The following is a 53,625-nucleotide window of genomic DNA, read 5'->3' as shown; positions in this document are numbered from 1 at the left end:
GCAGCATCCTCCACCTCGTTCCAGCCGGCCGATCGACGGCGGTGCGGGCTCGCCCATATTGGGCTAGACTGCCCACCAACAGGTCCCCGCGTCGCCGCCCGACACCTTTACCGCCCGCGCCTGACCGTAGGCTGAAGGATCGCCGGCGGCGCTTAGGGGACTTCGAAAATCCCGGAGGTTCACGCCATGTCCATCCGCTTCCCCGAGCCCGATGCCGGCGTCGTCGCGCGCCGCGACGCGATCGTGGCGGGCCTTCGGCCATTGGTCGGCCCCGAGGCCCTGGTCATCACGGAGGACGAGCGCCGCGCCTTCGAGACCGACGGGCTCACCGCCTACCGCAAGATGCCGCTGGCGGTGGTGCTGCCCTCGACAACGGCCGAGGTCTCGGCGGTGATGGCCTATTGCCACGAGCACGGCGTCCGCGTCGTGCCGCGGGGTGCCGGCACGTCGCTGGCCGGCGGCGCGATCGCTCAGGAGGATGCGATCATCCTCGGCGTCGGCAAGATGACCCAGGTGCTCGACCTCGATTTCGAGGACCGCGTCGCCCGCGTCCAGAGCGGGATCACCAACCTCGCGATCTCGGGCGCGGTCAGCCACGAAGGCTTCTTCTACGCGCCCGACCCGTCGAGCCAGCTCGCCTGCACCATCGCCGGCAACATCGCGATGAACTCGGGCGGGGCGCACTGCCTCAAGTACGGCGTGACCACCAATAACCTGATCGGCGTGACGCTGGTGATGAACGACGGCACGGTGGTCGAGATCGGCGGCGACCACCTCGAATCCGGCGGCTACGACCTGCTTGGTTTGATCTGCGGCTCGGAAGGACAGCTCGGCATCGTCACCGAGGCGACCGTGCGGATCCTGCGCGCGGCCGAGGGCGCGCGGCCCGCGCTCGTCGGCTTTTCCTCGGTCGAGGATGCCGGCGCCTGCACTGCGGCGATTATCGCCGCCGGCATCATTCCGGTGGCCATCGAGTACATGGACCGCGAGGCGATCCTGATCACCGAGGACTTCGCGCAGGCCGGCTACCCGCGCGACGCCGAGGCGATGCTGATCATCGAGGTCGAGGGCTCGGACGCCGAGTGCGAGGCGATGCTCGCCCGCATCGCCGCGATCGCGCAGGATTTCCGCCCGACGAGCATTCGCGTCTCGAAGTCCGAGGCCGAATCCGCCGCGATTTGGAAGGGCCGCAAGTCGGCTTTTGGGGCTACGGGGCGCATCTCCGATTACATCTGCATGGACGGCACGATTCCGACGGGCCAGCTCTCGGTGGTGCTGGAGCGGATCGGCGCGATCTGCAGGGCGCAGGGCCTGCGCGTCGCCAACGTGTTCCATGCCGGCGACGGCAACTTGCATCCGCTCATCCTGTTCGACATCAACAAGCATGGTGAATTGCAGAAGGCCGAGGCCGCGGGCGACGAGATCCTCAAGCTCTGCGTCGAGGTCGGCGGATGCCTCACCGGCGAGCACGGAGTCGGCATCGAGAAGCGCGAGCTGATGCGCTTCCAGTACACCCAGGCCGACCTGGAGCAGCAGATGCGGGTGCGCAACGTCTTCGACCCGCACTGGATGATGAACCCGGCGAAGGTCTTCCCGCTCGAAGGCCGGGTCGCAGCCTGAGGACGGCCCACGCCGCGTTGACACCCACGGGACTTGCCGACATCCCTGCTGCGATGTCTCGGACCGACGCTTCGCACGTTCTCGCCCGCCCGGAGCGACGCCTCGGCCGGACTCCGGAGCGCACCCGGACCGTGCCTGGTCCGGCACGATGACGTCCGCCCACGAGGACCCGAGGTTCCGCTTCCTCGCCGAGGGCGGCGAGACCGGCCGCGAGATCCTGGCCAAGGATTGGCGCGGTTCGTCGCTCGGCCCGCTCGCGGGCTGGCCGGTGGCCCTGCGCACCACGCTCGCGACGATGCTGGCCTGCCCGGTGGCGATGTTCCTGGCCTGGGGGCCGGACCTCCTCAGCTTCTACAACGACCCCTACCGCGAGGTGCTGGGCGACCGCGTGGCGCGGACGCTCGGGACCCGGTTCCCGGAGTTGTGGGCGGACCTGTGGCAGGACATCGGCCCGCTCTGCGACCGGGCGCTTTCCGGCGAGAGCGTGTCGGTGCACGACCTGCCCCTGACGATGTACCGCCAGGGCCGGCCCGAGCAGACCTGGTGGACGTTCTCGTACTCGCCGGTCCACGACGATTCCGGCGCGATCGCCGGGATGATCTGCATCACCCGGGAGACCACGGCGCAGGTCCTCGCCGAGCGGGCACGGGAAGAGAGCCGGAACCGGCTCGAGCTCGCGCTCTCGGCCGGCGACGGCATCGGCACCTGGGATTGGGACGTCGCGGCCGACCGCGTCACGGCGGATGCCCGGTTCGCGCGGCTCTACGGCGTCGACCCGGACCGGGCTGCCGCCGGGGCGCCGATCGCCGCGTTCTTCGGCGGCATCCATCCCGACGACCTGCCCGGCATGCAGGAGCGGATTGCCACGGCGATGCGGACGGGCGGCGAGTTCTCGGCCGAGTACCGCCTGATCCATGACGACGGCGTCCGCTGGGTCGCGGCGCAAGGCCAGTGCGTGCTCGATGCCGAAGGCCGGCCCGGACGGTTCCCGGGGGTCACCTTCGACATCACCGAGCGCCGCACCGCCGAGGAGGCGCTTCGCGCGGCCGCGCAGGAGCTGCGCCTGGTGGCGGACGCGCTTCCGAGCCTGATCGCCTTCATCGACCCGACCCTCACCTACCGCTTCGCGAACGCCGCCTACGAGACCTGGTTCTCGCGCCCGCTCTCGGACGTGATCGGCCGCACCGTCCGCGACCTGATCGACGAGGACGGCTTCGCGCGACGCCAGCCCGCCTTCGCCGCCGCGCTCGCCGGCGAAGAGATCCGCTTCGAGATGCCGTGGCCGCACGCGGACGGGCGCGAGCGCGTCGCCGACATCCGCTACATCCCGCGCCGGGATCGCGACGGCGCCGTCGACGGCTTCTACGCCTTCGTGCAGGACGTCACCGACCGGACGCGGATCGAGGCGGCGCTGACGCGAGAGGTCGAATCGCGCACCCGCGAGCGCAACCGGCTGTGGGAGACCACCACCGACCTGATGGGCACCGCCGGGCTCGACGGCTACCTCAAGGCGGTCAACCCGGCCTGGACGCGGGCGCTCGGCTGGAGCCAGGACGAACTCCTCGCCGAGCCGTTCGCCGCGATCATCGACACGGACGACCACGCCGAGACCGCCGAGATCCTCGCGCGGCTCGCCCGCGGCGAGACCGTCGACGGCTTCGTCGACCACGTGATCCGCAAGGACGGCGAACGCCTGACCGTGTCGTGGAACGCGGTGCCGGAGGGCGACCTGTTCTACATCGTCGGCCGCGACATCACCGAGCAGCGCGCGGTCGAGGAGCTGCTGCGCCAGGCGCAGAAGATGGAGGCGGTGGGCCAGCTCACCGGCGGCATCGCGCACGACTTCAACAACCTGCTCACCGGCATCGTCGGCTCCCTCGACCTGATGCAGACGCGGATCAAGCAGGGCCGCACCGAGCAGATCGGCAAGTACGCCACCGCCGCCCTGTCCTCCGCGAACCGCGCCGCCGCGCTGACGCACCGCCTGCTGGCCTTCGCACGCCGCCAGCCGCTCGAGCCGAAGCCCACCGACGCCAACGGCCTGATCGCCGGCATGGAGGACATGCTGCGCCGGACGCTGACGGAGCAGGTCAACCTGGAGATCGTCACCGCCGGCGGCCTCTGGCTCACGCTCTGCGACCCGCACCAGCTCGAGAACGCGCTGCTCAACCTCGCCATCAACGCCCGCGACGCGATGCCGGACGGCGGCCGCCTCGTGGTCGAGACCTGCAACACGCACCTCGACCGCGCCTACGCGCGCCTGCACCCGGAGGTGGAGCCGGGCCAGTACATCTGCGTCTGCGTCACCGACACCGGCACCGGCATGCCCCCGGACGTGGTCGCCAAGGCCTTCGACCCGTTCTTCACCACGAAGCCCCTGGGCCAGGGCACCGGCCTCGGCCTGTCGATGATCTACGGCTTCGCCAAGCAGTCGGAGGGGCACGCCAAGATTTACTCGGAGGTGGGGTCCGGCACGACGATCAAGATCTACCTGCCGCGCTACCGCGGCGAGGCGGCGGCCGAGGGGACCGGCCCCGGAATCGCCGCGGCCTTGCGCGCCGAGCGCGGCGAGACGGTGCTCGTGGTCGAGGACGACCCTGTGGTGCGCGACCTCATCGTCGAAGTTCTGGCCGAGCTCGGCTACGCCGCGCTCGAGGCGTCGGACGGTCCGACGGGCCTGCGCATGGTGGAATCGCGGGCGCGGATCGACTTGATGGTCAGCGACGTCGGCCTGCCCGGCCTCAACGGGCGCCAGCTCGCCGACCGCGCCCGGCTGGTGCGGCCGGGCCTGAAGGTGCTGTTCATCACCGGCTACGCCGAGAACGCGATCTTCGGCAACGGCGGCCTCGATCCGGGCATGCAGATGATCACCAAGCCGTTCCCGGTCGAGGTTTTGGCGAGCCGCATCCGCGAGATCATCGAGGGGTAGGGCCGGATGCGACCTATTCCGCGGCGGATAGGTTGAGGGCGAGCGAGCGGGCGGCGCGGGTACGGCCGCCGGGGCGCGGCTCACCCGCGGCTGACAGCGCACGGCGGCCGTCGTTGATGGCGGCGTGGACGCCGTCCACCGCCAGGATCAGGGCGCTGACCGTGCGCGCGTCGATCGAGCGCTCGCGGGCGTAGCGCACCACGTCGGCGACGAGGTCGTCGACCTCGATCGCCAGGGCGTCGAGCTCGGCCATCGTCGGCGCGGCGCGGACCTCGCGCATCACGTCGAGCAGGCGGTCGAGTACGATGTCGACCCGCTCGCGGCGCTTGCGCGCGAGGCGCTGGCCGAGCCACGCGACGGCGGAGCCGATCGTGCCGCCGAAGAAGGCCAGCAGGTAGATGTAGTCCTCGTAGCGGTCGAGGAACGTCTGCTGCTCGCGCTCGAAATAATCCACCGCGCCCGGATGGTTCGGCAGCCGCGCCGAGGTGGCGGCGACGGTGGTGTCGAAGTCGGGCGCCTTCATCAGCTTGGCGATCGGCGCGGTCGCGGCGAGCCGCGAGCGCCATTCGAACAGGTGTTGCGTCGCCGACGCGACGGCGACGCGGCTGACGGTGCCCCGCGCCATCAGGCGATAGGAGGCGCCGACGGTCTTGACCTCCTCGGCCGGCCGCTTCGGGCGGCCGCCGAAGGTGCCGGCCGGAATCGTGACGGATTGCAGCTCGGGGTAACGCTGCAGGATCGCATCCCCGTCGGGCACCGAGACGAGGCCGACCTTCTTGTCGGGCAGGCCGACCTCGACGGCGTGGACCATGGCGCCCGCGGCCTTCGAGGTCGGGCTCGCGATGATCGCCACCGCGTCTACCCGCTTGTCGGCGATGGCGGCGGTGACCTCGGACGGCTTCAGGGTCACCAGCGCGACCTGCCCCAGAGGGACCTCCTCGCCGTCCGGTAAGTCGGCGGCGGCGGGGACGAAGTCGTAGAAGGTCAGCATGTTGGTGATGAACGGGATGTCGGCGCTGTGCCGCACGACGATGCCGAGGCGTTTGCGCGCCAGCGCCGGGAATTCGTCGATCTCGCCCGACTCCGACGCCGCGACGACAAGGGCCTCGTCGTGGAGGATCGCCAGCGTCAGGCCGTTCTCGGGCAGCAGCACGTCCGGCCGCACCACGGCGAGGTCCGCCTTGTTGGCCTGGAGCGCGGCCGCGCTGTCCCGCACGTCGGCGTAGCGCACCACCTTCAGGCGTACGTCCTCGCGGGCGCGCGACAGGGCGTTCGCGTAGGCCTCGATCAGCGCGGCCTCGGGGCCGTCCTGCGGCCCGACGGCGACGGTGAGCGTGGTCGGCCGAGACAGGTAGACCACGGCCGCCGCCGTGGCGGCGAGCCCGAGGGCGAGCAGCACGAGGAGCCACTCGCGTCTCAACAGGATGGCCGATGCTGCGGGGAGGAGACCATGACCGATCCTGCCGCGTTGCCTGCGTTCCATGGCTGATCCATGGAACGCAAACCTGTCCGGATCGTGAAGAACACGTGAAACGCGCAACCGTTGCAGAACCCGGGGCGAACCGCGCGGCGCGGCCGACGCCCCCCGTCACCGCGACCTATGTCGAGCGGGCGGCGCTGCATTACCTGGAGCGCTACAGCGCCTCGGTGGAGATGCTGCGCCGGACGCTCCGGCGCCGGGTCGAGAAGCGCGCCCGCGCCCGCGGCGAGGATGCGAGCGCGTTCTTCGAAATGATCGAGGCGACGGTGGCACGCGCGGTCTCGGCCGGCCTCGTCGACGACGCCCGCTTCGCCACGGCGCGGCTGGCGACGTTGCGCCGTCGCGGCACCTCGTCCCGCGGCGCCTCGGCCAAGCTCTCGGCCAAGGGCCTGTCGCGCGACGCGGTGGAGACCGCGATGGAGGCCGAGCGTGAAGCCGTGCCGGAGGCGGACGCCGCCGCGATCGAGGAGAAGGCCGCCTTCGCCTACGCCAAGCGCCGGCGGCTCGGGCCGTTCCGTCGTCCCGACATCCGCGCGCTCCACCGCGACCGCGACCTCGGAGCGCTGGCGCGCGCCGGCTTCGGCTACGATCTCGCGCGCCGCACCGTCGACGCCGAGGAGGTGCCCGACGGGCCTTGAGCCTGGAACTCGCCGGAAACTGCGCCACTTGGCCGAGGGTCGACGGTGACGTCGCGCGCCGTCCGTGCGCGCAGCCGCGAATTCTGGAGAGCTTCGATGATCAACCGCAAGGCGCACGCTGTCTGGAAGGGCAACGGCAAGGAAGGCAAGGGCACGATCACGACCCAGTCCGGCGTGCTGTCCGACCAGCCCTACGGCTTCAACACGCGCTTCGAGGACAAGCCCGGCACCAACCCGGAAGAGCTGATCGCGGCGGCCCATTCCGGCTGCTTCACGATGGCGCTCGCGTTCCAGCTGCAGGAAGCCGGTCTCGCGGCCACCGAGATGAGCACCGAGGCGGTGGTGACGCTCGAGAAGGACGGCGCCGGCTTCAAGGTGACCAAGTCGGCCCTCACGCTGACCGCTTCGATCCCCGGCATCGACCAGGCGAAGTTCGACGAGCTGGCGCACGCCGCCGAAGTCGGCTGCCCGATCTCGAAGGTCCTCGATTGCGAGATCACCTTGAAGGCCACCCTCAAGCAGGGCTGACCGACGTTTCCGGACGCCGCGCCCCGCGACGACGCCGCGGGGTGCGGCATCGCCACAGGGGCGCAACGCCCTTTGGCACCTTGTCCTTGCGACCCCCGGGTTCCTAATTTGTTCGATGGATGAAGCTCTCGCCAAGAAACTGCGCATCCTCGCCGATGCCGCCAAGTACGACGCCTCGTGCTCGTCGTCGGGTGCGCCGAAGCGCAAGGCGGGCAAGGACGAACTCGGCTCGACCACCGGCTCCGGGATCTGCCATGCGTACACCCCGGACGGGCGCTGCATCTCGCTCCTGAAGATCCTGCTGACGAACTACTGTCTGTTCGACTGCGCCTACTGCATCAATCGCCGTTCCTCGAACGTGCAGCGCGCGCGCTTCTCGGTGCAGGAGGTCGTGACGCTGACGGTGGAGTTCTACAAGCGCAACTACATCGAGGGGCTGTTCCTCTCGTCGGGCATCATCAAGTCGCCCGACTACACGATGGAGCTGCTGACGCGGGTGGCGAAGTCGCTGCGGCGCGACCACGGGTTTCGCGGCTACATCCACCTCAAGTCCATCCCCGAGGCGAGCCCTTGGCTGATCGAGGAGGCCGGGCTCTACGCCGACCGCCTCTCGATCAACGTCGAGCTGCCGACGGAGGCGAGCCTGCAGACGCTCGCCCCGGAGAAGGACGGCGCCACGATCCTCAACGCGATGGCGCAGGTCGCCGAGCGCATCGTCGAGGCCAAGGCCGAGCGGCGGCGGTTCTCGCCGGCCGGCCAGTCGACGCAGGTGATCGTCGGTGCGGACGCGACCACCGACGAGGCGCTGATCCGCAAGAGCGCCCACCTCTACGGCAGCGTCGGGCTCAAGCGCGTCTACTACTCGGCCTTCAGCCCGATCCCGGAGGGCTCGGGCATCCTGCCGCTGAAGGCGCCTCCGCTCCAGCGCGAGCACCGCCTGTACCAGGCCGACTGGCTGATCCGGTACTACGACTTCTCCGCAGACGACGTGGCGGACGCCGCCGACGACGGCATGTTCTCCCTCGACATCGACCCGAAGCTCGCCTGGGCGCTAAAGAACCGCCACCGCTTCCCGGTGGACGTGAACACCGGCGACCGGGAGATGCTGCTGCGCGTGCCGGGACTCGGCGCGCGGGCGGTCGACAAGATCATCAAGGCCCGCCGGCACACGCGCCTGCGCCTCGACGACGTGGCGCGCCTGTCCTCCGCCCTGAAGCGCGCCCGCCCGTTCCTGATCGCCGCCGACTACACGCCGGGCGGGCTCACCGATCGCCTGGACCTGCGCAGCCGGCTGGTGGAGCCGGCCCAGCAGCTGAGCCTGTTCTGATGGACGCGCCGGACCTGTTCCCTCCCCCTGAAGCGGTGGAGGGTGGGTCTCGCACGATCCACTTGCGCCCCGGCGCGGATCTCGACGGCTTCCGCGCGGCCCTGCGCCGGCTCGTCGCCGACGACGTGCCGCCCGATCGCGTGACGTGGTCGGCCGGCGACGCGCCCGGCCTGTTCGGGTCGTCGCCCGGCGCGGAGCCCGACGCGCCGCCGGTGGCGCTGCCGAAGCCGGTGGCCGGGCTGATCCCTATGGTGGTGCCCCACCGCGACCGCGAGCGCTACGCCCTGCTCCACACCCTCGTCTGGCGCGTCCGCCACGGCGAGCGCCACCTGACCGAGGTGGCGAGCGATCCGCTGGTCCACCGCCTCGGCGGCATGCGCAAGGCGATCGCCCGCGACCTGCACAAGATGCACGCGTTCCTCCGCTTCCGCCGGATCGAGACCGCAGCCGGCGAACGGTTCGTCGCCTGGTTCGAGCCCGACAACCACATCCTGGAGGCGGCTGCGCCGTTCTTCGTCGACCGCTTCCGCTCGATGGACTGGACCATCCTGACGCCGGACGGCTCGGCGCACTGGGACCGCGCGACGCTCGCCTTCGGTCCGCCCGGCGACAAGGCCCAGCTGCCCGAGGGCGACGGCTTCGAGGCCGGATGGCGCGACTACTACGAGAGCACGTTCAATCCGGCCCGCACCAACCTGAAGGCGATGCGGGCGGAGATGCCGAAGAAATACTGGCACAACATGCCCGAGACCGCCGCCATCCCCGGCCTCGTCCGGGCGGCCGCGTCCCGGACCACCCAGATGATCGAAAGGGCCCCGCAGATGACGATCAAGCGCGATCCGGCCAAGGCCGTGGCGGCGATGTCCGACCAGGCGCCCAAAACCCTCGACGCGCTGAACGCCATCATCAAGCGCTCCGAGCCCCTGGTGCCGGGCGCGACGCAGGCGGTACTCGGCGAGGGCCGGGTCGGCTCGACCATCGCCTTCGTCGGCGAGCAGCCGGGCGACCAGGAGGACCGGCAAGGCCGCCCCTTCGTCGGGCCGGCGGGCCAGTTGCTGTCGCGGGCGATGGCCGAGGCCGGGATCGACCGCGAAGCGAGCTACCTCACGAACGCGGTCAAGCACTTCAAGTTCGAAGAGCGCGGCAAGCGCCGCATCCACCAGAAGCCGACGGCGGGCGAGGTCAGCCACTACCGCTGGTGGCTCGACCGCGAGCTCGACTTCGTCGCCCCGAAGCTCGTGGTGGCGCTCGGCGCGACCGCGGTGCTGGCGCTCACCGGCAAGTCAATCCCGATCACCCGCGCGCGCGGGCCGTTCCGCTTCGAGCGTCTCGACGACCGCTTCCAGGGCTTCATCACCGTCCACCCCTCCTACCTGCTGCGCCTGCCCGACGAAGCGAAGGAAGAAGCCTACGCGACCTTCGTCGGCGACCTTCGGCGGGTGGCCGAGCTGGGGCGCGAGCTGGCAGGGTGAACGCCGACGGACAAGATTTCGTCCGCCTACGCCGGGTCGGCATCCCACCGAAGTCGATCACTGTGAACACAACGCAGGATGTTCGCAGGCCGAAGGGACAGACACGTCACCTCGTGCCGACTCCGGACGGCTGAAACGTGTCCGGAACTCGCCGGGGCTGATGCCGATGCGTTTGCGGAAATGGTGCCGTAGCGTGTCGGCCCCGCCCAGGCCGACGAAGACCGCGATCTCGTCGACGCTCAGACGGCCTGCGGCGAGCAGGCGCTTGGCCTCCTCGATCCGTTCGGCCGCGAGCCACTCGCCCGGCGGTGCCCCCGTCGCCTCGTTGAAGCGCCTCATGAACGTGCGCAGGCTCATGCGGCACGCCTCGGCCATGCGGGTCAGCGGCCACGGCGCACCGAGTTCGGCCCTCATTCGGTCGATCAGGGGCGCCACCTCGTTGTGCCGGCGCACCGGCACTGGCCGCTCCAGGAACTGCGCCTGACCGCCGGTACGGTGGGCGGGCATCACGAGGCGCCGTGCGACGGAGTTCGCAGCTTCTGGCCCGTAATCCTGACGCACGATCTCGATCAGGAGGTCGAGCCCTGCCGCACTCCCGGCCGAAGTGAAGACCCGCCCGTAGGATCGATACAGGGAGGAGCGGTCAACCGCGACCTTGGGATGGGCATCGCGCAGCGCCTTGGCGTAGCGCCAGTGCGTCGTCGCCGTCCCGCCATCGAGTAGCCCGGTCGCTGCGAGCACGAACGCACCCGAGCAGATGGAAACCAGCCGCGCTCCGCGCTCATGTGCTTCACGAAGGCGGTGGCAGAGATCCTCGGGGACCGCTTCGTCGCTCCCCTTCCAGCCGGGGACTACGATGATATCCGCGCAGTCGATCAGCTCGATGCCGTGGTCCGGCGTCAGGGTGAAGCCCCCGTGCGCCCGCAACGGCCCACCCTCCACTGCGCAACTGGCAAATCGATACCACGCCTCGCCCATCTCCGGCCGGGGCAGGCCGAACACCTCGGCCACGATCCCGAACTCGAAGGTACACAGGCCATCGTAGAGAAGCGCGACGGCGAGGGGTCCGGTCGTGTTTGGCACGATCTTCACGATGCCTGTCGTTTCGGCCAATTGCAAACCGAGCTTTGCGAGCCCGACATGGTGCCGTCCATCAAGAAGGATCACCATGCCCACCGCAGTCAACGCCGTTTCACCTGCCCCGAGCCACCTCGCCCGCGAGCGCTTCGCCGCCGAGTTCGCGTTTGAGACCGACTGTTGGGACGTGCATGACGCCCTGGCGCGCGGGGCGGATTTCGTGCTGCTCGACGTGCGCAGTCCCGCCCTGTTCGCTGCCGGTCACGTTCCCGGCGCGATCAACCTCCCGCACGGCAAAATCGTGCGCTCCAAGCTCGAACGTTGGCCCGAGGGCACGGTGTTCGTGACTTACTGCGCCGGTCCGCACTGTAACGGCGCCGCCAGGGGAGCGTTGCGGCTCGCGGAACTCGGGCGCCCGGTCAAGATCATGGCGGGCGGCATCACCGGCTGGCTCGACGAGGGCTTCGACTTGGCGCGGTCTGAGGCCACGGCGTGAGCGCTCACTTTCGGAAAGCGGCTGCGTCCGACGCAACATCCATCCTCGAAATGGTTCGGGCGCATGCCGCATTCGAGCGCGGGACGGCATCCTTGTCGCTCGACGACCTGAAAGCGATCCTGTCGACGGACAGCCTGCCGACCCACCTGCTCGTAGCGGATATGGGCAACGCGCTGGTCGGTTACGCGGCGGTCACGTTCGACTTTTCGCTCTGGCGAGGGCGCACCTACGGCCATCTCGACTGCTTGTTCGTCGCGGCGAGTGCGCGCGGGCGGGGCATCGGCAGGCAACTTTTCGACGCGGTGGCGAAGCTCGCGCAGATCGAGGGCGTCGATCGTCTCGAATGGCAGACGCCGGTCTGGAACAGGGAAGCCATCCGTTTCTACCTCCGAACCGGGGCGCTCAGCGCAAAGAAGGAACGGTTCGCGATCCCGCTGCGGTGTTGACGAGTGCACCATCGGGAAGGTGCTCGGAACCAACAGCCGCAAACCCATCCAGCGCTGACGGTCGGCCCGGGAACGGAATACCCGCCTCCCATCCGACCGAGTGATCGGACGGGCACCGCCTCACCCCGCCGCCGGCTCCTCCTTGTGCGGCCTCAGTTCCGGTGCCTGCTCGATCTCGGCCTCAGTCGGGGCCTCCGCGCGGCTGTCGGCGCGGCTGGCGTCGACGTAGAGGCGGGCCTCGCCTTCCGTGAGGCCGAGGCTGCGGAGCGCGTAAAAGGTCATGCCGAAGGCGAGCTCGCGCTCGGCCATCAGCACCAGCCCGACCTTCTCCTCCTCCATCCGGCGGCGCTCGGCGTCGCTGTGGGTGCGGATCAGGGTGTCGATGCGCGGGTTGGCCTCGCGGGCGATCTCGACCAGGCGCCGGGCGTTGTGCGAATCCGGCGTCGCGATCACGAGGAGGCGCGCCTGGGCGATGTCGGCCGCGGCCAGGATGCCCGGCGCGAGCGCGTCGCCGAACACCACTTCGAGGCCCGACGCGCGCAGGTCGAGCACCCGGCGGCGGTCGCGGTCCACCACCACGAAGGGCAGGTCCCAGGCGTCGAGCGCCTTGCCGATCCCGCTGCCGACCCGGCCGTAGCCGACGACGATCGCGTGGCCGCGATGGGCCTTGGCCGGCTCCGAGACCGCGATGGCGTCGGCGCCGCGCCGCTCGAAGCGGCGGGCGAGGTCGGGCCGGTCGGCGAGGTAGCGCTCGACCCGGGCTGCAGCCGCGAAGAACAGCGGGTTCAGGGTGATCGAGAGCAGCGCGCCGCCGAGGATGAGGTCGCGCCCCTCCTCCGGCAACAGCTTCAGCGAGAGGCCGAGGCCGACGAGGATGAAGGAGAACTCGCCGATCTGCGCCAGGCTCGCGGCGATGGTGAGCGCCGTGCCGACCGGATGCTTGAACGCCAACACGATCGCCACCGCGGCGATCGACTTGCCGAGCAGGATCACCCCGAGCACGGCCAGCACCGAGAGCGGCTCGCGCACGAGGATGCCGGGGTCGAACAGCATGCCGACCGAGACGAAGAACAGCACCGCGAAGGCGTCCTGCAGCGGCAGGGAATCGGCCGCCGCCTGATGGCTGAGGTCGGATTCGGCGAGCACCATGCCGGCGAAGAAGGCGCCCAGCGCGAAGGACACCCCGAACAGCTCCGCCGAGCCGAAGGCGATGCCGAGCGCCAGCGCGAGGACGGCCAGCGTGAACAGCTCGCGCGAGCCGGTGCGCGCCGCCTGGTCGAGGAGCCACGGCACCGCGCGGCGGCCGGCCACCAGCATCAGGGTGGTGAACAGGCCGACCTTGGCCAGCGTCAACCCGAGGGTGAGCCAGATGCTGTCGCCGAGATGGCCGGAGAGCCAATGCGCCAGCGAGTTGCCGGTGGCGTGGTCGCCGCCGGCGGCGCTGCCGCCGAGCGAGGGCGCCAGCGCCGGCAGCAGCACCAGCGCGAGGACCATCGCGAGGTCCTCGACGATGAGCCAGCCCACCGCGATGCGGCCCTTGTCGCTGTCGAGGAGGTTGCGCTCCTCCAGCGCCCGCAGCAGCACCACCGTGCTCGCCACCGACAGGGCGAGGCCGAACACGAGCCCGGCCCCGAGGCCCCAGCCCCAGGCGAGCGCCAGGCCGCCGCCCATGGCGGTCGCGACCACGATCTGCACCACGGCGCCCGGCAGCGCGATGGTGCGCACCGCCATCAGGTCCTTGATCGAGAAGTGCAGGCCGACGCCGAACATCAGCAGGATCACGCCGATCTCGGCGAGTTGGCCCGCGAGCTTCTGGTCTCCGACGAAGCCCGGCGTGAACGGGCCGATGGCGATGCCGGCCACGAGGTAGCCGACCAGCGGCGGCAGCCGCAGCCTCTGCGCCAGCATGCCGAAGACGAAGGCGATCACGAGGCCCAGGGCGATGATGGCGATCAGCTCGGTCGCATGCGGCACGGGGCGGTCGTCTCCTGGATTCGGCGTCGGACGCGGGTGTCGCATCGGCCTAGCGGAATCGTGCGACGAATTCCGTAAGCGCTGCAGCCGAATGGTGTTCCAGCGCACAGGCGCGGCCGGGTTGGCAGGCCGACGACGACCCTATACCCCCGTGCTCGACGGATCGAAGGACGGCGAAGACGATGCGGCTGGTGGTGGTGGGCGCCGACGGGCGCATGGGCAAGATGCTGATCCGCGCGGTGGCGGAAGCGGAGGGCTGCACGCTCTCGGCCGCGATCGAGCGCGAAGGGTCGGACGCGATCGGCCACGATGCCGGGACGCTGGCCGGCCTCCACCCGCTCGGCGTGCCCGTCACCGACGACCCGCTGACCGCCTTCGCCGCCAGCGACGGCGTGCTCGACTTCACCGTGCCGGCGGCGACCGTAATGTTCTCCGAGCTCGCGGCGCAGGCCCGCATCGTCCACGTCGTCGGCACGACCGGCCTGTCGGAGGACGACCTCGCCAAGCTACGCGCCGCCGCCTACCACGCCCGCATCGTGCGCTCCGGCAACATGTCCCTCGGGGTCAACCTGCTCGCCGCGCTGGTGAAGCGGGTCGCCGCGGCGCTGGGGCCCGAGTTCGACATCGAGATCGCCGAGATGCACCACCGCATGAAGGTGGACGCGCCCTCGGGCACCGCGCTGCTGCTCGGGGAGGCCGCCGCGGCCGGGCGTGGCGTCGACCTCGCCGACGTGCGCGTCTCGACCCGCGACGGCCATACCGGCGCGCGGAAACCCGGCGACATCGGCTTCGCGACGCTCCGCGGCGGCAGCGTCGTCGGCGACCATTCGGTGATCTTCGCCGGCGCCGGCGAACGCATCACCCTCTCGCACCACGCCGAGGACCGCAGCCTGTTCGCCGCCGGCGCGGTGAAGGCGGCGCTTTGGGCGCATCCGAAGCCGCCGGGCCTGTACAGCATGACAGACGTGCTCGGCCTGTAAGCCTCAGGCTGGCGGACAGTTGGGGGCGGGTCTCCGGCCTGCGCTTGGGGCCTCGGCCCGCCTCTGGTAGGAGCCGCACCGACAAGCCCGACCGGGCGCTTCCAGAAAGACCGGACACCGATGGACCGCCTGCTCGTCCTCGCTCGCCACGGCCAGAGCGAGTGGAACCTCAAGAACCTCTTCACCGGCTGGCGCAACCCGGACCTGACCGAGCGCGGCGTCGACGAGGCGCACAAGGCCGGGCGCTGGCTGAAGAGCGAGGGCTACGGCTTCGACGTGGCGTTCACCTCGAACCTCGGGCGGGCGCAGCGCACCTGCAAGCTGATGCTCGGCGAGATGGGGCTTTCCGACATCGAGACGATCCGCTCGGAGGCCCTGAACGAGCGCGACTACGGCGACCTCTCGGGCCTCAACAAGGAAGACGCCAAGGCGCGTTGGGGCGCCGAGCAGGTTCACCAGTGGCGCCGCTCCTACGACATCCCGCCGCCCGGCGGCGAAAGCCTGAAGGACACCGCGGCGCGCGTGCTGCCCTACTACATCGAGACGATCCTGCCCCGCGTGATGGCCGGCGACCGGGTGCTCGTCGCAGCCCATGGCAACTCGCTGCGCGCCCTCGTGATGGTGCTCGACCGCCTGAACACCACGACGATCGCCGGCCTGGAGATCGCCACCGGCGTGCCGCTGGTCTACCGCCTCAAGGCCGACACCACCGTCGCCTCGAAGGCGGTGCTGGAGCGCGACATCGACGACGCGTGACGCGCGCGCCATGGCGGTCGAACTCGCCCCGGGCCTGATCCACCATCCCGGCTGGCTCGATCGGGCCGGCCGGCGGCGGCTCGCCGACGAGATCGCGGCCGTGCTGGCCTTGGCGCCGCCGTTCACGCCGCGGATGCCGAAGACGGGAAAGCCGTTCTCGGTGCGGATGTCGAACGCCGGCCCGCTCGGCTGGGTCTCGGACATCGCCGGCTACCGCTACCAGCCGGACCACCCGGAGACCGGCGCGCCCTGGCCGGCGATGCCCGCGACAGTGCGCGCGGCCTGGGATGCGCTCGCGGCGGGCTTTCCGGCACCGGAAGCCTGCCTGATCAACCTCTACGCGCCCGGCACCCGCATGGGCCTGCACCAGGATCGCGACGAGGCCGACCTGTCGGCGCCCGTGGTCTCGCTGTCGCTCGGCGCCGCGGCGGTGTTCCGCTACGGCGGCCTGCGGCGATCCGACCCGACGCGATCGATCCGCCTGACGGCCGGTGACGCCCTGGTGATCGGCGGCGCCTCCCGCCTGATCCACCATGGCGTCGACCGGATCATCGCGGGCGGCGACCTGCTGTCGGAGGCGGAGGACCCGCTGCCCGCCTTCCTGCCGCCGGGCGGCCGCTGCAACCTGACCCTGCGGCGCGTGACGGGCTCGGCCCTGTGAGCGTTCTGACCTCCGTCGGCCGCTCGGCAAGTCGTGTAAACGCGTCCGCTTGACAGAGCCCGGCCGCGGGCCGACCCATCGCAGCCGGTCCGGCACCGTCCCGGATCGTGGAGATCCTGGTTCGATGCGTCTGCGCCACCGTCTGTCCACCCTCGCGCTGCTCGCCCTGGTGCTCGGCTTCGAAGCGGGGCCGGCCTCGGCCGCCGAGCCGGTCTACCCGGCGGGCTCGCGCTTCGGCTTCGAGCCGCCCTCGGACATGTCGCCCTCGCGCCGCTTCGCCGGCTTCGAGCGCAAGGAAGGCGGGGCGACGCTCTCGGTGGTCGAGCTGCCGGCCACCGCCTTCGCCGACCTCGTGCAGACCTTCACCGACGCGAACCTGAAGAGTCAGGGCTTCTCCGTCGAGACGCGCGAGCCGGTGAAGATCGGCGAGGCCGAGGGCATGCTGTTCACCGGCTCGCAGCCGGGCGAGCCGGGCGGCAGCACGCCGACGATCCGCAAGTGGCTGCTTTTGGTGGGCGATGCGACCGTCACCGGCCTGATCATCGGCCAGGCGGTTCCCGACGCCGAGACCGAGAAGACCATGCGCAGCCTCGTCACCGGCGTGACGATCCGCCCGGCCCTGACGCTGGAGCAGCAGGTCGACGCCCTGCCCTTCCGCGTCGGCGACCCGGCGGGTTTCCGCCCCTTGCGCGTGCTGGCCGGCAACTCGGTGCTGATGACTCAAGGGCCGAAGGACCAGATGACCAACCTGGAGCAGCCGATCCTGGTGCTCGCCCAGGCGGTGCAGCAGCCGCCGACGGCCGAGCAGCGCGACGGCTTCGCCAAGGCGGCCCTGTATTCGAACCAGACCATGAAGGACTTCGTGATCGAGCGCTCGCAGAGCTACCGCTCGAACGGCGTCGACTGGCACGAGATCGTGGCGCGGGCGACCGACCTGCCGACCAATACGCCGGTCGTCGTCTCCCAGACGATCCGCTTCGCGCCGGACGGATACCTGCGCGCGCTCGGCGTGGTGCGCCAGGACCAGCGCGAGGGCACGCTCGCCAAATTTCGTGAGGTCGTGGACAGTGTTCAGGTGAAATAAAACCCGCGTCCTTGAGAATTCGTCCGTCCCCGGGGGAAACACTCCTCACGACCTCCGGTTGTCGTCGCGACGCGCCGTCCCCTGGACGGCCACCGCGACGGGATGTTGGATGACGGATCGAGACTTCGGCGCGGGAACGCAGGACGACCGCCAGTCCGCGATTTGGACGCTGGCGCTCGCCGCGACCCTCGTCGGCATCGCCGTCCTGCCCCGGCGGCGCGGCGGAGACCGGCTGGACGCGCGGTCCGAGACCGGTTCGGACGGGCCGCGTGCAGAGGCCCCGTCGCATGCCGGCGGCGAGGCCAAGGCGGTGGCGCGCACCGAGGCGGATCGCGGCCGCCAGGCGCGCAGCCCGTCCGAGATCCCGGGCAGCGGCTGGAAGGATGTGGGGCTGCGGGTGTTCCGCGACCTCAAGGAGAACCGCCTGGTCTCGGTCGCGGCCGGCGTCACCTTCTACGTGCTGCTGGCGATCTTCCCGGCGGTGGCGGCTTTGGTGTCCTGCTACGGCCTGTTCGCCGACGTCGCCACGATCAACGACCACCTCGCCAGCCTCCAGGGGGTGATGCCCTCGGGCGCCATCGACATCGTCGGCGAGCAGGTGAAGCGGATCGCGGCCAAGGGCGACACCACCCTCGGGATCACCTTCTTCACCGGCATCCTGCTCTCGGTCTGGAGCGCCAACGGCGGCATGAAGGCGATCTTCGACGCGCTCAACATCGTCTACGAGGAGCGCGAGACGCGGAACTTCGTCTGGCTCAACCTGCGCTCGCTCGCCTTCACCGGAGGCGCGCTGCTGTTCATCATCCTCGCCCTCGGCGCGATCGTGGTGCTGCCGGTGGTGTTCAACACCGTCGGGCTCTCGGGCGACGCGTGGTACCTCGCCCTCCTACGCTGGCCGGCGCTGTTCGTCGCCGTGCTCGGGGGCCTCGCCCTGCTCTACCGCTACGGGCCATGTCGGGATGCGCCGCGCTGGCGCTGGGTGACCTGGGGCAGCGCGCTCGCCGCATTCGCGTGGCTCGCCGGCTCGCTCGGCTTCTCGTGGTACGTGGCGAACTTCGGCAAGTACAACGACACCTACGGTTCGCTCGGCGCCGTGATCGGTTTCATGACCTGGATCTGGATCTCGACCGTGATCGTCCTGCTCGGCGCGGAGGTGAACGCCGAGATGGAGCACCAGACCGCGCACGACACCACGGTCGGCGCACCGCAGCCGCTCGGCACGCGGCGGGCGAAGATGGCGGATACGGTCGGGGTTGCGACCTGAGGATTGTTTAATTCGCCGCGATTCAGGGATAGATACGTCCCATGGATCGCGACACCGCCATCGGTATCCTTCGGGCGAACGAGAACGCCCTACAGCGCCTCGGCGTCCGCCATGCCGCCCTGTTCGGCTCCATCGCCCGAGGTGAAGGTCATGCGGACAGCGATCTCGACGTGCTGATCGAGATCGAAGCTGAGGCGGTGCGCGACGCCTTCAACGATGTCGGAATTTGCCGGGCAATCGGGAGCTTGTTTTCAGTCCCCGTCGATGTCGCCACTCGCGAAACGTTGAAGCCTCACATCCTCTCGCGAGCCGAACGCGATGCCATCCGTGCTTTCTGAGCGCGAATCCGACGCCTGCGTCGACATCCTCGACGACGCTCAGGCCGCCCGCAACTTCATCGACGGCATGTCCTTCGAAGCCTTCGCCACCGACCTGCGGACGAGCTACGCAGTGATCCGTTGCATCGAGATCGTCTCCGAGGCGAGCCGGCGCCGAGGCGCCGCATTCAAGGCCCGGCATCCGCACATTCCCTGGCAGAACATCGCAGATACGGGCAACTTTTACCGCCACGCCTATCACCGCGTCGCGCTGGACATCGTGTGGAAGACCGTCCACCAGCCGCTGACGGAGATTGCCGTGGTCTGCCGCGCCGAACTCGAGGCCGATCGGTCTTCGCCGGCCTAATCCATCTCCCTCCCATTCTTCGAGACACCCGCGCGCCATGACCGCCGACAGTCCAACATCATCACCTGTCGGCCCCGGCGATCAGGTGATCCTGGTGGACGGGTCGTCGTTCATCTTCCGGGCCTACTTCCAGGCGATCAACCAGCCGGAAAAGTTCAACTTCCGGCCGTCCGACGGGCTGCCGACCGGCGCCGTGCGGCTGTTCTGCACCAAGATCGCGCAGTTCGTGCAGGAGGGCGCCGCCGGCATCTGCCCGACGCATCTCGGCATCGTCTTCGACAAGTCGGAGGGCTCGTTCCGCAAGGAGCTCTTCCCCGACTACAAGGGCCACCGCCCCGATGCGCCGGACGACCTGAAGCGGCAGATGCCGCTGATGCGCGACGCGGTGCGCGCCTTCGGCCTGCACGCGATCGAGATGGAGCGCTACGAGGCCGACGACCTGATCGCCACCTACGCCCGGCAGGCCGAGGCGCGGGGCGCGGGCGTCATCATCGTCTCGTCCGACAAGGACCTGATGCAGCTCGTCGGGCCGCTGGTGCGGTTCTACGACTTCGAATCCGGCTCGAAGGGCAAGCCCGGCCACCGCCCGGAGCGCAACCTCGACGAGGCGGCGATCGTCGCCAAGTGGGAAGGCCTGCAGCCGAACCAGATCGGCGACGCGCTGGCGCTGATCGGCGACACCTCCGACAACGTGCCGGGCGTCCCCGGCATCGGCCTGAAGACCGCAGCCGCCCTGATCAAGGAATACGGCAGCCTGGAGCAGCTGCTGGAGCGGGCGGGCGAGATCAAGCAGCCCAAGCGCCGGGAGACGCTGCTGGCCGGCATCGAGCAGGCACGGCTCTCGCGCCGGCTCGTGGCGCTGGTCGAGGACGTGGACGTGCCGGTGGCGCTCGACGACCTGCGCCTGCCCAAGCCCGACCCGGAACGGCTCGTCGGCTTCCTGAAGGCGATGGAGTTCAACACGCTGACCCGGCGCATCGCCGCGATGCTGCACGTCGACCCGGAGGCGGTGAAGCCCGACCCGCGCCTGCTCCCAGGCCATGTCCAGGCCGACGACGCACCCTTCGCCGACGCCGCGACGGGCGCAGAGGGTGGCGCCGAGGTCGATCCCTTCGCGGAATTCGGCCTGCCGGATGCGGCGCCGAAGGCCCGCGGCCCGTCCGATCCGTCGCCCTCGACCCTCGTCGCGGCGCGCGCGGCGGAGGCGAGCAAGCCGTTCGACACCAGCGCCTACGAGACGATCCTCACGCTCGAACACCTCGATGCCTGGATCGCGGAAGCGCACGAGGCCGGGGTGATCGCGGTCGACACGGAGACCGACTCGCTCGATGCGCACCACGCCAACCTCGTCGGCGTCTCGCTCTGCGTCGCGCCGGGGCGGGCCGCCTACATCCCGCTCGCCCACGTCCGCGCCGTCGAAGCCGCGCCGAACGCAGACGACCTGTTCGGCGGCGGGGCGAAGGCCTCCGACCTCGTCGAGCCGCTGCCGTCGCAGGTCGACCGCGGGGCCGCGCTCGACCGGCTGAAGCCGCTGCTCGAGGCCGCGAGCGTCCTCAAGGTGGCGCAGAACCTGAAATACGATTGGCTCGTGTTCCAGCGCTACGGCATCACCGTGGCCCCGTGCGACGACACCATGCTGATCTCCTACGTGCTCGATGCCGGCAAGGGCGGGCACGGCATGGACGAGCTCGCCAAGCGCCATCTCGGCCACCAGCCGATCACCTTCTCGGACGTGGCGGGCACCGGCAAGGCCAAGGTCACCTTCGACCGTGTGCCGCTCGACCGCGCCACCGCCTACGCGGCCGAGGACGCCGACGTGACGCTGCGCCTGTGGCGGATGATGAAGCCGCGCCTCGTCGCCGAGCGGCGGCTCTCCGTCTACGAGACCCTGGAGCGGCCGCTGATCGCGGTGATCGCCCGGATGGAGCAGCACGGCATCCGCGTCGACCGCAACATGCTCTCGCGGCTGTCGGGCGACTTCTCGCAGATCCTGGCGCGGCTGGAGGAGGAGATCCAGGAGGATGCCGGCGAGCGCTTCCAGGTCTCGTCGCCGAAGCAGATCGGCGACATCCTGTTCGGCAAGATGGGCCTGCCCGGCGCCAAGAAGACGCCGTCCGGCCAGTGGGCGACGCCGGCGACGCTGCTGGAGGAGTTGGCCCAAGCGGGGCACGACCTTCCGAAGAAGATCCTCAACTGGCGCCAGCTCGCCAAGCTGAAGTCGACCTACACCGACTCGCTGCAGGAGCACGCCGACCGCGACACCAACCGGGTGCACACCTCGTTCTCGCTGGCCGCCACCACCACCGGCCGGCTGTCCTCGTCGGACCCGAACCTGCAGAACATCCCGATCCGCACCGAGGAGGGCCGCCGCATCCGCCGCGCCTTCGTCGCCGACCCGGGCAACCGCCTGATCTCGGCCGACTACAGCCAGATCGAGCTGCGCCTGCTCGCCCACATGGCCGACATCCCGCAGCTGCGCCAAGCCTTCGCCGACGGCATCGACATCCACGCGGCGACCGCCAGCGCGATGTTCGGCGTGCCGCTCTCGGACATGACGCCGGACCTGCGGCGCCGGGCCAAGACCATCAACTTCGGCATCATCTACGGCATCTCGGCCTTCGGGCTGGCCGACCGCCTCGGCATCGGGCGCGAGGAGGCGAGCCTGTTCATCAAGCAGTATTTCGAGCGCTTCCCCGGCATCCGCGACTACATCGACACCACGAAGAAGATCTGCCGCGACAAGGGCTACGTGACGACGCTGTTCGGCCGCGTCTGCCACTACCCGCAGATCCGCTCCAACAACCCGTCCGAGCGCGCCAGCGTCGAGCGCCAGGCGATCAACGCCCCGATCCAGGGCACCGCCGCCGACATCATCCGCCGGGCGATGACCCGGATGGAGGCGGCGCTCGTCGCCGAGCACCTGAACGTGCGCATGCTGCTGCAGGTGCACGACGAACTGGTGTTCGAGACGAACGCGGACGAGGTGGACCGCGCGATCCCGGTGATCAAGCGGATCATGGAAGAGGCGCCCGCGCCTGCGTTGACGCTGCACGTGCCGCTCGTGGTGGAGGCGCGGGCGGCGGGGAACTGGGAGGAGGCGCATTGACCGGGCGCCCCCGCAAATTTGTACTTTATCCATCGAATAGTTTATCTTCTCCGACAAGAAAAACGCGGCCATTTTTTGGAACGGGAAAACCATACCCGGAGTTGGGTTTTTGCCAATAAATACTACCTTTAGCGTGATGATTACTCATATATATATCGATTCCAATTTTCTGCTGCGCTAGATAAATAGCTTGCATTGAATCTAATCCTGCAGCAAAACTAGACCTTCGAGCAGAGGGCCAGTCGATTTCGTACCGACAAATCCAATCAGCCTCTTCTTTTGTAGGTGCAAATAAACGGACCTCGACTTGAATTTTGTCCGAATTCTGAATAAGCGTAATCAGTCTGGTTGCTATCAACATCATAGCCTCAATAATTTAGGGGCGGAATTGTTTTTCCTTGCTCGCAAGCCACTAGCCCCACCATCGCCTGTGCGTAACAACCTCTTAGCCCTACCATTTTACATTGAAAACTTCTCGTTTATATTGATCATCGCAGTACTTCTCAGGGTTTTTTGCCGGCGAAGCATATCGGCTATTAAAGATCGGCTTCTGATCGACCGTGATAGATCGACTGTCATCACGTCCAACCCACCTTCCACCATTTGAGTCCCCCGCTGGAGTTCGGGGCTGATTAGGATCATGTTCTTTTATTTGAATATGATCTCTTAATAGAGAAAATCTAAATTGTAATCACCTGACCTTTAAACGAGTATTTCCGATATATTGATCTAGAGATCGATTTTTGGTCACATCAATACTCCTTGGCCACCTCTCACCATCGCATATGACAGTTCATTTTTCGAGTGAACTTTCCTACTAACGGGATTGTTGGCCTGATTCGAAACCCTGTTAAATTCCGGACCCGTCGCAGGAGACGGTTTCAAAAGGAAGCTTCCTGCGCAGTTGAAGCCTGCTAAACCCGCGCCATGCCCCACACCGTCGCCGCCCTGTATCAGTTCGTCGCCCTCCCGGATGCCGCCACCTTGGCCCCGGCCCTGGAACGCGTCTGCCGGCGCCTCGACCTCACGGGCACGCTGCTGCTGGCTCGCGAAGGCATCAACGGCACCGTCGCGGGGTCGGCCGAGGCGATCGACGCGTTCCTCGCTGCGTTGAACGGGCCCGACCTGTTCGACGGCCGCCTCGACCGGCTCGAACGCAAGCTGTCGACGGCGGAGGCGCCGCCCTTCGCGCGGATGAAGGTGAAGCTCAAGCCCGAGATCGTGACCTTCGACGGCGGCGCCACCGATCCCTCCGCGTGGGTTGGAACCTATGTCGCGCCGGAGGCGTGGAACGCCCTGCTCGACCGGCCCGGCGTGGTGGCGGTCGACACGCGCAACCGCTTCGAGGTGGCGCTCGGCACGTTCGCGGGCGCGGTCGATCCCGGGCTGACGCGCTTCGGCGACTTTCGCGATTTCGCGGAGACCCTCGATCCGGCGGCCGAACTCGCCCTGTTCTGCACCGGCGGCATCCGCGGCGAGAAAGCGGGCGCCTACCTCGCGGCCTGCGGGTTCGCCCGCGTCCACCTGCTCAAGGGCGGCATCCTGAAGTACCTCGAGGCCGTGCCGGAGGCCGAGAGCCGCTGGACCGGCGACTGCTTCGTCTTCGACGGCCGCATCGCGCTGGGGCCGGCGCTGGCGGAACGGCCCGACCATCCGCCGGAGGCGCTGCGATGACCGATTCGGCGACGAGCGAGTCCGCGCGCATCGACCATCTCGAGATGCGCCTGACCGAGCAGGACGCGACGATCGACGACCTCAACCGCACCATCACCGAGCAGTGGCGGCTGATCGACCGGCTGCGGCGGCAGGTGGACACCTTGACCGAGCGCGTCGAGGAAGCCGGCGCCCGCGCGGCGACGGGGGGCGCGGAGCCCCCGCCGCCGCATTACTGAGCCGGATCGAGCGGCCTCGACCCTCCCCCGCAGAAGGGGGATGGACGAGGCGTCGGCGCCGCCTGCTCCTTAGAAATTCGCCTGGGTGACGAACTTCGTCGCGAGGTAGCCGTCCAGCGCTTCCGTGCCGCCCTCGCTGCCGTAGCCGGATTCCTTCACCCCGCCGAAGGGCGTCTCCGGGAGCGCGATGCCGTGGTGGTTGATCGAGACCATGCCGCTCTCCACCCGGTTCGACACCCGCGTCGCCCGCTCCGACGAGCGGGTGTAGGCGTAGGCCGCGAGGCCGTAGGGCAGGCGGTTCGCCTCAACGTAGGCGTCCTCTTCGTCGCTGAAGCGCTGGATCGCGGCCACCGGGCCGAACGGCTCCTCGTTCATGATCCGCGCGGTGAGCGGCAGGTCGGTGAGCACCGTCGGCTCGAAGAAGTTGCCCCGGTTGCCGATGCGCTTGCCGCCGGTGCGAAGCGTCGCGCCCTGGGCGCTGGCGTCGGCCACGAGCGACTCCATCGCCTCAAGACGGCGCCCGTGGATCAGCGGCCCCATCTTCGTGTCGGGGTCGAGCCCGTCGCCGACCTTGAGGTTGGCGGCGAGGTCCGTGAAGCCCGCGACGAAGCGGTCGAACACCGAGTCGTGGACGAGGAACCGGGTCGGCGCGACGCAGACCTGGCCGGCGTTGCGGAACTTGTTGGCGCCGAGTACCGCCACCGCCTTCTCGACGTCGGCGTCGCCGAATACGATCGCCGGCGCATGGCCGCCGAGCTCCATCGTCGCCCGCTTCATGTGCTGGCCGGCCAAGGCCGCGAGCTGCTTGCCGACGACGGTCGAGCCGGTGAACGAGATCTTCCGGATCACCGGATGCGGGATCAGGTACGACGAGATCGTCGCCGGGTCGCCGTAGACCAGCGCGAGGCAATCGCCCGGAACGCCGGCATCGAGGTAGGCGCGCACCAGCTCGGCGCAGCTCGCCGGCGTGTCCTCGGGGCCCTTCAGGATCACCGGGTTGCCGGTGCAGAGCGCGGCGGCGATCTTGCGCACCGCCTGGTTGATCGGGAAGTTCCAGGGCGTGAAGCACGCCACCGGCCCGACCGGCTCACGCACCACGAACTGCAGCACGCCGTCGCCGCGAGGCGGAATCACCCGGCCGTAGGCGCGCTTGCCTTCTTCCGCGAACCAGTCCGTGACGTCGGCCGCGGCCATCGTCTCGACGCGGGCCTCGGCGAGCGGCTTGCCCTGCTCGATCGTCATGATGCGGGCGATGTCGTCGGCGCGCTCGCGCAGCAGGTCCGCCGCCTTGCGCAGCACCTTGGCGCGATCGAAGGCCGAGACTCGGCGCCACTGCGCGAAGCCGCGGGCGGCGGCCTCGAGCGCCCGGTCGAGGTCGTCCTGGGTGGCGACCGCGCACTGCCCGATGGTCTCGCCGGTGGCGGGGTTGAGCACCGGCAGCGTCTCGCCGCCCGAGCCGGCGCCCCAGGCGCCGGCGATGTGAAGCTTCACGTCCGGATACATGTCGGCTTGCATTCCCTGCCCGGCCAGCCGCGAGGGCCGGCGACGGGGGCAATGTCGGCCTCGGCGCCCCGGGGGGCAAGGCGGAGCGGGGAACGAACGCGATCGGATGTCCGCGTCAGGCGGTGATGCTGCGCTTGACCGGCTCGGGACCCTTCACCGTCACCGCCCCCCCCCGGCGCGCGCGCAGCGTGCCGCCCTTCGGCACCACCTGCCAGCCTTCCTTGGCGCCGTCGATCGGCTCGGAAACCACCACCAGCCCGGTCTCGGTCTGGCGGTAGTACAGGCTCGGCGGCCGCGCATCGCAGGCCCAGCGATAGGCGAAGATCTCCTCGCCGTCGGTGAGGAGCGCAGTGAAGCGCAGCGGCTCGGTGATGCCGGCGCCCCGCATCAGGTCGCGCACGGTCGCCAGCGTCTTGGCCATGGCGCCGACCGGGTCCTCGGCAAGGCCGTTGGCAAGGGCCAGCAGGAACAGGGCCTCGGAATCGGTGCTGCCGCGACGCCCGTCGTAGAGGGCGTCCGGGATCAGCGCCTCGAGGCGGCGCTTGATCCGCAGGTATCCGCCGATCTGCCCGTTGTGCATGAACAGGTGGCGGCCGTTGACGAAGGGGTGGCAGTTTGTCCGCGCGGTCGCCGTGCCGGTCGAGGCGCGCACGTGGGCGAAGAAGGTCCGCGCGCGGACCTGCCCGCACAGGTTGACGAGGTTCTCGTCCGACCAGGCCGGCAAGATGTCGCGATAGACGCCCGGCTCCGGTCGCTCGCCGTACCAGCCGAGGCCGAAGCCGTCGCCGTTGGTCTCGGTCTTCCCCTGCTCGGCGTGCAGCGACTGGTGCACGAGCGAGTGGGTGGGCGCGCAGACGAGATCCGAGAGAAAAACCGGCTCGCCGCTATAGGCCAGGAAGCGGCACATGCTTGGGACCAACCTCTCGCTGATCGCACGGCCGCGAAACGCACCGGATTTGCCTGTCGGGCAAACCCGGTCCCGCGCCGTCGCCGAACCGTAACATTTAGATGTCGATGGTGAACAGTTCGCTAACGCACCGCACCATACACAGAGTTCGTGCGGTCCCGAACGGATCCTCGCCAAACCGGTCGCAAGGCAGGCATGCGCATGAGACGAAATCCGACGCTTGTTACCCGGCTTCGGACGGCGCAGCATGCTTGAATCGGGAATCAGCGGCTCGCCACGAGGCCGCACCGCCCGTCAGGCATCACCGCATCCTCACATCTCGCGAAGGAGGTCCCATGGACCGCGCCCCCTCCCCCTGTCCCGTCGCCCTGGTCGTCGAGGACGATGCCGCGGTCCGCAACCTCGCCGCCGCCGTGCTGGAGGAGACGGACCTCGGGGTGATCGCCTGCGACAGCGCGGAGGCCGCGATCTCGATTCTGGAGCGCGACGACGTCACCGTCGCGCTGCTCTTCGCCGACATCCGTCTGCCCGGCGCGATGGACGGGCTCGCGCTCGCCAGCACCGTCGAGCGCCGCTGGCCGGACGTGCGGGTGGTGGTGACCTCGGGCTACGATGCCGGCGGCGACGCGCGGATGCCGGCGCAAGCGGTGTTCATGCAGAAGCCGTGGCGCGCCCTCGACGTGCTGGTCCAGGCCGAGCACGCGACGGAAGCCGCCCGCGCCGCCTGAGCGTTCGCTCGATCGACCCGGACGGCGCCGAACGCGTCGTCCGCGATCTCACGGGATCGAACATCCTTCGGCGCACGAAAAAAGCCCGGCCCGCATGCGCGGCCGGGCTTTTTCGAGGATCGCGATCGACGGGCCTCGCGGCCCGGATCGACTTACTCGGCGGCGGGGGCCGCCGGAGCGCCACCGGCCGGAGCCGACGGGGTCATCGATGGGAAGCCGGGACGACGGGGGCCGCCGGCGCCGAAACGGGGCTTCGGCTTAGGGGCGGCGATCAGGCCCTCGCGGATCGCGGTCTTGCGGGCCTGCTTGCGGGCGCGACGGACGGCCTCGGCCTTCTCGCGCGCCTTGCGCACCGAAGGCTTCTCATAGGCCTTGCGCTGCTTCATCTCGCGGAAGATGCCTTCGCGCTGCATCTTCTTCTTGAGGACGCGGAGCGCCTGATCGACGTTGTTGTCGCGAACGAGTACCTGCAACGGAGTGGATCCTCTAGAACCAGTTTGAACGTGGCATTCGGTCGGTGTCGGCGGCGAGACGCCCGCGACGGAGCGGGAAACCGACAGCGCCCCGGACCCGGGGATCGCCCGGGCGGGACGCGGTTCGGACCGTCTCGATTCGGCACCAGATCTGCACCTTGGGCAGGCTCTTACACCAAGCGGCGGCGAGTTCCAACCGGATAGGCGACGCGAACGCGATCCGCGCGAACTGTGACCGGGCAGCCTCAGTCGCGGCTCTGGTAGGGTGTTCGCGCCGACACCACACAAGGATTGCCGGACGGCGGCGGCCACACGGCGATCGTCCTACGGCAGGGGTGACCGATGAACGACGACGCGCAGCAATTCGCCAGCGACAACTATTCCGGCATCTGCCCGGAGGCCTGGGGGGCGATGGCGGAGGCCAACGCCGGGCATGCGCCGGCCTACGGCGAGGACGCCTGGACCGCACGCGCCGCGGACGCCTTCCGCACCTTGTTCGAGACCCGGTGCGAGGTGTTCTTCGCCTTCAACGGTACCGCCGCCAACGCGCTGGCCCTGGCCTCGCTCTGCCGCTCCTACCACAGCGTAATCTGCGCCGACGCCGCCCACGTGGAGACCGACGAGTGCGGCGCGCCGGAATTCTTCTCCAACGGCTCGAAGCTGCTCACGGTCCGCACCGAAAGCGGCAAGCTGACCCCGGACGCGATCCGGGCGCTCGCCACCAATCGCAAGGACATCCACTTCCCGAAGGTCCGGGTGGTGACGGTGACCCAGCCGACCGAGACGGGGCAGGTCTACACCCTGGCCGAGTTGCAGGCGATCTCGGCCACCTGCCGCGACCTCGGCCTGTCGCTGCACATGGACGGGGCGCGCTTCGCCAACGCCTGCGCGCATCTCGGATGCAGCCCGGCGGACATGACGTGGCGCGCGGGCGTCGACGTGCTCTGCTTCGGCGGCACCAAGAACGGCATGCATGCCGGCGAGGCGGTGGTGTTCTTCGAGCCCGCGCTGGCGGAGGATTTCGGCTACCGCTGCAAGCAGGCAGGGCAGCTCGCCTCCAAGATGCGCTTCCTGTCGGCGCCCTGGGTCGGGATACTGGAAAGCGGGGCCTGGCTCCACAACGCCGCGCACGGCAACACCTGCGCCCAGGACTTCGCCGCGGCGGTGGCGGACATGCCCGGGATCGCGCCGATGTTTCCGGTCGAGGCCAACGCCGTCTTCCTGGCGATGCCGGCGGAGATGATGGAGCGCCTGCGTGCCAAGGGCTGGCGCTTCTACACCTTCATCGGCGGCGGAGCCCGGTTCATGTTCGCCTGGGACGCGAAGCGCGAACGCGTCGCGGAACTGGTCGCGGACCTGCGCGCGGTGGCCGCGGCGTCGGCCTGAGCGGCCGACGGGTTGCCGCGCGGCGCGCGGCTGTCTAACAAGGCGCATGGTTCCGACAGACGCCCGCCCGTCCTCGACGACGCCGCCGTAGCGCGCCCCGCCGCCACGCCGTCCGCCTCCGCGGGACGGCGCACGCGGTCCGTCGAACCGTCACCCTTCGAGATCGCTCCTCTTTTTGGGCTCGCACGCCGCCTCCAGCTTGGCGCGGGCCGGACATATTGCATGACCTTCCAGACCTTGCGGGCCGAATGGGCCCCGCACGTGCCGCGCGAATTGCTCGCCGGCACCGTCGTCGCGCTCGCCCTCATCCCCGAGGCGATCGCGTTCTCGTTGATCGCCGGCGTCGACCCCCAGGTCGGGCTCTACGCCTCGTTCTGCATCGCGGTCACCACCGCCATCGTCGGCGGGCGCCCGGCGATGATCTCGGCGGCCACCGGCGCCACCGCCCTGGTGATGGCCGGCCTCGTCCGCGAGCACGGCCTGCAATACCTGCTCGCCGCCTCGATCCTCGCCGGCCTGATCCAGATCGGCGCCGGCCTGCTGCGCCTCGGCGACCTGATGCGCTTCGTCTCGCGCTCGGTGATCACCGGGTTCGTCAACGCGCTGGCGATCCTGATCTTCCTCGCGCAGATGCCCGAGCTGATCGGGCGCGGGCCGACCGTCTACGCGATGGTGGCGATCGGGTTGGCGATCATCTACGGCCTGCCGCGGCTCACCAAGGCAGTGCCCTCGCCCCTCGTCTGCATCGTGCTGCTGACCATCGCCGCGATCGCGCTGGCGCTCCCGGTGCGGACGGTGGGCGACATGGGCGCGCTCCCCGCAAGCCTGCCGTCCTTCCTGCTGCCGCAGGTGCCGCTGAGCCTCGAGACGCTTCGGATCATCCTGCCCTACGCCGCGACGGTGGCGATGGTCGGCCTGCTCGAATCCCTGATGACCGCGGCGATCGTCGACGAGATGACCGACACCGGCAGCGACAAGAGCCGGGAATGCCTCGGCCAGGGCGCGGCCAACATCGTCTCCGGCTTCTTCGGCGGCATGGCCGGCTGCGCGATGATCGGCCAGACGGTGATCAACGTCACCTCGGGCGCCCGCGGTCGGCTGTCCTGCCTTTGGGCCGGCTGCTTCCTGCTGTTCCTGATCCTCGTCCTCGGCGCCTACGTCCGGCAGATCCCGATGGCGGCGCTGGTCGCGGTGATGATCTTCGTCTCGCTCCAGACCTTCTCCTGGCGCTCGATCCGCGACCTCACCCGCCATCCCGGCTCGTCGAGCGTGGTGATGCTCGCCACCGTCGCGGTGGTGGTGGCGACCCACGACCTCGCCCGCGGCGTGCTCGTCGGGGTGCTGCTGTCGGGGGTGTTCTTCGCGCGCAAGGTCGCCCGGGTGTTCGACGTCGCGAGCCGGCGCGAGGGCGCGGTCCGCACCTACGTCGTCACCGGTCAGCTGTTCTTCGCGACCGCCGAGGCCTTCCACGGCGCGTTCGACTTCCGCGACGACGCCGAGCGGATCGTGCTCGACCTCACGGCCGCGCATTTCTGGGACATCACCGCGATCAACGCCCTCGACCGGGTGGTGCTGAAGTTCCGCCACCACGGCCGCGCGGTCGAGATCGTCGGCCTCAACCGCGCGAGCGCGACCCTGGTCGAACGCCTCGGCACCCACGACAAGCCTGGCGCGGTGGCGACGCCGGGGCATTGAGGCGGCGGCGAACCCTCAAGCGAGCCAGTCGGGCATCCGGTCGAGGCCGATCAGTTCGTCGTAGGTCTGGCGCGGGCGAACGATCGCGGCCTGCGCGCCGCTGACCAGCACCTCGGGCACGAGGCGGCGGGTGTTGTAGGTGCCGGCCTGGACCGCGCCGTAGGCGCCCGCGGTCATCACCGCGATCAGCGCGCCGGGCGCGACCTGCGGCATCTCGCGCTGCAGGGCGAGGTAGTCGCCGGTCTCGCAGACCGGGCCGACTACGTCCGCGGTCACGCGCGGCGCGTCGGCGGCCGGCACCTCGACCGGCCGGAGCGCGTGGTAGGCCTCGTACAGCGTCGGCCGGATCAGGTCGTTCATCGCCGCGTCGACGATGACGAAGGTGCGGCCCTCGCTCTCCTTCACGTACAGCACACGGGTGACGAGGATGCCGGCGTTGCCCGCGATCATCCGGCCGATCTCGAAGACCGGGCGCAAACCGAGGGGTGCGAAATGCGGCCGGATCGTCGCGGCCAGGGCCGCCGGGTCCGGCGGGGGGGCGTTGTCGTCGCGATAGGGGATGCCGAGGCCGCCGCCGAAATCGATGTGGCGGATCGGATGGCCCTCGGCGATCAGCCGTCCGGCGAGGCCGGCGAGCAGGCGGGCGGCGTTCTCGAACGGCGCCAAGTCGGTGATCTGGCTGCCGATATGCATGTCGACGCCGTGGATCGCGAGGCCCGGCAGCGTCGCGGCCAGGGCGTAGACGGCGGGCGCGCGCGTGATGGGCACGCCGAACTTGTTCTCGTACTTGCCCGTCGAGATCTTGGCGTGGCCGCCGGCGTCGATGTCGGGGTTGACGCGGATCGAGACGGGGGCGTCGATCCCGAGGCTGGTCGCCACCGCGGACAGCGCGAGCAGCTCCGGCTCGCTCTCGACGTTGAAGCAGAAGATGCCGGCCTTCAGCGCCGCCGCCATCTCGTCCTGCGTCTTGCCGACGCCCGAAAACACGATCTTGCGGGCCTCGACCCCGGCGCGGAGCGCGCGGAGCAGCTCGCCCTCGGAGACGATGTCCATGCCGGCGCCCTGGCGGGCGAGCGTCGCCAGCACGGCCTGGTTGGAGTTCGCCTTCATCGCGAAGCACACCAGCGCGTCGTCGCCGGCGAAGGCATCGGCGAACACGCGGTAGTGCCGCTCCAGGGTGGCGGTGCTGTAGCAGTAGAACGGCGTGCCGACGCGCTCGGCCAAGGCCGTCAGGTCGACGTCCTCGGCGTGCAGGCGTCCGCCGCGATCCTGGAAATGGTGCATCGTTCGGCCGTGTCCGGGAAGCGTCGAGATCCGCCGTTCGGCTCGAGATCCCGTCCGCGGGGGAACCTCGCCCGGAGGCGGAAGAGCAAGGTTTGGTGACGGTGCGTGCGATCCGTCGCGCGGGCGGCGGCCTACAGCAGCGGATCGAGGATGAAGGGGTCCTTCGGGATGCGGTAGCCGCGCTTGGCGCCGCGGCTCGTCTCCACCGGCGCCTCGGTGCCGGAAGCGGGGGCGAGCGCGGATGGCGGCAGCTCGTCGCCGGCGCGGACCGCGAGCGGATCGGGCTCCGGCGCGCCGCCGCCGAGGCCGGTGCTGACCGGAAGCGTCCGAGGTCCGGCCGTCGTCGTGGGCGTGCCCTGGGCCGTGTTCCGTGCCGGCACCGTGGCCGAGGCGCCCGGCGGCTCCAGGGCACCGCGGCGGCCGCAGCCCGCCAGCGCGAGCGCGACGAGGGCTGCGGCTAGGATCGACGTCAGGACGCGGGAGGGCGGCATCGCGGAGGGTCCGGCGGGCACTTCTGGGTGTGGTCCTCCCGAGGGAGGATCACACCTTAGCCGTTGCCGCACCCCGAGGCGAGCGCCCCCGCGCCATAGCGCGAATCCGAAGCGCGCCGGTCGACTTTCGCGGGCTCAGCCCTTCTTTCCGCCCGTGGTCGCCTGGTAGGCGTCGATGGCGCGGCGGCAGTTCTCCGACAGCGACTTCCAGTTCTTCTCGAAGCACGCGTCGAGCTTCGGATCCTCGGGGGCAAGGTTGCCGCAATAGTTCAGGTAATCGCCGGTGCAGTACTTCTTCAGGGTCTCGTTGCCGCGCTTGGTCTCGGGCGCGGCGGAGGCCGGCGCGGAGAACGACACGGCCAAGCCGAGCGCGAGGGCGAGGGGCATGAGCTTCAAGGCCATGGGGCGTCGTTCCATCTGTCGGGTCGAAATGCGGGATGGCGGTGCGATGATGCCATCGCGTGGTGGAAACAAGGCATCGCGGAGGGGTTTCGCAAGCGCGCCACTCGAAATCCGCTGCGCCGGCGGCCGATCAGTGCGACGATGCGTGCATCGCGTAGGCCGCCACCGGCGGCAGGCGCTCGCGCTGCGCCAGCGCGTCGGCGACTTCGGTGATGCGCCGGCGCAGGTCGGCGTTCTCGCGCTCGACCGTCTCGCCGCGATCGGACTCGGACCGTGCGAGCGCCGCCTCGGCGGCCGCGAGCTTTTCGCGGACGCTGCGCTCGCTCTCGGCCGGGTCGGCGAGCGTCGCTTCGGGCGCGGCTGGATCGAGCCGTGCGGCGAGCAGGCTGTCGAGCAGGTCGGCGTGGGCCTCCTCGAGCGCGAGCAGGGTCGCGAGGCCCGCAGAGCCGTCGGCCTGCGCGGTCTCGAGTTCGCCTTCCAGGCGCTTCCGGAGCGCGAGCGCTTCCGCAATCTCGGCGTCGCGCGCGGCGACGTCGCGGGCGAGCGCCGCCACCTCCAGCGTTCGGCCGCCGAGGGCCGCCATGTCGGCGTGGCGCTTGGCGCGTGCGGCTTCGACGGCGCGCTCCATCCGGCGCTGCCCCACCGCGAACTCGGCCCGCAGGAAATCCTTCTCCGCCGCGATCTCCTCGACGGAGAGCGGCAGCTGCGCCTCGGTCCGCCGCCGCGCGAGCCGGGCGGCGCGCGCGTTCACGGCCGGCAGAGCCAGCAGCGCACACAGGGTCGCCACCAGGAAGCCGAGGGCGAAGACCATCACGGTTTCGATCACGCGGGCGAACTCGTTCCCTTGAGCGACGCCGCGCGGCGGACCCCTGCCCGCTCGTGCGACGACGCGACCACACGCCGAAACGGGCACCGGAACCCGAGCTGAACCCGTGCACCGCGCCCGCGAGCCGGGCATGCCCGACCAACGTTGGCGCTCAGTCTAACCGGTTTTGGACGCGGGCGCGAAATCGCGATTCGCGACGCCTCAGAACGGGTTCCAGGTCGGCGTGCCGGTGAACTTCAGGTAGCCGACGTTGATGCCGAGCCGCGCGCCGACGCCGGTGCGGATCGGGACCACGACGATGCCGTCGTTGGTCACCGCCGTCATGCCGAAGCCGCCGACGAAGTAGGCCGAGCCGTCGACGCCGCCGAAGCGGCGGTAGATGCCCTTCACCGCCGGCAGGTTGTAGACCAGCATCATGGTGCGGTCGCCGTCGCCGCCGATGTCGAACCCGAGGGTCGGGCCCTGCCAATAGATCCGGCGCTGGCCGGCGTTGCGGGTGTAGAGCGTGCCTTCGCCGTAGCGGACGCCGCCGACGATGGCGCCGGAGGCCTCCTGCCCGAGGATGTAGCCGTTGGGCTCGCCCCAGCGCTTGGTCGCCTCCTGAACGGTCAGCGCCAGCCCGCGCGAGACGTTGCCGAAGAACTTGTGCCCCGAATCGACGATCTCGCCCGGGCGGAAATTCTCGGGCGCGCCAGGGTCGTCGACGCCGCGAGCAAGGGCGGCGCCTGGAAGCAAGCCGAGCACGGCGAGGCCGGCCGAACCGAGGCCGGCCAGAGCATGGCGGCGGGTCGGTGTCGGATGGCGTTTCGCGTCGGCTTGGCAGAGATGGTTTGTGCGGGGAGAATCGGGTGCGGTCATGGTTCCTCCTCGATCCGCTCGGGGCGGCGCCTTCACGGGACGCGGTCGCGCGCCTGGACGAAGCCCTGCGTTCGCCCCCCGGACAAGCGGCAGGCCTTGCGCCGCTCCGCACGACGATCGATGAGGCCGCGAAACCGGTTGCGAACGTCGGGCTCAAGACTTGGGGATCAAGTGGACACGATGTGGTTAACGCGACGTGACTGCGCCGGCCTCGTCCTGGCGGGTCTCGCCGGGCCCGCACGCGGCCAGACGCCAGCGTCCGGCTATCTCGGGCTCGCGGGGTTCGACCCGGTGAGCTACTTTCTGCCGGAGGGGCCGCAGGCGGGCCTGGCGACGTTCGAGGTCTCGGGCGCGGGTTGGAGCTGGCGCTTCGCCAGCGCCGCCAACCGGGCCGTGTTCCTGCGCGACCCGACGGTCTACACGCCGCGGCTCGGCGGCTACGACCTCGTCGGCATCCTCGACGGGCGGCTGGTCGACGCGGACCCGCTCGTCTTCGCTCTGGTGGACGAGCGCCTCTACCTGTTCCGAAACGCCGAACACCGCGACCGGGTGGTGGCGGAGCCGAGCCTCGCGGCGAAGGCCGAGGCGTCCTGGCCCACCCTGCAGGGGCTCACGGACGGAGCACGGGAGTGAGCTCGGGCACGCCTGCACTCTCTCGCGGCCGCAGGATCGGCCCCCGGTCGGGCAGCGCGACGCGGGCGGCGAGCGCGGGGTCGCCGAGCGCCGCGAAGGGGCCGTTACGGTAGGCCATCGCGTGCCGGCCGTAGATGATCGGCCGCCCGGTCGGTGTCACGACCCGGCCGCCGGCCGCGGTGAGGATGTGGTCGCCGGCCGCCGTGTCCCACTCCATGGTCGGGCCGCAGCGGACGTAGAGGTCGGCCTCGCCCGAGGCGATCAGCGCGAACTTGAGGGCCGAGCCGGCCGGACGCCGCTCCGTGACGCCGAGGGCGTCGAGGCAGGCTTCGGTCTCGATGTCGCCGTGGCGGCGGCTGCCCAGGGCCGTGAGCCCGTCCTTCGGCTCCGGGCGGGTGTGGACGGCGCGGATGGAGCCGGGCCGACCCGCCTCGATCGGCGCTTCGTGCGCGACGACGCCCGCCTGCCAGACGCGGCCGACGCCCGGCGCGGCGAGCGCGGCGGCGACCGGCCGGTTGCCCTCGATCAGGGCGATGCACACCGCGAATTCCGGGCTGCCGGCGAGGAAGTCGCGGGTGCCGTCGAGGGGGTCGACGAGGAAGAACCGGTCGGCGGGCGGCACGTCGTGGCAGGTCTCCTCGGCCACGACCGGGATCGCCGGGAACCGCTCCAGGAGGTTGGCCAGGATCAGCTGCTCGGCCTCGAGGTCGGCATGGCTCGATGGCGAGCCGTCCACCTTCAGCACGTGCGGGCAGTCGTGGCCGTGGTGCCCGAGCAGGATCTCGCCGGCGGCGCAGGCGATCTCGGCCAGATCCGCGGCGATGCGCTCGCGTTCCGGTCCCGACAGGGAGACGATGGATGATGCCGCCATAGCCATGGCACCGTCTTGCGCCTCCCATCGATCCTTGTCGATGGCGGACCCCTGCCGAGCGGACCGGCCGAGCGAACAGGCATCGTGCTCCCACGGCGGATCAGTAGGTCGCGAAGATCCGCGCGATCTCCGAAGGCTCGCGCGTCACCGTCAACGCCAGGGCGAGCAGGATGCGGGCCTTCTGCGGCGTCAGGTTGTCGGCGCTGAGGATGCCGCGCTCCCGCAGGCGGGTGGTGAGCGGGACGACGCCGCTGCCCGCGCGCGTCGACTGCACCACGACGATTCCGGCCGCCGCCGCCTCTTCGAGGGCGTCGGCCTCCCGCGGCGGCGTCATGCCGGGTGCGAGGCCCGCCGAGACGATCCCCTGCGCGCCGGCGGCGCGGAAGGCGCGCACCGCCGTGCCGTCGGCGTCGGCGTAGCCGTAGGACACGTCGACCCGCGGCAGCGCGTCGAGCGCGCGGACGTCGAAGGGCGTGCCCGGAGCGTGGCTGCGTTCGGAGCGCCGGTAGTACTGCACCGACGCGCCGTCGACATGGCCGAGCACGCCGAAATCCGGCGTGCGGAAAGTCTGCAGCCGGGCGACCGAGGTCTTGGTCACCTCGCGGGCCGCCTGGATCTCGTCGTTGAGGACGACGAGCACGCCGCGCCCGCGGGAGTGCGGCGACGCCGCCGTGCGGATCGCCGCGACGAGGTTGAGCCCGGCGTCGCTCGACAGGGCGCTCATCGGCCGCTGCGAGCCGACGAGCACCACCGGCACGTCCACGGTCAGCGTCAGGCTCAGCGCGTAGGCGGTTTCCTCCAGGGTGGCGGTGCCGTGCCCGATGACGATGCCGGCGAGGTCGGGATGCTCGGCCGCCAGCCGCTCGCAGGTCTTCACCAGGTCGCGCCATTCGGCGAAGCCGATCGCCGGGCTCGGCACGGCGCGGAAGGCGACGGGCACGACCTCGGCAACCGCGCGCACCTCCGGCACCGCGTCGAGGATCGCCTGCGCCTCCAGCCGGTTGCCGGTCGCGGTGTAGTCGAGGATGTCCAGGGAATCTCGGCCCAGCGACGAGATCGTCCCGCCGGTGCCAATGAACGCGACCTTCGGCCTTGCCGTCATCGAATGTCTCCTGCCGCTAGGCGCCGAGACGGCGTCCTACCCGCAGACGCCGTTCCTGTCTCGCGCCGGCACACGCGCGACCGTCGAAGGCGCGGCGGGAACGGCGGCGTCCAGCCCTCCCATCCCGCAACACGGCGGCCGTGCGCTCAGCTTCGGAAGTCGACCACGAGGGCGGAGGCGCTGCTGCGGGCGCTGGCCGAACCGCTCGACGCGTAGCCGGAGCCGGTCGTCTGCGTCGCCTGAAGCTGCTTGATGAAGCTCGCCAGGAGGTCACTCGTCGACGCGGTGCCCGTGGTGTCGGAGGCCGCGAAATCGAGGTTCAGGCCCGACGACGCATCGCCGCTCGGCGGAGCGCCGGGGGGCGGCCCGGAGGGTCGGCCGCCGGCCCCGCCAACCGCGCCGCCGGCGTTCTTGTCGCCCTCGGCGAAGAGCGACTTCAGGGTCGTGGCCTGGTCGTTCGTCAGCGTCCCGCTGGTGACCTGGTCGGCGATCAGGCCGTCGATCTTGTCCTTCATCGCGGAGGGATCGAGGCGGGCGGTCGCGGTGCCGCCCGACGCCGCCGACGCGCCGTCTTTTGCACTGCTACCGGACTTGAGGCTCGCGTCGATCGCGCCGAGGGCGCTGGTCAGCGCGGTCGCGTCGGTCGAGGAGATCGTGCCGGCCGAGGCCTGGCTGTCGATCTCGGAGGCGACCCGGTTCTTGTGGGCGTGCGCGGGCCGCTGCGCCGGCTGAAGCTGCGACGCGGTGGTGCTGGAGATCGAACTCATGGGGGCAATCCCGTGAAGGCGCCGGAAACGCCCGGCCGCGGGTCCGTGTGCAAAGTGCCCACGCCGCGATTAAGGAGTTGTTGCCCTTAGGATTTCGAAATGTCTCCGGCGTCTCCGTTCGTCGCGGTCGCCGCCGGCTCAAGCGCCGGCGGACGAGCCCGTCAGCGGGCGGCGACCCGCAGCTGCGAGACCGGCGGGGCGACCGGGCTCGCCGCGCGCACGACCGGAGCCGCGACGCCGTAGAGCCCGCGGTGCTGCGGGTTCGGGCTCAAGCGGTCGGTCAGCCCGATCACCGTCTCGGCGGCGCCGAGGAGGAGCGCGCCTTCGGGGCCGAGCCGGTCGGCCAGGCGTCCGAGGATGTCGGCCTTCGTCGGCGTGTCGAAGTAGATCAGCACGTTGCGGCAGTAGATCACGTCGAAGGTGCCGAGCGCCTCGAAGCCGTTGAGCAGGTTGAGCGGCCGGTAGTCGACCATCGACCGCAGGCTCGGCGCGATCTGCCACTGCTCGCCGATCTGTGTGAAGTACTTCAGCAGCCACTGCACCGGCAGGCCGCGCTGCACCTCGAAGTGGCTGTAGAGGCCGAGCTTGCCCTTCTCGATCACCTCGGTCGAGAGGTCGGTGGCGACGATCTCGACCTGCCAGCCGGCGAGCTTGACGCCGGCCTCCTGCAGCAGGATCGCCAGCGAGTACGGCTCCTGCCCGGTCGAGGCCGCCGCGCACCAGATGCGCAGCCGGCGCTGTCCGGCGCGGCGCGCCATGGCCTGCGGCAGCAGCACGTCGCGGAAGAGGTCGAACGGCGTGCGGTCGCGGAAGAAGAAGGTCTCGTTGGTGGTCATCGCCTCGACGACCGCCTTTTCGATCGCCGAGTCGCGGGCGACCTTCAGGGTGCCGACGAGGTCGCGCAGCGTCGCGAGGCCGAAGCGCCGGCAGACGGGCGTGAGCCGGCTCTCGACGAGGTAGCGCTTCTCCGGGGTGAGCGCGAGGCCGGAGCGCTGCTTGAGGTAGGCGCGCAGGTAGTCGAATTCGAGCTCGGTCATGCGCCCTGTCCCGTGAGCAAGGCGCGAAGCGCGGGGCCGATCTCGGGAAGCGGAAGCACGGCCTGGGCGAGTCCCGCCTTGGCGACGCTCCCGGGCATGCCCCAGACGGTGCTCGTCGCCTCGTCCTGGGCGAGCACGGCGCCGCCGGCCTCGACCAGCGCGCGGGCGCCGTGGGTGCCGTCCGAACCCATGCCGGTGAGCACGACCGACAGGGTCGCGGGCCCGAACAGCGTGGCGGCGTCCTTGAACAGGACGTCCACGGCCGGGCGGCAGAAGTTCACCAGCGGCCCGTCGTCGAGGCGGATCACCGGCTCTCGGCCCGGCCCTCCGGTCAACCCCATGTGGCGCCCGCCCGGGGCGACGTAGATCCGGCCGGGCTCCAGGCGCTCGTCGGCCTTGCCTTCGGCGGCGGTGAGGCCGGTGCGGGTGGCGAGATGCTCGGCGAACACGGCGGTGAAGATCGGCGGCATGTGCTGGACGATCAGGATCGGCACCCGGCGAAGCGTCGCCGCGCCGATCTTCTCCAGCATCTCGCCCACCGCCCGCGGGCCGCCGGTCGAGGCGCCGACGAGGAAGACCCGGGGGGTCACCGCGCGGGCCTTCGGACGCAGCACGATCGGGGCGGACGGCCGCGGGGCGGTCGCCGGGGGCGCCGACGAGAGAGACGGGAATGTCGGCGCGCCGGGCGCGATCGGGGCCGGTGCGGGCCCACGGCGGCGGGCGCGGGCGGCGCCGAACAGGCGCACACGCTCCACCAGCTCGGCGCGGAACGCGTCGGAGGTGGTGACCCCGCGGTTGCTCTCGGGCTTGGCGAGGTAGTCGACCGCGCCGAGGGCGAGGCACTTGAGCGAGATGTCGGCGTTGCGCGTCGTGAGGGTCGACATCATCACGACCTGCACGGTCGGGCTCGCCGCGAGCATGCGCGGCAGCGCCTCGGTGCCGTCGAGCTCCGGCATGTCGATGTCGAGCAGCACCACGTCGGGGTCGTGCCGCGTCATCATCTCGACGGCGATGCGCCCGTTCGAGGCGGTGCCGACGACGGTGAAGCCGGCCTCGCCGATCCAGCGCGCGACGAGGCCGCGCACCACCGCCGAATCGTCGGCGATCAGCACCTTGATCGGCACCGGCAGGGTCGGCCGCGGCTTGGGCGCGAGGCTTGGGTTGACGGCCAACATGGGTTCGACATCCCAATGACAATGATGGGTTGGAAACGATCGCGGTACAGCCGCCTCGGACGAGCCGGCGTGCGCGCCGTGGAAGACGGCGTCAGGCGGCGTCGGCTTGGACCACGCCGACCTGTTCGAGCTTGGCCGTGAGGATGTCGCGGTCGAACGGCTTCATGATGTACTCGTCGGCGCCCGCCCGCAGGGCACGGGCGATGGCGCCGACGTCGTTCTCGGTGGTGCAGAACAGGATCTTCGGGCCGGTGCCGCCCGGCCGCTGGCGCAGCGCCTGGAGGAAGGCGTAGCCGTCCACGTTGGGCATGTTCCAATCGAGCAGGATCACGTCGGGCATCGCTTCGGCGCAGCGCAGCAGGGCGTCGCTGCCGTCCTCGGCTTCGGTGACGGCGAAGCCGAGCGTCTCGATGATCCGCCGCGCCACCTTCCGGATCACGGCGGAATCGTCGACGACGAGGCAGGTGCGGGTTTCGGCGGGGTCGTTGGTCACGGCGTCTTACCCTCTTGGTGGGTGGCAGTCGGCGACGTCACGCGGCGGTCGCGCCGGCCCGGTCGGATGCGAAGACCAGCAGGGCGTTCACGTCGAGGATGACGAGCAACCGCCCGTCGAGGCGATGCACGCCGAGCGCGAGGTCGCGCCAGCGGGCGTCCAGGTTGATCGGCACCGGCTCGTGGGTCTCGGTGCCGAGCTTCAGCACCTCGCCGACGCCGTCGACCACGAGGGCGAAGGTCTCGCCGCCCTGCTCCAGGCCGATCGCCATCCGCGCCGAGCCCTCGGCCGCCGGAAGCCCGAGCCGCCGACGCAGGCAGATCGCGGTGACGACGCGCCCGCGCAGGTTCAGCAGCCCGACGATCTCGGGCGGGCTCAGGGGCACGGGGGTGACGCCGGCCGGGATGAACACGTCGTGCACCCGGTCGATGGCGAGCCCGAACATCGTGTCGCCGACGAAGACGGTGACGAAGTCCTGGGTCGCCCCGGCCTCCGTGGCGTTGCTGTTGGCAGCCTGCATGGTGGTGTCTCCCCGGCGCAGCGGCGCGGTCAAACCAGGTGGGTCGGTTCGCGCCGAGGTCGGCGCGGCACCGGAGGGATGTCGGGACTTCAGGCGGCGCGGGCGTGGGCCGCGACGGCCGGGGGGGCATCGAGCTCGGCGAGCGCCGCGACAAGGCCGCTGCGATCGAACTTCGCCACGAGGTCGCTGATCGCCAGCGTGCGCGCCCGCTCGACCGCCTCCGCGCCGATCGTCCCGGTGAGGCCGATCACCGGAAGGCCGGCGGTCCGCGCGTCGCCGCCGCGCATCGCTCCGACGAGGTCGAAGCCGTTGCGGCCGGGCATCTCCAGGTCGGTCACCACCACGCCGATCCGGGGATCGGCCTGGAGCATCGCCAGAGCCTCCTCGGCACCCGGCGCCGTGACGACGCGGTAGCCGGCGGCCTTCAGCACGGGGCTGAGCATGTCGCGGAAGAAGGCCGAGTCGTCCACGAGCAGCAGCGTCGTCGTCTTCACCGACGCCGCCTTCGTGCCGCGCGCCCAGTCGTCGTAGGCCAGCGGCAGGAAGTGGGCGATGTTGATAATGTCGGTGGCGCGGCCCCGCAGCACCGCCGACCCGATCAGGTCGGAGCGCTCGGCGGCGATCTCGATGTCGAGGCGCTCTTCGACGATGTCGACGATCTCGTCGACGACGAGGCCCATCGCACGGTCGCCGTCGGAGAACACCACCAGCGCCTGCGTGCCCTCGGTGCGGATCGCGATGGCCTCGTCGGCCGGCACAAGCGGCATCAGCCGGCCACGGTACTGGATCAGCGGACGCCCGCCGAGCCACTCGACCTTGGCGGCGTCGATCTCCTCTAGGCGCGTGACGAGCGAGAGCGGGACCGCCTTGAAGCTGCCGGCGCCGCCCTTGAACACGAGGAGCGTCGTCTTCGGGTCGCCGAGCTCGCCCGACTCCGACTCGGCCTCGATCGGGCCGCCGCCCTGCGCGCCCTGGCTGACCTGGCGCGCGATGCCGTTCGGGTCGACGATCAGCACGACGGCGCCGTCGCCCAGGATGGTGTTGCCGGCAAAGAGCGGGATGTGGCGAAGCTTCGTCGACATCGGCTTCACGACGATCTCCTCCGTGTGGAAGACCTCGTCGACGAGGATGCCGAAGCGCTGGCGCCCGACCTGGGCCACCACGACGAATCCGGTCTCGGTGCCGGTGTCGTCCTGGCCGAGCAGGCCCTTCAGGGTCACGATCGGCAGCAGACGCTCGCGCAGGCGCAGCACCGGCGCGTCGTTGATGCGCTCGATCCGCTGCGGCGCGGTGGCGTCCACCCGCACCAGCTCGAGCACCGCGAGCTGCGGCACCGCGAACCGGCTCTCGCCGGCCCGGACGATCAGGGCGGCGACGATGGCGAGCGTCAGCGGGATCTTAATGGTGAAGGTGGTGCCGACCCCCTTCTGCGTGGCGATGTCGATGACGCCGCCGATGGTCTCGATGTTGGTCTTGACCACGTCCATGCCAACGCCGCGGCCGGAGACCGAGGTGACGGCCGCCGCGGTGGAGAACCCGGCGTCGAAGATGAACTTGGCGACCTGGGCGTCGGTCATCCGCTCGACGTCGACCTGGGTCGCGATCCCGCGCTCCACCGCCTTCTTGCGGATGGCCAAGAGGTCGAGGCCCTTGCCGTCGTCGGCGATCTCGATCGTGATCGTGCCGCCCTCGTGATAGGCCGAGAGGCGGATCGAGCCGCGGGCCGGCTTGCCGGCCGCGATCCGCTGCATGGTGGATTCGAGGCCGTGGTCGGCCGAATTCCGGACCATGTGGGTGAGCGGGTCCTTGATGACCTCCAGCACCTGCCGGTCGAGTTCGGTCTCGGCGCCGAGCATCACGAGGTCGATCTGCTTGCCGAGTTCGCTCGACAGGTCGCGCACCACCCGCGGCAGCTTCTGCCAGGCGTTGCCGATCGGCTGCATGCGCGTCTTCATGACGCCCTCCTGCAGCTCGGCCGTCACGTGGGAAAGCCGCTGCAGCGGGACCTTGTAGCTCGAATCCTCGTGCTTGCGGGCGATCTCGAGGAGCTGGTTGCGGGTCAGCACCAGTTCGGACACCATCGTCATCAGGTGTTCGAGGGTGTCGACGTTGACCCGGATGGTCTGCATCTTGGCCATGCCCCCCTCGGGGGCTTCCGCCGGCGCATCGCTCGACGCCGGGGCCTTCACAGCCGGTGCCGGGGCTTCCTGCACCTGGGCGACCGGAGCCGGCGCTACGGGGGCCAGGACCACGGGCGCCGCCGCGACGGGGGCCGCCACCGGAGCGGGCTCGGGCATCCAGGCCGCGGGCGCGTCGTCGGGGCCGGGCGCCGCGAGGAAGGCGGCTTCGAGGTCGTCGAGGGAGACCTCGCCGGGCTTGCATTCCCGCACCACGATCTCGGGCAGCTTCGGCTCGGGCGCCTTGACCTCGGGGACGGCTTCGACCTCGGGCGTGCCGAGCGACATCCGCTCCAGCGCCTCGATGAGGTCGGTGTCGGCGCCCGCGGGTTCCGTCCCGGTGGCTTCGAGGTCGGCGAGGATCAGCTTGAGGCGGTCGAGGGTCGCCAGGATCAGGCTGACGGCCGGGCTCGTCACCGCGAGGCCGTCGCGGAACCGGCCCATCAGGGTCTCGGCGGCATGCGCCAGCGCTTCGAGCCGCGGCAGGCCGAGGAAGCCGCAGGTACCCTTGATGGTGTGGACGAGACGGAAGATGTTCCGCAGGATCGTTTCGTTGTTCGGATCCTGCTCGAAGCGAACGAGTTCGGTGTCGACCGTGTCGAGATGCTCGCCGCTCTCGGTCAGGAACTCGCGCAGAAGGTCGTCCATCGGCGGTACTCGGATTACGTCTGCACGCACGCTCGTGCAGACGTATCCTCGCCCGAGAGCGGTTAGGGAACCGTTTCCGCTGAACCGATTTGCCGTGCGCGCAAGCCGCGTCTTTGCCGGTTAGAGGGACTTTCCGTCGTGCCACACGCAGTTCGAGGCGAGAATCGCAAGATTCACGTCTGATTTTTGCGGCTGAGGCAGGGTTTTACCGTCCATGGCCAGGTCGATCTTGATTTCGACCTGGCCCTTCGATTCGTTGGAACGGCGGGAGAAGTAGCAGTACTGCTGATAGGGCTGGTCGGCGCTGTCCTTGAAGTTCCAGCCGGTCACGATCTGCCCGTCGAGATAGGGCACCTGCTTGAAGACCGTGAAGGTGGTGTTGACGATCGCCTTCGAAGCCGGCGCCGCGTCGGCGCCGAGCTGCGCCTTCGTCGGGGTTGGCGCGGCGGCGGCCTTCGGCAGGGCACCTTCGAGCTTGAGCACGTTGTCCGTCAGCGTCACCTCGCCTTTGGTCTTCAGGGTGACGTCGGAGAGCGCCGCCTGCATCGCGGCGGCGATCTTCTCGGCGGCGGAGTCGAACTGGTTCATCGTGGCCCAGCCGTAGGCCGCGGCCCCGACGCCGATGCCGGCGAGCGCGACGAAGACCCCGGCGCCCGCCGCCCGGAACAGGAAGGCGCGAGCGAAGACGATGCGGGACTCCGCGCGGAGCCGGCCGTTGACCTGCTGCGCGAGGGCGATGTTCTCGGGCGAGCCTTGCGCGACGTAGCTCATGCGCCCGCTCCCGCGCTGGCGGCCGGCAGGATCGGCTGGCTACCCGGCTGGTTGGCGGCGTTCATTCCGGGCGCGGCGCCGGCGGCCGGACGGTTGATCGGAATCACCGCCCCCGTCGCCGCCTCGCGGTTCGGCCGTGGCAGGACCGGCTCGAGGTTCTGCTTCAGCGCCTCTGTGATCGACTCCAGCATGTAGGGCGTCGCCTCCAGGTTCACGGCGGCGCCGAGGTCGTCCTCGTCCATGAAGGTCTTGCGCACCGAGACCGCGCACAGCGCCAGGATCGTCGAGGCGAAGGCGGCGCAGAGCGCCGGCAGGAACACGAAGATGCGCAGGAAGGCGTGCACTTGCTGCTCCGACACGTCGATCGGGTCGACGCCGTAGACCATGGCCGTGAAGGAGTGGAGCTGCGAGCGGTTCACGGCGTTGCGGTAGGCCTGCTCGGCGTCGGCGACCTTGCGCTCGGCGGCGCCGCGGTCGAGTTGGGCGCGCGCCTTGCGCGCCTCCTCGAGGTCCTTGGTCAGCACGCCGCGGTCGGCCGAGGCCTTGGCGACGCCGGCCGAAAGCGTCGCGGTGCGCGGGTCGGTGACGCATTTCAGGTTCTGGTAGCGCACGCCGCGGCTGTTGGTGCCGAACACCTTCTCGCAACGCTGGGCCGGCAGGGCCGAGAGCTGGGCCGCGTTGTCGGCGGCGCGCTTCTCGATCTGGTCGAGCTCGGTCGTGTACTGCGCGACGCGGGCGTCGGCGGCAGAGATGCGGTTGTCGATGGTGCTGCGGTCGGCCTGCGCGTCCTTGAGCGCGGTCTTGGTCTTCGAGGCCTCCATCAGGCGGGGATGGAACATCATCTCGCCGAGCTGGGAAACCGACTTCGTGGTCACGCCTGCGGCGAAGATGATGCCGACGATGGCGAGCGCGCGTATGAAGTACGAGCGCTGGGTGCGCGCCAAGATGCCGAGCGGCACGCGGCACAGCTCCACCGCTGCGTAGACCAGCGGCGCCAGCAGCATGAAGTAGAAGGCGTGGTCGTCGCCGTCGCTGTAGACGGAGGCGAACAACCACGCACCCCAGAGCGAGGCGCCGATCACCATGAACTCGACGAGGTAGGCGATCGCGACGTAGCCCCACTTGATGCGGTAGCCCTTCTCGATGTGACGCTCGTGCGTCCACCTGTCGGACTCGACGGCCCAGGCGCGGCGCTCGCGCTGGACCTCCCGGCTCGGGGGCATCTTTCGCATGGGGCTCTCTAAGGTCGGATCGTACGCGACGCGCGGTTGAGCGTAACCGTTCGTTAACCGCTTTCGCTAAGCGGGCATTGTGCCGAATTTGGGCCGCATGGCGGCCGTCCACCGCTACCGTTCGGGAGGTGGCGCAAATGCCTCACTTTCCGAGGCCGGCGCCCGGCGCACGCCCGTCCAATCGCGCCGCGACGGCGATTCCCGGTTGCTCGGGGAGCGCCCACCTCGCATGATCGCGCCAGCCCCGCCCAGTCACGTCGCCAAGAGGTTCGAACCGACCGCCGATGCCCGACGTCCATGCCGGCTCCTACAAGGAAGCGATCCTGTTCCTCGTCACCGCGGGCGTGGTGGTGCCTCTGTTCCATCGCCTGCGCATCAGCCCGGTGCTCGGCTTCATCGGCGCGGGCGCGCTGCTCGGGCCGTTCGGGCTCGGCCGGTTCTCGGACCAGTTCCACTGGGTCTCGCTGTTCACGATCGGCAACCGCACCGAGATCGCGCACCTGGCCGAGTTCGGCGTCATCTTCCTGATGTTCATGATCGGGGTCGAGCTGTCCTGGGAGCGGCTGCGCACCCTGCGGCGCCTGGTCTTCGGCCTCGGCTCGATCCAGGTGATCTGCTCGGCCTTGATCATCGGCTCGATCCTGTTCGGGCTGAAGGTGCCGCTGGCCGGCGCGGTGATCGTCGGCATCGCGCTGGCGCTCTCCTCCACCGCCGTGGTGCTGCCGGTGCTGGCCGAGCAGCGGCGGCTCAACACGCCGGCTGGGCGCGCGAGCTTCGCCGTCCTGCTGTTCCAGGACCTAGCCGTCGCGCCGGTCCTGTTCGCGATCGCGGTCTCGGGCCGCAGCGACGGCGCCGACATGGGCGGCGCGCTCGCCCTGGCGCTTGCGCAGGCCGCCATCGCCCTGGTGGTGATCGTGGTGGCCGGGCGGCTCGCCCTCCGGCCGCTGTTCCACCTGGTGGCGCGCACCAAGTCGGCCGAGCTATTCATGGCGGCCTGTCTCCTCGTCATCGTCGCCACGGCGCTGACGGCGGCGGCGTCCGGCCTGTCGATGACGCTCGGCGCCTTCGTGGCCGGGCTTCTGCTGGCCGAGACCGAGTACCGCCGGGCGATCGAGGCCACCATCGATCCGTTCAAAGGGCTCCTGCTCGGGGTGTTCTTCGTCTCGGTGGGGATGAACCTCGATCCGGCGCAGCTGCTGGCGGCCCCCGGCGCGATCCTCGGGCTCGCCTTCGCGCTGCTGTTCATCAAGGCCGCCGTCGTGGTGATGGCGGCGCCCGCCCTCAAACTCTCCCGCGCGGTCGCGTTCGAGACCGCGATGCTGCTCGGGCCGGGCGGCGAGTTCGCCTTCGTGCTGATCGGCGGGGCGATGGCCACCGGCCTCGTGCCGGAGCCGGTGGGCGGGGCGGCGTTGATCGTCACCACGGTGACCATGATCATGATCCCGGGGCTCGCCGCCCTGGGCCGGCGGATCGGCAAGCGGGCCTCGAAGCATCAGCAGGGCCGGGTGCGGGCCGACCCGCCGCCGGACAAGCAGCAGGACCGGGTCATCGTCGCCGGCTACGGCCGGGTCGGGCGACAGGTCGGCGAGATGCTCGCCCGCCACAAGATCCCCTACCTCGCCCTCGATGCGGACGCGGCCCGCGTCGCCGAGCAGCGCCGGCTCGGCAAGCCGGTCTACTTCGGCGATTCCTCCAACACCGAATTGCTCCGCCGGTGCGACATCGCCACCGCGCGGGCGCTGGTAGTGACCCTCGACAACCCGCACGCCGTCGAGGCTGTGGTGGTGGCCGCCCGCGCCGAGCGGGTGGACCTGACCATCGTCGCCCGAGCCCGCGACGCGAAGCACGCCACCGCGCTCTACGAGCTCGGCGTCGACGACGCGGTTCCGGAGACGATCGAGGCCTCGCTGCAGCTCTCGGAGGCGGTGCTGGTCGACGTCGGCGTGCCGATGGGTCTCGTCATCGCGTCGATCCACGAGCGCCGCGACGAGTACCGCGCCATGCTCAAGCGCAAGGAGACCGACACGCGGCCGGTGTTCCGGGCGCGGCGCACGGTCGGCAAGGCGCAGGAAGGGCCGCGGGAGGCCCCGCCCAAGGACGAGCCCGCGACCGTCGTGCGGCGGGCCTGAGCCCTCCGGGATCGCAGCAAGGGATCAGATCAGGGCCGGGGATCAAATCAGGTTCGGCATCGCCTCGCCGTGCCAGTCGCGGGCCTCGGCCTTCCGCGTCTTCACCGCGCGAGCCGGCTCGAACCCGTCCGCGAAGCTGCAGCGGTAGACGATCTCGTCGGGCGGTCCCAACCCCATCGTGAGCGGCACCATCACCGTGTCGCCGTTGAAGCGCCAGCCGCGGGCGCCCTTGTCCCAGTACAGCCAGACCGTGCCCGGATGCCCCTTCAAGGCGAATACCGCCGCCTTGCGCGAGATCGCCTGGACGGTGCGCGGCAAGTACATGCCCTTGTCGCGATAGGCGGCGCGGGCCGCCTCCGGTTGGCGATCCATGAAGGTGTTGCGCACGACTTGAATCATCGCGCCCGGCTTCCCGAGAAACCGCTTGAATTCGGACATGTTGCGTAGGATGACTGCCATCGCAGACCTCCCGATTCCGGACATGTGGACTCTTGTCACGCCCGGCTGGACTCGATGCATCCGAGATGGTCGATTCCCATGACTGTTTCAGTGACCGTGCGAGTCTGACTCGACCAGATATCAACAGGAATGCGGACTTGTGCCCAGGAATCCGCGCCTCTCGGTCCAAATCGTGCCGACCGGCATCCTCCGCCGGCGCTTGACCCGACTGCGCCTGCGGCGCGTTATCGGCCCATGCTGCTTCAGTTCTTCACCGCTCTGCGCGAGGCGCGCGTCCCCGTCTCGCTGCGCGAGTACCTGATCCTCCTCGGCGCGCTCGAGCGCGACCTCGCCGAAAAGCGGGTGGAGGAGTTCTACTTCCTCGCCCGTACCGCCCTGGTGAAGGACGAGGCCCACCTCGATCGGTTCGACCGGGTGTTCGGCTCGGTGTTCAAGGGGCTCGAAACCGTCGGCGAAGCGGTGGCGCCGACCGCGATCCCCGAGGAATGGCTGCGCAAGCTCGCCGAGAAGTACCTCACCGACGCCGAGAAGGCGGAGATGAAGGCGCTCGGCTGGGACAAGCTGTTCGAGACCCTGAAGCAGCGCCTTGCCGAGCAGAAGGAGCGCCACCAGGGCGGCTCGAAGTGGATCGGCACCGGCGGCACCTCGCCCTTCGGCGCCTACGGCTACAACCCGGAAGGCATCCGCATCGGCCAGGACGGCAACCGCAACTTCCGCGCGGTGAAGGTCTGGGACAAGCGCGAGTTCAAGGACCTCGACGACACCGTCGAGCTCGGCACCCGCACCATGCGGCTGGCGCTGCGGCGCCTCCGCCGCTTCGCGCGCACGGGCGCGGCCGAGGAACTCGACCTCGACGGCACGATCCGCGAGAGCGCGCGCCAAGGCTACATCGACGTGCGCCTGCGGCCGGAACGGCGCAATGCAGTAAAGGTTCTGCTCTTCCTCGACGTCGGAGGCTCGATGGATTGGCACGTGGAGCAGGTCGAGGAGCTATTCTCGGCGGCGCGCTCGGAGTTCAAGCATTTTGCGCACTTCTACTTCCACAACTGCCCCTACGAGGCGGTATGGACCGAGAACCGCCGCCGCCACGACGAGACGACGCCGCTCCTCGACGTGATCCGAACCTATCCGTCGGACTACCGCGTGGTGTTCGTCGGCGACGCCTCGATGAGCCCCTACGAGATCGCGGCGCCCGGCGGCTCGGTGGAGCACTGGAACGAGGAACCCGGCGCGGCCTGGGTCGAGCGGGTGCTCGCGCATTTCCCGAAGGCGGTGTGGCTCAATCCGGTGCCGACGCCGCAATGGGGCTACACGCAGTCGATCGGGATGATGCGGCGGCTGTTCTCCGACCGCATGTTCCCGTTGACCCTTGAAGGCCTCGACGGCGCGATGCGGGCGCTGCTGCGATGACCGCCCAGACCGCCGAGAGCACTTTCAAGCGAGGTGGTTTCCGGCTCGCGTGAAGACAATGCGACCCCGCAATGAGATAGAGCGTTTTCCGTGATCCAGGGATGACGGAAAACGCTCTATCCCTGGCGGGCCGGCGTCGTCACCGTGAGGCCGTCGAACTCAGGCTTGATGCGGATCTGGCAGGAGAGCCGCGAGGTCGCCTTCACGTCCGAGGCGAAGTCGAGCATGTCCTGCTCCATGTCCTCGGCCGGACCGACCGCCGCGGCCCAGTCGTCGGCCACGTAGACGTGGCAGGTGGCGCAGGCGCAAGCGCCGCCGCACTCCGCGTCGATCCCCGGCACGTTGTTGCGCAGCGCCGTCTCCATGACGGTGGCGCCGACGCTGCCCTCGACGGTCCTCGCCGTTCCGGCATGATCGACGTAGGTGATCTTGGGCATCCGTGACTCCGGGCTCGTGGATCGGGCGGGCAAGTGTCGGGCGGGCAGGTGTCCGGCGAGCGCTGGGCCTGCTTACGGGGCATGACGCGGATTGCAAGCACGGCGACGTCCGGGCACGCCTGAGCAAGCCCACGCGAGCGGTTTGTTGCTGCGGCCTTTGTTGCTGCGGCCTACGCGAAAACCTGCAGGGTGTTCCCGCACCGCACGCGCGCGACCGCTTTTGCCGCAGAGGGCGGCCGCTCAACCGATCTCGGCGAGGCATGCGGCGACGGCCGGTTCCAGGTCGGCCACCGCCGCGGCGGCGTCGCCGCCGCCGCGCAACGCCGTCTCGGCAGCCGAGCTGAGGTCGCGGACGTGGCTGGCGCCGACGGAGGCCGCGGAGCCCTTCAGGGTGTGGGCGAGGTCGGCGCGGTCCTGGGCCGGCAGCGCGGGGTCGGCCAAGCGCGGCAGGATGCGCCGGCACTGGTCGGCGAACAGGCCGAGAAGCTCGGCCGCGAGGTCGGCGTCGCCGAAGGTCTGCGCGGCGAGATGCGCGCGATCGATGGTCTCCATGCTCGACGCCTTCTACCTGCCCATCCACATGCCCTATTACCTGCCCATCGACCTGTACCTCCCCTTCTACCGATCCCTCTTGCCTTTCTAGCTTGCCTGTCTGGTTTGCCCGCGTCCCTGCTGTCCACAGGGCAGGCGGCAAAGCGGTCGCCACCGGATCGTCCTTGCGGCATCATGGTTTGGCGGCCCGTCCGCATGGGCCGCCCCGCCTTGGTAACCATTCCGTTAAGGATTTCCGGCGCCGACGCGCCGGTCGGGTATCCCGAGGGGGCGACGGGGTCTAAATTGACTTGGTAAACGGGTAGTTGTGTCTCCGCCTCCGGCTTTCGCCGGCGGTCGCGGGATCGCGTAACGAGGCGTTGCATGGCCACCGAGAAGAAGCTGAAGGACCCGGCCGAGGCGGCGCTCTCTGCGATCGAGCAGGCGCTGAACCTCGAGGTCCTGACGCCCGAGGCCGAGGCCCGCGCGGAGCCGCGCCTGCCCGACGTCGGCGACGGCGACCCGCTGCAGGAGCAGGCCGGCCGCCTGAGCCCGCCCCGCCTCGACCTCGATCCGCCGCTCGCCTCCGACGTGCCGCCGCCCGGCCGCGAGCGCGCCCACCGCGAGGGCGGCCTGCTGCCGCCCGACCGCTCCCTCGTGGCCAACGACGACCGCCGCAACATCGGCATCCTGCAGCAGACGCTCCGGGTCCGCCCGGCCCGCACCCCCTACATCCTCGCCGCGCTCGCGGCCTTCGTCTGGGTGAACGGCCTCGCGCTGCTCGCCTGGAACCAGTCCGGCGGCGACCTGCGCGGGTTCCTCACGGGCCTCACCGCGCTGCAGGCGACCGTCGGCGCGGCCGCGCTTGTCGGGCCGGTGGTGCTGTTCCTGATCACCGGCATGCTGGCCGTGCGCGCGCAGGAGATGCGCCTCGTGGCGCGCGCCGTCGGCGAGGTCGCGATCCGCCTGGCCGAGCCCGAAAGCTTCTCCACCGACGCCGTGCTGACGATGTCGCAGACCGTGCGCCGCGAAGTCGCCGCCGTCGGCGACGGCGTCGAGCGGGCGCTCGCCCGGGCCGGCGAGCTCGAGACCCTGGTGCGCGGCGAGATCGCGACCCTGGAGCGGGCCTACTCCGACAACGAGATCCGGATCCGCTCGCTCGTCGACGAGCTGGTCGCGCAGCGCGAAAGCATCGTCGCCAACGCCGAGCGGGTGCGCGGCGCGATCACCGGCTCGCACCAGAGCCTGACGCAGGAGCTGGAGGGCGCGGCCGAGCGCATCGTCACGGCGATGACCGGAGCCGGCGAGCGCGTCACCGGGGCGCTGGACGCGCGCGGCGACGCGATCACGGCGTCGCTGGGCGAGGCGGGCGACCGTGTGGTCGGCGTGATGTCGGGGCGCGGCGACGAGCTGATCGCGCGGCTCGCCGCCACCAGCGAGGGCGTGCGCGGCTCGATCGCCGAGGTAGGCGAGACGCTGACCCGTTCGTTCGAGACCCGGGCCGCCGACGTGACCCGCGTGTTCGAGAGCACCGGCGGCGCGCTCACCGAGCGGCTGGCCGAGAACGCCAGCCAGGTCGCGCGCTCGCTCGCCGAGACCGGCGCCGGCGTGATCGACGCCCTCGACCGCCAGGGCGCCACCGTGCGCGAAAGCTTCGAGCGCTCGGCGGGAAGCCTGGAGACCACCTTCCTCAGCCGCGGCGACGCGTTGGCCGAGCGCTTCACCCAGACCGGCGGCGAGATCACCGCCCGCTTCGCCGAGACCGGCGACGCCCTGCGCGCGCATTTCGCGGCGACCGGCACCGCCCTGTCCGACGACATCGCCGGACGCGGCGCAGCCCTCCGCACCGAGATCGAGACCGCCGGCGACGGCGTCGCCGCGTCGATCGAGGCCCGCGGCCGCGACGCCCAGGCCGGGCTCGCGCTCGCCGCAGCCGGGGTGATCGAGACCTTCACCACCCGCGCGACCACGGTTCGCGACGACCTCGTCGGCACCGCCGAGCGCATCGCGGAGACCGTCACCGCCGGCGGCGGTGTCGTCGCCGACCGCATCGAGGCGATCGCCGGGCGCCTGCACGAGACCATCACGCTCCACGGCGGCGCCCTCGAGACCCGCCTCGACGCGGCCGGCGAGCGCGCCGGCAGCCTCGTGGCTTTGCGCTCGCAGGAGGCGGCCTCCAGCCTGGAGGCCGCCTTCGCCAGCCTCGGCGACACCTTCGCCCACGGTGCCTCGGGTGCGACCGGGTCCCTGCGCGAGACCATCGCGA

50 protein-coding genes (1 of these 50 running past the window's edge) are annotated in these 53,625 nt (G+C 70.2%); 25 read left to right on the top strand and 25 right to left on the bottom strand.

Going from position 1 to position 53,625, the window contains the following annotated elements:
- Positions 1–186 precede the first annotated feature (186 nt).
- Together MFF13_RS19130 and MFF13_RS19125 are read left to right on the top strand one after the other, a co-directional pair.
- On the top strand, positions 187–1,620 hold the full coding sequence (locus tag MFF13_RS19130) for an FAD-linked oxidase C-terminal domain-containing protein (protein WP_238272723.1): 1,434 nt from the start codon (positions 187–189) through the stop codon (positions 1,618–1,620).
- A 148-nt stretch (positions 1,621–1,768) separates the two neighbouring features.
- Positions 1,769–4,549 (top strand): hybrid sensor histidine kinase/response regulator, encoded by a 2,781-nt coding sequence (locus tag MFF13_RS19125; protein WP_238272722.1) that lies wholly within the window; start codon positions 1,769–1,771, stop codon positions 4,547–4,549.
- A gap of 13 nt (positions 4,550–4,562) precedes the next feature.
- Here the strand turns inward: MFF13_RS19125 and MFF13_RS19120 are convergent, their stop codons facing one another.
- Positions 4,563–5,969 (bottom strand): TAXI family TRAP transporter solute-binding subunit, encoded by a 1,407-nt coding sequence (locus MFF13_RS19120; protein ID WP_187273603.1) that lies wholly within the window; start codon positions 5,967–5,969, stop codon positions 4,563–4,565.
- A gap of 107 nt (positions 5,970–6,076) precedes the next feature.
- On the opposite strand from MFF13_RS19120, the gene MFF13_RS19115 reads away from it, so the two are divergent.
- The 4 genes from MFF13_RS19115 to MFF13_RS19100 all read left to right on the top strand — a co-directional run bounded on the left by MFF13_RS19115 (position 6,077) and on the right by MFF13_RS19100 (position 9,994).
- Positions 6,077–6,667 (top strand): regulatory protein RecX, encoded by a 591-nt coding sequence (locus MFF13_RS19115; RefSeq protein WP_238272721.1) that lies wholly within the window; start codon positions 6,077–6,079, stop codon positions 6,665–6,667.
- Positions 6,668–6,763: 96 nt separating this feature from the next.
- Positions 6,764–7,195, top strand: a complete 432-nt coding sequence (locus MFF13_RS19110) for an OsmC family protein (RefSeq protein WP_238272720.1) — start codon at positions 6,764–6,766, stop codon at positions 7,193–7,195.
- A gap of 115 nt (positions 7,196–7,310) precedes the next feature.
- Positions 7,311–8,522, top strand: coding sequence for a putative DNA modification/repair radical SAM protein (locus MFF13_RS19105; protein WP_147751667.1), 1,212 nt, complete (start codon positions 7,311–7,313; stop codon positions 8,520–8,522).
- Complete coding sequence (locus MFF13_RS19100; protein ID WP_238272719.1) at positions 8,522–9,994, top strand: UdgX family uracil-DNA binding protein; 1,473 nt, start codon at positions 8,522–8,524, stop codon at positions 9,992–9,994. The genes MFF13_RS19105 and MFF13_RS19100 overlap by 1 nt, the downstream gene beginning before the upstream one ends.
- Before the next feature lie 57 nt (positions 9,995–10,051).
- On the opposite strand, the gene ftrA is transcribed toward MFF13_RS19100, so the two are convergent.
- Complete coding sequence (gene ftrA / locus MFF13_RS19095; RefSeq protein ID WP_147828490.1) at positions 10,052–11,164, bottom strand: transcriptional regulator FtrA; 1,113 nt, start codon at positions 11,162–11,164, stop codon at positions 10,052–10,054.
- On the opposite strand from ftrA, the gene MFF13_RS19090 reads away from it, so the two are divergent.
- Positions 11,163–11,567, top strand: coding sequence for a rhodanese-like domain-containing protein (locus tag MFF13_RS19090; RefSeq protein ID WP_147828489.1), 405 nt, complete (start codon positions 11,163–11,165; stop codon positions 11,565–11,567). The genes ftrA and MFF13_RS19090 overlap by 2 nt on opposite strands.
- A 92-nt stretch (positions 11,568–11,659) precedes the next feature.
- Positions 11,660–12,013, top strand: a complete 354-nt coding sequence (locus MFF13_RS19085) for a GNAT family N-acetyltransferase (RefSeq protein ID WP_238272718.1) — start codon at positions 11,660–11,662, stop codon at positions 12,011–12,013.
- Between the two features lie 120 nt (positions 12,014–12,133).
- Here the strand turns inward: MFF13_RS19085 and MFF13_RS19080 are convergent, their stop codons facing one another.
- Positions 12,134–13,987 (bottom strand): cation:proton antiporter domain-containing protein, encoded by a 1,854-nt coding sequence (locus MFF13_RS19080; protein ID WP_147828487.1) that lies wholly within the window; start codon positions 13,985–13,987, stop codon positions 12,134–12,136.
- 182 nt (positions 13,988–14,169) lie between these two features.
- Between MFF13_RS19080 and dapB the strand changes: the two genes are divergently transcribed.
- The 8 genes from dapB to polA all read left to right on the top strand — a co-directional run bounded on the left by dapB (position 14,170) and on the right by polA (position 22,522).
- Positions 14,170–14,967: a 4-hydroxy-tetrahydrodipicolinate reductase gene (dapB, locus tag MFF13_RS19075; protein WP_147828486.1), complete on the top strand. Its 798-nt coding sequence runs from the start codon at positions 14,170–14,172 to the stop codon at positions 14,965–14,967.
- Positions 14,968–15,087: 120 nt separating this feature from the next.
- Positions 15,088–15,723, top strand: coding sequence for a 2,3-bisphosphoglycerate-dependent phosphoglycerate mutase (locus MFF13_RS19070; protein ID WP_147751674.1), 636 nt, complete (start codon positions 15,088–15,090; stop codon positions 15,721–15,723).
- A 10-nt stretch (positions 15,724–15,733) separates the two neighbouring features.
- Positions 15,734–16,384, top strand: coding sequence for an alpha-ketoglutarate-dependent dioxygenase AlkB (locus MFF13_RS19065; RefSeq protein ID WP_147828485.1), 651 nt, complete (start codon positions 15,734–15,736; stop codon positions 16,382–16,384).
- 124 nt (positions 16,385–16,508) lie between these two features.
- Positions 16,509–17,468 (top strand): hypothetical protein, encoded by a 960-nt coding sequence (locus tag MFF13_RS19060; protein ID WP_147828484.1) that lies wholly within the window; start codon positions 16,509–16,511, stop codon positions 17,466–17,468.
- Positions 17,469–17,577: 109 nt separating this feature from the next.
- Positions 17,578–18,732, top strand: coding sequence for a YihY/virulence factor BrkB family protein (locus MFF13_RS19055; protein ID WP_147752603.1), 1,155 nt, complete (start codon positions 17,578–17,580; stop codon positions 18,730–18,732).
- Between the two features lie 41 nt (positions 18,733–18,773).
- Complete coding sequence (locus MFF13_RS19050) at positions 18,774–19,070, top strand: nucleotidyltransferase family protein (RefSeq protein WP_147752604.1); 297 nt, start codon at positions 18,774–18,776, stop codon at positions 19,068–19,070.
- Positions 19,051–19,416, top strand: a complete 366-nt coding sequence (locus MFF13_RS19045) for a HepT-like ribonuclease domain-containing protein (protein WP_147828482.1) — start codon at positions 19,051–19,053, stop codon at positions 19,414–19,416. Before MFF13_RS19050 ends, MFF13_RS19045 begins: the two co-directional genes overlap by 20 nt.
- A 37-nt stretch (positions 19,417–19,453) precedes the next feature.
- Positions 19,454–22,522: a DNA polymerase I gene (gene polA, locus MFF13_RS19040; protein WP_238272717.1), complete on the top strand. Its 3,069-nt coding sequence runs from the start codon at positions 19,454–19,456 to the stop codon at positions 22,520–22,522.
- Positions 22,523–22,547: 25 nt separating this feature from the next.
- Here polA and MFF13_RS26580 read toward each other — a convergent pair whose 3' ends face one another.
- Positions 22,548–22,883, bottom strand: coding sequence for a DUF6968 family protein (locus MFF13_RS26580; protein ID WP_373322579.1), 336 nt, complete (start codon positions 22,881–22,883; stop codon positions 22,548–22,550).
- A 566-nt stretch (positions 22,884–23,449) separates the two neighbouring features.
- Between MFF13_RS26580 and trhO the strand changes: the two genes are divergently transcribed.
- Entirely contained in the window at positions 23,450–24,196 is a 747-nt protein-coding gene (gene trhO / locus MFF13_RS19035; protein ID WP_147830772.1) for an oxygen-dependent tRNA uridine(34) hydroxylase TrhO, read from the top strand.
- The gene (locus MFF13_RS19030) at positions 24,193–24,414 is read left to right on the top strand and encodes a SlyX family protein (protein WP_147830774.1); all 222 of its coding nucleotides are present in this window, start codon (positions 24,193–24,195) and stop codon (positions 24,412–24,414) included. The genes trhO and MFF13_RS19030 overlap by 4 nt, the downstream gene beginning before the upstream one ends.
- A 69-nt stretch (positions 24,415–24,483) precedes the next feature.
- Here the strand turns inward: MFF13_RS19030 and MFF13_RS19025 are convergent, their stop codons facing one another.
- Both MFF13_RS19025 and MFF13_RS19020 read right to left on the bottom strand, forming a co-directional pair.
- On the bottom strand, positions 24,484–25,917 hold the full coding sequence (locus MFF13_RS19025) for an NAD-dependent succinate-semialdehyde dehydrogenase (protein WP_238272716.1): 1,434 nt from the start codon (positions 25,915–25,917) through the stop codon (positions 24,484–24,486).
- 115 nt (positions 25,918–26,032) lie between these two features.
- A complete protein-coding gene (locus tag MFF13_RS19020) occupies positions 26,033–26,824 on the bottom strand; it encodes a class II glutamine amidotransferase (RefSeq protein WP_147752609.1) in 792 nt (263 codons plus the stop codon).
- A gap of 335 nt (positions 26,825–27,159) precedes the next feature.
- Here MFF13_RS19020 and MFF13_RS19015 point away from each other — a divergent pair, with 335 nt between their 5' ends.
- A complete protein-coding gene (locus tag MFF13_RS19015) occupies positions 27,160–27,552 on the top strand; it encodes a response regulator (protein WP_147752610.1) in 393 nt (130 codons plus the stop codon).
- A gap of 152 nt (positions 27,553–27,704) precedes the next feature.
- On the opposite strand, the gene rpsU is transcribed toward MFF13_RS19015, so the two are convergent.
- Positions 27,705–28,025, bottom strand: a complete 321-nt coding sequence (gene rpsU, locus MFF13_RS19010; RefSeq protein WP_147752611.1) for a 30S ribosomal protein S21 — start codon at positions 28,023–28,025, stop codon at positions 27,705–27,707.
- Between the two features lie 342 nt (positions 28,026–28,367).
- On the opposite strand from rpsU, the gene MFF13_RS19005 reads away from it, so the two are divergent.
- Positions 28,368–29,411 (top strand): threonine aldolase family protein, encoded by a 1,044-nt coding sequence (locus tag MFF13_RS19005; RefSeq protein ID WP_147830778.1) that lies wholly within the window; start codon positions 28,368–28,370, stop codon positions 29,409–29,411.
- 222 nt (positions 29,412–29,633) lie between these two features.
- Positions 29,634–31,106, top strand: coding sequence for a SulP family inorganic anion transporter (locus MFF13_RS19000; protein WP_147830780.1), 1,473 nt, complete (start codon positions 29,634–29,636; stop codon positions 31,104–31,106).
- A 15-nt stretch (positions 31,107–31,121) separates the two neighbouring features.
- Here MFF13_RS19000 and lysA read toward each other — a convergent pair whose 3' ends face one another.
- The 5 genes from lysA to MFF13_RS18975 all read right to left on the bottom strand — a co-directional run bounded on the left by lysA (position 31,122) and on the right by MFF13_RS18975 (position 34,967).
- Positions 31,122–32,390 (bottom strand): diaminopimelate decarboxylase, encoded by a 1,269-nt coding sequence (gene lysA, locus MFF13_RS18995; RefSeq protein ID WP_147830782.1) that lies wholly within the window; start codon positions 32,388–32,390, stop codon positions 31,122–31,124.
- Positions 32,391–32,521: 131 nt separating this feature from the next.
- Complete coding sequence (gene lptM, locus MFF13_RS18990) at positions 32,522–32,881, bottom strand: LPS translocon maturation chaperone LptM (RefSeq protein ID WP_147830784.1); 360 nt, start codon at positions 32,879–32,881, stop codon at positions 32,522–32,524.
- 135 nt (positions 32,882–33,016) lie between these two features.
- Positions 33,017–33,268, bottom strand: coding sequence for a 3',5'-cyclic-nucleotide phosphodiesterase (locus MFF13_RS18985; RefSeq protein WP_373322580.1), 252 nt, complete (start codon positions 33,266–33,268; stop codon positions 33,017–33,019).
- 145 nt (positions 33,269–33,413) lie between these two features.
- Entirely contained in the window at positions 33,414–34,109 is a 696-nt protein-coding gene (locus MFF13_RS18980; protein WP_238272715.1) for a hypothetical protein, read from the bottom strand.
- Positions 34,110–34,310: 201 nt separating this feature from the next.
- Complete coding sequence (locus MFF13_RS18975; protein ID WP_147752617.1) at positions 34,311–34,967, bottom strand: DUF1134 domain-containing protein; 657 nt, start codon at positions 34,965–34,967, stop codon at positions 34,311–34,313.
- A gap of 180 nt (positions 34,968–35,147) precedes the next feature.
- Here MFF13_RS18975 and MFF13_RS18970 point away from each other — a divergent pair, with 180 nt between their 5' ends.
- Positions 35,148–35,600, top strand: coding sequence for a YHS domain-containing (seleno)protein (locus MFF13_RS18970; protein ID WP_238272714.1), 453 nt, complete (start codon positions 35,148–35,150; stop codon positions 35,598–35,600).
- On the opposite strand, the gene MFF13_RS18965 is transcribed toward MFF13_RS18970, so the two are convergent.
- The 10 genes from MFF13_RS18965 to MFF13_RS18920 form a co-directional block, all read right to left on the bottom strand.
- Positions 35,578–36,471 carry a 3'(2'),5'-bisphosphate nucleotidase CysQ family protein gene (locus MFF13_RS18965; RefSeq protein ID WP_238272713.1) on the bottom strand — a complete coding sequence of 298 codons (894 nt, stop codon included), beginning with the start codon at positions 36,469–36,471 and terminating at the stop codon, positions 35,578–35,580. The genes MFF13_RS18970 and MFF13_RS18965 overlap by 23 nt on opposite strands.
- Positions 36,472–36,571: 100 nt before the next feature.
- Positions 36,572–37,573 carry an asparaginase gene (locus MFF13_RS18960; RefSeq protein WP_147830786.1) on the bottom strand — a complete coding sequence of 334 codons (1,002 nt, stop codon included), beginning with the start codon at positions 37,571–37,573 and terminating at the stop codon, positions 36,572–36,574.
- A gap of 146 nt (positions 37,574–37,719) precedes the next feature.
- The gene (locus MFF13_RS18955) at positions 37,720–38,340 is read right to left on the bottom strand and encodes a hypothetical protein (protein WP_238272712.1); all 621 of its coding nucleotides are present in this window, start codon (positions 38,338–38,340) and stop codon (positions 37,720–37,722) included.
- Positions 38,341–38,501: 161 nt separating this feature from the next.
- Positions 38,502–39,377 (bottom strand): CheR family methyltransferase, encoded by an 876-nt coding sequence (locus MFF13_RS18950; RefSeq protein WP_238272711.1) that lies wholly within the window; start codon positions 39,375–39,377, stop codon positions 38,502–38,504.
- Positions 39,374–40,552, bottom strand: coding sequence for a protein-glutamate methylesterase/protein-glutamine glutaminase (locus MFF13_RS18945; protein ID WP_147830793.1), 1,179 nt, complete (start codon positions 40,550–40,552; stop codon positions 39,374–39,376). The genes MFF13_RS18950 and MFF13_RS18945 overlap by 4 nt, the downstream gene beginning before the upstream one ends.
- Before the next feature lie 91 nt (positions 40,553–40,643).
- A complete protein-coding gene (locus MFF13_RS18940) occupies positions 40,644–41,045 on the bottom strand; it encodes a response regulator (protein ID WP_147754661.1) in 402 nt (133 codons plus the stop codon).
- A gap of 37 nt (positions 41,046–41,082) precedes the next feature.
- Entirely contained in the window at positions 41,083–41,565 is a 483-nt protein-coding gene (locus tag MFF13_RS18935) for a chemotaxis protein CheW (protein ID WP_147754660.1), read from the bottom strand.
- Between the two features lie 89 nt (positions 41,566–41,654).
- Positions 41,655–44,390: a hybrid sensor histidine kinase/response regulator gene (locus MFF13_RS18930; protein ID WP_147830795.1), complete on the bottom strand. Its 2,736-nt coding sequence runs from the start codon at positions 44,388–44,390 to the stop codon at positions 41,655–41,657.
- 120 nt (positions 44,391–44,510) lie between these two features.
- A complete protein-coding gene (locus tag MFF13_RS18925) occupies positions 44,511–45,161 on the bottom strand; it encodes a glycoside hydrolase family 25 domain-containing protein (RefSeq protein WP_147830797.1) in 651 nt (216 codons plus the stop codon).
- Positions 45,158–46,393 (bottom strand): ATPase, encoded by a 1,236-nt coding sequence (locus MFF13_RS18920; protein WP_147830799.1) that lies wholly within the window; start codon positions 46,391–46,393, stop codon positions 45,158–45,160. The genes MFF13_RS18925 and MFF13_RS18920 overlap by 4 nt, the downstream gene beginning before the upstream one ends.
- A 284-nt stretch (positions 46,394–46,677) precedes the next feature.
- Here MFF13_RS18920 and MFF13_RS18915 point away from each other — a divergent pair, with 284 nt between their 5' ends.
- On the top strand, positions 46,678–48,522 hold the full coding sequence (locus tag MFF13_RS18915; protein WP_238272710.1) for a cation:proton antiporter domain-containing protein: 1,845 nt from the start codon (positions 46,678–46,680) through the stop codon (positions 48,520–48,522).
- 42 nt (positions 48,523–48,564) lie between these two features.
- Here the strand turns inward: MFF13_RS18915 and MFF13_RS18910 are convergent, their stop codons facing one another.
- On the bottom strand, positions 48,565–48,981 hold the full coding sequence (locus MFF13_RS18910; RefSeq protein WP_147830803.1) for a hypothetical protein: 417 nt from the start codon (positions 48,979–48,981) through the stop codon (positions 48,565–48,567).
- A 234-nt stretch (positions 48,982–49,215) separates the two neighbouring features.
- On the opposite strand from MFF13_RS18910, the gene MFF13_RS18905 reads away from it, so the two are divergent.
- The gene (locus MFF13_RS18905) at positions 49,216–50,391 is read left to right on the top strand and encodes a vWA domain-containing protein (RefSeq protein WP_238272709.1); all 1,176 of its coding nucleotides are present in this window, start codon (positions 49,216–49,218) and stop codon (positions 50,389–50,391) included.
- A gap of 116 nt (positions 50,392–50,507) precedes the next feature.
- Here MFF13_RS18905 and MFF13_RS18900 read toward each other — a convergent pair whose 3' ends face one another.
- Entirely contained in the window at positions 50,508–50,828 is a 321-nt protein-coding gene (locus tag MFF13_RS18900) for a 2Fe-2S iron-sulfur cluster-binding protein (RefSeq protein ID WP_147753564.1), read from the bottom strand.
- A 240-nt stretch (positions 50,829–51,068) separates the two neighbouring features.
- Positions 51,069–51,380 (bottom strand): Hpt domain-containing protein, encoded by a 312-nt coding sequence (locus MFF13_RS18895; RefSeq protein WP_147830808.1) that lies wholly within the window; start codon positions 51,378–51,380, stop codon positions 51,069–51,071.
- A 363-nt stretch (positions 51,381–51,743) separates the two neighbouring features.
- Between MFF13_RS18895 and MFF13_RS18890 the strand changes: the two genes are divergently transcribed.
- On the top strand, positions 51,744–53,625 hold the 5' portion of the coding sequence (locus MFF13_RS18890) for an apolipoprotein A-IV repeat region-like domain-containing protein (RefSeq protein ID WP_238272708.1). 5,420 nt of this gene lie beyond the right edge of the window; the window shows 1,882 of its 7,302 coding nt (coding positions 1–1,882); the start codon lies at positions 51,744–51,746; the stop codon falls past the right edge of the window.

Source organism: Methylobacterium cerastii (assembly GCF_022179125.1).
GTDB lineage: Bacteria > Pseudomonadota > Alphaproteobacteria > Rhizobiales > Beijerinckiaceae > Methylobacterium > Methylobacterium cerastii.
The sequence above is the reverse complement of the archived record's forward strand: the minus strand, read 5'-3'. Positions and strand labels throughout refer to the sequence as shown.

What these genes read in the sequence shown, in the direction of transcription:
- MFF13_RS19105 (WP_147751667.1), top strand. Translation starts at nt 7,311, where the DNA reads ATGGATGAAGCTCTCGCCAAGAAACTGCGCATCCTCGCCGATGCCGCC.
- MFF13_RS19110 (WP_238272720.1), top strand. Translation starts at nt 6,764, where the DNA reads ATGATCAACCGCAAGGCGCACGCTGTCTGGAAGGGCAACGGCAAGGAA.
- MFF13_RS19065 (WP_147828485.1), top strand. Translation starts at nt 15,734, where the DNA reads ATGGCGGTCGAACTCGCCCCGGGCCTGATCCACCATCCCGGCTGGCTC.
- MFF13_RS19070 (WP_147751674.1), top strand. Translation starts at nt 15,088, where the DNA reads ATGGACCGCCTGCTCGTCCTCGCTCGCCACGGCCAGAGCGAGTGGAAC.
- MFF13_RS18970 (WP_238272714.1), top strand. Translation starts at nt 35,148, where the DNA reads ATGTGGTTAACGCGACGTGACTGCGCCGGCCTCGTCCTGGCGGGTCTC.
- MFF13_RS18905 (WP_238272709.1), top strand. Translation starts at nt 49,216, where the DNA reads ATGCTGCTTCAGTTCTTCACCGCTCTGCGCGAGGCGCGCGTCCCCGTC.
- MFF13_RS19050 (WP_147752604.1), top strand. Translation starts at nt 18,774, where the DNA reads ATGGATCGCGACACCGCCATCGGTATCCTTCGGGCGAACGAGAACGCC.
- MFF13_RS19090 (WP_147828489.1), top strand. Translation starts at nt 11,163, where the DNA reads ATGCCCACCGCAGTCAACGCCGTTTCACCTGCCCCGAGCCACCTCGCC.
- MFF13_RS19005 (WP_147830778.1), top strand. Translation starts at nt 28,368, where the DNA reads ATGAACGACGACGCGCAGCAATTCGCCAGCGACAACTATTCCGGCATC.
- MFF13_RS19025 (WP_238272716.1), bottom strand. Translation starts at nt 25,917, where the DNA reads ATGTATCCGGACGTGAAGCTTCACATCGCCGGCGCCTGGGGCGCCGGC.
- MFF13_RS18900 (WP_147753564.1), bottom strand. Translation starts at nt 50,828, where the DNA reads ATGCCCAAGATCACCTACGTCGATCATGCCGGAACGGCGAGGACCGTC.
- MFF13_RS18920 (WP_147830799.1), bottom strand. Translation starts at nt 46,393, where the DNA reads ATGCGAAAGATGCCCCCGAGCCGGGAGGTCCAGCGCGAGCGCCGCGCC.
- MFF13_RS18930 (WP_147830795.1), bottom strand. Translation starts at nt 44,390, where the DNA reads ATGGACGACCTTCTGCGCGAGTTCCTGACCGAGAGCGGCGAGCATCTC.
- lptM (WP_147830784.1), bottom strand. Translation starts at nt 32,881, where the DNA reads ATGCCGCCCTCCCGCGTCCTGACGTCGATCCTAGCCGCAGCCCTCGTC.
- MFF13_RS19020 (WP_147752609.1), bottom strand. Translation starts at nt 26,824, where the DNA reads ATGTGCCGCTTCCTGGCCTATAGCGGCGAGCCGGTTTTTCTCTCGGAT.
- MFF13_RS18965 (WP_238272713.1), bottom strand. Translation starts at nt 36,471, where the DNA reads ATGGCGGCATCATCCATCGTCTCCCTGTCGGGACCGGAACGCGAGCGC.
- MFF13_RS18985 (WP_373322580.1), bottom strand. Translation starts at nt 33,268, where the DNA reads ATGCCCCTCGCCCTCGCGCTCGGCTTGGCCGTGTCGTTCTCCGCGCCG.
- MFF13_RS19045 (WP_147828482.1), top strand. Translation starts at nt 19,051, where the DNA reads ATGCCATCCGTGCTTTCTGAGCGCGAATCCGACGCCTGCGTCGACATC.
- MFF13_RS19060 (WP_147828484.1), top strand. Translation starts at nt 16,509, where the DNA reads ATGCGTCTGCGCCACCGTCTGTCCACCCTCGCGCTGCTCGCCCTGGTG.
- MFF13_RS18975 (WP_147752617.1), bottom strand. Translation starts at nt 34,967, where the DNA reads ATGACCGCACCCGATTCTCCCCGCACAAACCATCTCTGCCAAGCCGAC.
- polA (WP_238272717.1), top strand. Translation starts at nt 19,454, where the DNA reads ATGACCGCCGACAGTCCAACATCATCACCTGTCGGCCCCGGCGATCAG.
- MFF13_RS18950 (WP_238272711.1), bottom strand. Translation starts at nt 39,377, where the DNA reads ATGACCGAGCTCGAATTCGACTACCTGCGCGCCTACCTCAAGCAGCGC.
- MFF13_RS19130 (WP_238272723.1), top strand. Translation starts at nt 187, where the DNA reads ATGTCCATCCGCTTCCCCGAGCCCGATGCCGGCGTCGTCGCGCGCCGC.
- MFF13_RS19100 (WP_238272719.1), top strand. Translation starts at nt 8,522, where the DNA reads ATGGACGCGCCGGACCTGTTCCCTCCCCCTGAAGCGGTGGAGGGTGGG.
- MFF13_RS18955 (WP_238272712.1), bottom strand. Translation starts at nt 38,340, where the DNA reads ATGAGTTCGATCTCCAGCACCACCGCGTCGCAGCTTCAGCCGGCGCAG.
- MFF13_RS18935 (WP_147754660.1), bottom strand. Translation starts at nt 41,565, where the DNA reads ATGCAGGCTGCCAACAGCAACGCCACGGAGGCCGGGGCGACCCAGGAC.
- ftrA (WP_147828490.1), bottom strand. Translation starts at nt 11,164, where the DNA reads ATGGTGATCCTTCTTGATGGACGGCACCATGTCGGGCTCGCAAAGCTC.
- MFF13_RS18925 (WP_147830797.1), bottom strand. Translation starts at nt 45,161, where the DNA reads ATGAGCTACGTCGCGCAAGGCTCGCCCGAGAACATCGCCCTCGCGCAG.
- MFF13_RS19125 (WP_238272722.1), top strand. Translation starts at nt 1,769, where the DNA reads ATGACGTCCGCCCACGAGGACCCGAGGTTCCGCTTCCTCGCCGAGGGC.
- MFF13_RS26580 (WP_373322579.1), bottom strand. Translation starts at nt 22,883, where the DNA reads ATGTTGATAGCAACCAGACTGATTACGCTTATTCAGAATTCGGACAAA.
- MFF13_RS19055 (WP_147752603.1), top strand. Translation starts at nt 17,578, where the DNA reads ATGACGGATCGAGACTTCGGCGCGGGAACGCAGGACGACCGCCAGTCC.
- MFF13_RS18945 (WP_147830793.1), bottom strand. Translation starts at nt 40,552, where the DNA reads ATGTTGGCCGTCAACCCAAGCCTCGCGCCCAAGCCGCGGCCGACCCTG.
- lysA (WP_147830782.1), bottom strand. Translation starts at nt 32,390, where the DNA reads ATGCACCATTTCCAGGATCGCGGCGGACGCCTGCACGCCGAGGACGTC.
- trhO (WP_147830772.1), top strand. Translation starts at nt 23,450, where the DNA reads ATGCCCCACACCGTCGCCGCCCTGTATCAGTTCGTCGCCCTCCCGGAT.
- MFF13_RS18960 (WP_147830786.1), bottom strand. Translation starts at nt 37,573, where the DNA reads ATGACGGCAAGGCCGAAGGTCGCGTTCATTGGCACCGGCGGGACGATC.
- MFF13_RS19000 (WP_147830780.1), top strand. Translation starts at nt 29,634, where the DNA reads ATGACCTTCCAGACCTTGCGGGCCGAATGGGCCCCGCACGTGCCGCGC.
- MFF13_RS18910 (WP_147830803.1), bottom strand. Translation starts at nt 48,981, where the DNA reads ATGGCAGTCATCCTACGCAACATGTCCGAATTCAAGCGGTTTCTCGGG.
- MFF13_RS18915 (WP_238272710.1), top strand. Translation starts at nt 46,678, where the DNA reads ATGCCCGACGTCCATGCCGGCTCCTACAAGGAAGCGATCCTGTTCCTC.
- MFF13_RS19030 (WP_147830774.1), top strand. Translation starts at nt 24,193, where the DNA reads ATGACCGATTCGGCGACGAGCGAGTCCGCGCGCATCGACCATCTCGAG.
- dapB (WP_147828486.1), top strand. Translation starts at nt 14,170, where the DNA reads ATGCGGCTGGTGGTGGTGGGCGCCGACGGGCGCATGGGCAAGATGCTG.
- MFF13_RS19015 (WP_147752610.1), top strand. Translation starts at nt 27,160, where the DNA reads ATGGACCGCGCCCCCTCCCCCTGTCCCGTCGCCCTGGTCGTCGAGGAC.
- MFF13_RS18895 (WP_147830808.1), bottom strand. Translation starts at nt 51,380, where the DNA reads ATGGAGACCATCGATCGCGCGCATCTCGCCGCGCAGACCTTCGGCGAC.